Below are 57,671 nucleotides of genomic sequence, written 5' to 3'. Positions count from 1 at the left end.
GAAACGTAGGTTAAAGCGGCGTAGCATTTCCACTAACCATTGGTGACGTAGCGTGTCTGGTACGATAACCAAAATACGCTCAGCGCGGCCAGTTAGCAGTTGCTGGTGGATGATCAAACCAGCTTCGATGGTTTTACCTAAACCCACTTCGTCGGCAAGTAATACACGCGGTGCAAAACGTTGACCTACTTCATGAGCGATCCACTGCTGATGTGGGATCAATCCAACTCGAGGCCCTTGCAGTCCTAGCAAGTCAGATGTGGCCAGCTTATTACGCAGTTGCTGGCATTGGTAGCGCACGTTAAATCTGTCTAAGCGATCAATTTGACCGGCAAATAAACGGTCTTGTGGCTTATTAAAACGGATATTGTGATTCAGCAAAGTTTCGCGCAGGCTAACTTGCTCACCAGTTTCACTATGAGTGCCGTGGTAAATAATCAGTGAATCTTTTTCTTCAACTTCAGTAACGGTAAGACTCCACTGCTCGTGGCTCTCAACGCTATCACCTGGATTGTAGATAACACGTGTTAAAGGGGCTTCGGTGCGCGAAAACATTCTATTTTCGCCAGTGGCAGGGAAAAGCACGGTCACCATGCGACCTTCAACCGCAACAACTGTACCTAAACCTAATTCTGATTCAGTGTCACTGATCCAACGTTGACCTAAGGAAAACGGCATTTAAAACTCTCATATACTGGGTGAATCACAAGGGGCGCGTATGTTATACCAATCGCGGGCATATTGAAAATTGAACCCGCTAATATTCGCCCTAATCTCAAATAGTAGTGTACTAAATAATCAACTGCACAGAAGTATTTTTTTGTGTCATGCCCTTGTCATGCCAGCTCGATATCTATGGTCAATCGCAGCAAAAAATTGGCTTGAGCATTGAAGCTGATGGTTAATGGTGGCAGTATGATAATTAGCGTTAACAAACCTGTAACCATTAAAGGAGCTGTACCTATTTGTAATTGATACTAATGCACAATTGGAGGCGCCATGGAACAAGACGACAGAAAGTTGTTTGTACTGGATACCAACGTATTACTGCATGAACCTTTAGCTATCTATTCATTTAAGGAACATGACGTAGTCGTACCAATGACGGTTCTTGAAGAACTAGACTTAATTAAGGACAGAAAACGCGACGTCAGCCGTGATGCTCGAGTAGCAATTAGAGCATTAGAAGATATTTTGGGTGGCAGCACCACACCTGAGCAAATTGTCCAAGGAGTTGCTCTGCCTATCCGTGAGGGCCACGGTGATGTATCAGGCTCACTATCAATTTTCCCCGACCACCAAATCGAATTCACCATTGGCAGTATGCCAGGTGATAATAACGATAATCGCATTATCAATACCGCACTGCATCTTCAGCAGCTGCACCAACCTCGCAAAGTTGTTTTAGTCACTAAAGACATCAATATGCGCTTAAAAGCTAAAGGCGCTGGTATTCAACATGTTGAAGATTACCGTACCGATCAGCTTATTGATGATATTCGCTTCTTAACCAAAGGTTTCCACCGTTTTGATGGTGATTTTTGGGCCCATACTGACGATGTAACAACCGAAAGTGATGGCCGCCATACTGTGCATAGCGTACCGCTAGACAAGCTTGGTGAGGATCTGTTTTACACTAACCAATACTTGTTAGACGAAGGCGGTGAGTTCTGCGGTCGTATTGTTGAAAAAACCGCAACCGAGTTGAAGTTTTTGGATTTAGGCCAAGAAAGGTTGCTCAACCTTGAAGCATGGGGAATTAGACCAAAAAATGTTTATCAAGGCATGGCCATGCAAGCGCTGCTTGATCCAGACATTGATCTGGTGATTTTAACCGGCCCCGCAGGTTGTGGTAAAACCTTACTCGCCATGGCAGCGGCATTAGAGTTGGTTGTTGAACGTGGAAAGTATGAAAAAGTTATCGTAACGCGTAATACGCCAGAAATTGCCGAGTCCATTGGTTTCTTGCCGGGCACAGAGGAAGAGAAAATGGCGCCATGGCTAGCGGCGATCACCGATACGCTAGAGGTGTTACATAAAAATGACGTCAATCCGAGCGGCAGCATGAACTACATCATGGATAAAGCTAACATCCAGTTTAAGTCGATTAACTTTATGCGTGGTCGCTCAATTCAAAACTCTGTGGTACTGCTGGATGAGTGTCAAAATTTAACGGCATCGCAGATTAAAACCATGATCACCCGAATGGGCGAAGGTACTAAGTTAATTTGTAGTGGTAACTTGGCGCAGATTGACTCTAATTATTTAACCGCTGTGACCTCTGGATTAACTTATATTGTTGAGCGTTTTAAAGATTTTGATGGTAGTGCAAACGTCTACCTAAATGGTGTTGTACGCTCACGTCTAGCTGAGTTTGCAGAAGAAAATCTATAGTCCATTCTGTTTTTATTCACTGCAACAAAAGGCCTCTGATTGATTGAGGCCTTTTTTAACTTTTAAGTTACATTTTTAAGCTATTATTGAAAGCTATCTTACTGATATTATTAACTCAGAAATCCTAAATCTAGGGTCGCGCATTATGATTAATCTCGAAAGAGTAAACCAAGGGTTGTAAATGAAACGGATTGAACCGACTCTCCAGCTGAAGTCAACAATTCTAAAAAACTATAATAGAGCGGTTTTTTACACCTATATTGGCGTAATCATCATGGCTTCTTTAACGGCTTGGATGTCATTCGATAGGGAGAAAGCCGAGCTAATTCATAAAACTGAAGAATTAGTTGAGCGTCACGTACTACAGGTGGACTTATTACTTGAGTCTAGCATTCGTGCTGTGCAGAGTTTGCGTAATGTGGCGGTCGATCATTTGCGCTTAGGTGAGTTGGTGCGTAAAGATCGCTTACCTCAATATGAAAAATTTAACGAAAGCGGCCAGTTTTTTACTTTAGAACCTAGCTATGCCAAAAGTGGCGAGCCGTTTACCAATATGGGACGCATTACTGGTGCAGGGTCATTAAACGGTCGCAGCGACAAGTTTTATCAAGAGCTAGAAATGCTATTTGAGCTGTCTTTGTCGTTTCCTGTGGCAAATGAAGCCGCACCAAAAGCATCATCGATTTACTATATTTCCAAGCGCCGCATCATGTCTTACTTTCCGTGGCCGTCGGATGAACAACGTTTCCGTGATGAACTGCTTAATAAGAAACAGTTTCAGTTAGTCACGCCCTCTAACAATCCCCAGCGCAGTGTGGCCTGGAGTCCAGCTTATGTTGAAGCAACAGGCAAGGGGTTATTAACTACGTTAGGGGTGCCGATTTATTTAGAAGATGAGTTTATCGGTTCGATAAACTTAGATATGACGTTGGCATCACTGCGCAAGCAAATTCGCCTGTATTTTAAAATGCCCGGCACCGTGATTTTGCTGGATCAGAATAATAATATTTTGACCCACAGTGATATCGACACTTCCGATGTTAATCGGGTTTACCATATCAGTCAGAAGATCCCGTCTGAGCTGCATTCGATCCCTGAATCAGAGCTATTTGATGCCCATGAAGGCATTATCCGTAATGGCTATTATATCCACTCGGTAGCCTTACATAATGCACCGTGGCGTTTGTTATACCTACAAGATGTTGATGAGCTATTTAAAGACTCATGGGAAAAGCTTGAGCTGACCTTCTTATTAGTGGTGTTAGCCTTATCGCTATTGGTGACCATTGTACACTGGCAAACTCGACGCTCGTTTGTTAACCCTGCTTCAAGACTACTGACGCACCTTGAAGAGTGTTCGGCTGAGCCGATTAAACCGCCAGCGAAAATCACCGTAGGCTGGGCGCCTTGGTTCCAACTCGTTAGCCGAATTTTTGAAGAGAACCAACAGTATACTCGTCACCTTGCAGAGCAAAACCGTCGTCTCGATAAGCTAGTAGCACAACGAACAGAGCGCTTAAAAGAGACAACAGAGCGACGTGAGCAAGAATATGCCTTGCTGCGTTCACTGTTAGACTCGATCCCTGAGGCGATTGTCTTTAAAGATAAAGATGGCCGTTACTTAGGCTGTAACAAATCTGCAGAACGTATGTTGGGCTTCAGCGAAGGCGATATGATCGGTCAGTACTCAGACGCCCTCACACCTGACGAGCAAGCCTCGCGGATCCGCGCTGAAGATGAGCGCGTGCTGAACGATCGTGTGCCGCTGCGCTACCAAGAAAAGGTTGAGATCGCAGATAAACCGGTATTACTCGACGTATTGAAGATCCCTTTCTATAACAGTCGCCATGAACTGCTAGGTTTGATCGCAGTTTGGCGTGACGTTACCCGTGAGTATGAATCAGCAGAGCAGCTAAGGTTATCGGAAGAGCGTTATCACTTAGCCATGGATGCGGTAGAAGATGGCTTGTGGGATTGGTATTTAGACTCAGAGCAGATCATTTGTAACCCTGCGTACTACTCAATGTTGGGCTATAAGGTTAATGAGTTCCCAGCTTTGGTGTCGACGATCGATGAATTAATTCATCCAGACGATCTGATCCGAGTGCAGGAGTATCGTGAACAATACTTAAGTGATCCTATTGGTGCTTTTGATATTGAATTTAGAATGTTAGGCAAGAGCGGTGAATACCATTGGCTCCTGTCTCGTGGGCGTATGGTTGAGTTTACCGCTAATGGTAAGCCAAAGCGTATGGTGGGAACGCACAAGGATATTACTCGCCATAAGAGTAACGAAGTGGCGATGCTGGAAGCCAAGCAAGATGCGGAAATGGCTAACCTGTATAAGAGTGAATTCTTAGCTAACATGAGCCATGAGATCCGCACACCGATGAATGCGATCATTGGTATGTTGCAGTTGGCGCAGCGCACCTCATTAACAGCGCAACAAAAAGATTATCTTGAGAAGGCAGGCTTCTCGGCGCACTCGCTATTGAGGATCATTAACGACATTCTTGATTTCTCTAAGATCGAAGCCGGTAAACTTGAACTCGAGCGTGTTGCCTTCCCGCTAGATAAAGTGCTGGAACATGCGCTGGATCTAAACGCCTTAAAAGCGCAAGAAAAGGGCGTTGAGTTACTGCTATATGCGCCCGTTACCGCAGGATTGATCTTAGAAGGCGATCCACTACGTTTAGGCCAAGTGTTAATTAACTTACTCTCAAACGCGGTTAAATTTACTCAGTCCGGTGAAATTGAGTTGGGCTGTGAAGATGTAGGTGAGCGCGATCAACGGATCACTCTTAAATTCTGGATCCGCGATACCGGTATAGGGATCAGCAAAGAACAGCAAGCAACGCTGTTTGACGCCTTTGCTCAAGCCGATGGTTCAACAACCCGTAAGTACGGTGGTACAGGTCTAGGTCTATCCATTAGTAAGCACTTAGTGTCTATGATGGGCGGCACCATGCAGGTTGAAAGTGAAATGGGCGAGGGCAGTACCTTTAGCTTTACCATTAGCTTTGAAATTGCAGAAGAGGCAGAAGTGTTACCGTTAGTGGTCCCTGAAACCTTAGGCAACCTGAAAACACTAGTGATTGACGATAACCCTACGGCACTGCAGATCTATTCTAATGTGATGCGTGATTTCCACTTCCATGTTGATACCGCTGCTAGTGGTCCTGAGGGCTTGTATAAGCTAGAGAATAACCCTGTCGATCTGTTGCTACTCGACTGGATGATGCCAGAGATGGACGGCATCGAGGTGATTAAAAAGATCGATGCCATGGTGGCCGATGGCCGCCTAGAGAAGCGTCCTATCATTATGATGATGACGGCTTACTCTGCTGAGCCAATGCAAAAAGATGTGGCCGATGCCAACGTGTATGCGCTGCTGCAAAAGCCATTTAAGGCATCATCTTTGTTTGACGAAATTATCTCTGCCTTTGCTGATGAGCCGCGTCTAAACCCAACTCCAGAAGCAAATGATGAGGTTATAGATCAGGATGCCGGTTACGTACTATTAGTTGAAGACAACTTTATTAACCAGCAAGTAGCGACTGAACTGCTAAAGAGTGCGGGTTATGTCGTCGATGTGGCTGAAAACGGTCAAATCGCCATTGATATGATTGATAAAGCCAACTATGACGCAGTATTGATGGATATTCAGATGCCAGTGATGGACGGCCTAACAGCGACTAAAGAGCTACGTAAGCGTTACTCAAGTGCAGACTTACCAGTCATTGCGATGACGGCACATGCTATGTCTGGTGATCGCGAGAAAAGTCTAGAGGCGGGAATGAACGCGCATATTACTAAGCCAATTGTTCTTACCGAGTTGTTTGACACGCTTAGCCACTGGATAAGTGAGTGCGGCAGAAAGTCTAAAGCATAGCTTGAATATGAAGGCTAAGTGATAGTTATTCAAATAGATCAAGATAGGCTTGCTAATCGGCAAGCCTATTTATTAAGCTAAATGGGATAAAAATAAAGACTACCGATACCTAAGGTAGCGACCAACAAAGATCAAGGAGATCTAATGAGACCCTACAAGCTCGCGCTGGCGATAGCACTCGCAATTACGCCGCTAACCAGCTCGGTGGCTTCCACCACAAATAGCGCCACAATTATCAAGAAAAGCCAAGCCGCAACCGGTTTTGTTAACCTGTTTTACCAGCAAAATTCAGGCGATCTTTACCTTGAAGCCAATAAGCTTAATGAGCCTTTTTTATTGCTCACCAGTTTGCCTCATGGGGTTGGATCTAATGATATTGGCTTAGATCGCGGTCAACTTGGACGTACCCGCATGGTGCAGTTTGAGCGCCATGGACCCTACTTGATCTTAAAGCAATTAAATACTCAATATCGTGCCAATACCGACAATGCTGCTGAGCAGCGAGCAGTGAAAGAGGCATTTGCTGAATCGGTACTGTGGCGCGGTAAGTTGGTTACAGGTAAACGTAATCTAGTCGCAATAAACGATCTGGTTGTTAATGATCTGCATGGGATCAGCGATACCTTAGAGCGTACTAAGCAGGGTAGCTATCAGCTCGATCCAGCTAAATCACTCATTTTACCTGAAGGGGTTAAATCGTTTGAGCGTAACAGCGACGTCGACGTACTGCTGACCTTTAATAGTGCTAAAAAAGGTAACTATGTTGCTCAAGTCACGCCTGATGCTAAACATCTATCTGTGCGTATGCGTTACTCCTTCATTGCTTTGCCTGAAGAGGGTTATCAAGCCCGAGCGTATCACCCACTTAGTGGATACCTGTCTGATGAATACTTAGATTATGCGACTCAAGTCGATCAAGATATTCGCCAGCGCTTTCTGCTGCGTCACCGCCTTGAAAAAGTCACCCCAGGTAGTGCGCCAAGCCAAGTGGTAAAACCGATCACCTATTATCTCGATCCGGGTGTGCCTGAACCGATCCGCACTGCACTATTAGATGGTGCTCGCTGGTGGGAGCAAGCCTTTACCGATGCAGGCTTTATTAATGGCTTTAAAGTAGAGTTATTGCCAGAGGATGCAGATCCACAAGATGTGCGTTACAACGTGATCCAATGGGTTCACCGTGCAACGCGTGGCTGGTCTTATGGTGCGGCGATCACCGATCCTCGTACAGGTGAGATAATTAAAGGTCATGTGACCCTAGGTAGCCAACGAGTGCGCCAAGATCATTTGATCGCTCGTGGTTTAACGGCTGGCTGGCAAGACAGAGCTGCGGCTGATGAAGCCTCTATGCAGTTAGCATTAGCGCGTATTCGTCAGCTGTCAGCTCATGAAATTGGCCACACGTTAGGTTTAGATCATAACTTTGCTGCATCGAGTAATAACAATGCCTCTGTGATGGATTACCCGCATCCTAAAGTCACCCTAAACGGCGATCAAATTGATATTAGCCAGCCTTACGATGAAGGTATCGGCGCTTGGGATAAGTACACTGTAGCTTATGGTTATGGTGAATACGCCGATGCGCAAGCCGAAACTGCTGGGCTAGCACAACTGCGGCAAGAGGTTGCTAAACAGGGGCTGCGCTATATTGGAGAAGCAGATTCTCGCTCACAAGCGGCCAGTAATGCTTATGCAAGCCTTTGGGATAACGGCAGTGATCCGGTTGCAGAGCTTAATCGACTCGCTGAAGTTAGAGCTAAAGCGATCGCCGGCTTTTCGGCTGATGCGCTGCTAGCAGAGCAACCACAAGGTGAGTTACAAGACACCTTTGTGCCTATCTACTTACTCACCCGTTTTCAAATTGCTGCTGCGGCGAAAATGCTTGGCGGAACAACCTATAGCTACAGCGATGGCGTCGATGGCAAGAGTTGGCACTATGTCGCACCAGCCATTCAGCAGCAGGCGTTAGAGGCACTGCTTGCCACGCTGTCTGCTGAGCAGCTAGTTGTACCAGAGCGCTTACAAGAGATCTTAGTACCCAAGGCTGGTAACTACTATAAAACCCGCGAAAGCTTTGATTCTGCGCTTGGGGTTGTTATCGATCCAGTCGGCATGGCAGAGGTATTAAGTCGGTTAACGCTGACGCAGATCTACGCTCCAGCGAGAATTAACCGAGTTAACCAAGCGTATTTGAGTGACAAAGAGCAGCTGTCAGTCGCTAAGCTTACCGACAAAGTGTTTGCCGCGACGGTATTTAGCGATATTCCAACTGGGCCAGAGCTTGGGGTATGGATGCGAGTCAATGCGGTCATGGTTGATAGCCTATTGGCGACCTACCATGATGACAATACGCGACCAGAAGTTAAAGCTCAGCTGGCAGAGCGATTGGCTTATTTAACAAAGCAGCTAAAACGTAAGGTTAAGCGAGTAAGTGCTTATGAAGCGGCTCATTTTGCTTGGCTATTACAAGGGGTGCAAAAAGGCTTAACTGATAACGAGTTTAAGTTGATTGTGAAACCATTAGCTATGCCACCGGGCTCGCCGATTTAATCTGCGTTAGCGGAACAATGGAAAAAGCGCGAACTGATCGCGCTTTTTTATTTTAAAAATTTATCTTTGAAACTATTTGCTTAGTACTCAGTCTACAGGGTAGATGTTATTCTTGTGCAATTTATAAATGGCCAAACAGTTAGCTCATTGGGTATTATTTATCTCCTTGCTGGGACAGTTTTTACTGAGCCCTGCTATGGCGTTGCCTGATCAGTTACATCGGCTTGAACCACACTTTCTGCAACAGCTTGAACTACATTTGCAACAACCCATGCTTTCATTGGCTGCTGAGGCCGATTTCAATGCAACTCCTGTTTTGATAAATGATATAAGTGGTGTCAATTCTGACGCCAGTTTATTCAGTTTAATGCTGGAGATTAGCGAGCAAATAGGGCAAAGACTGTGTGAAGCAAGTTGTCAGATCTTGTCTTCTGGGCATTGCACTAGCCACAGTAGTTGTGCTCTCGGTCTCGCTGCAATGGCTATTTTGTTTCTAAAACAGGATATTGGCCAGAGTTTGATAGATGGACCGAGCTGGTCAATTAAAACCGTTAAACTTCATGTCGTTACACCTCCTCCAAATCTATAACTGATGATTAAAAATTCAGTTATTTATATTTAAATTGTATCAAAATGCAAAATTTGCCTCTTTTTTATTCTCTATAACAGACAGTTTATGTAGACTGGTTGTTAAGCAGATGTGGGCAAATAAGATTGGAGTTGTAAATGAAAAAATTAACCAGCGTAGCCTTAACACTAGCGATTGGCTGTATTTCTAGCTCAGCAATGGCAGAACGACCAGATTTTTCAAAAACCGCAGCAGCACGTGCTGATTATGATTTTTCTAAAAATGTGTCAGCGTCACAACAAGCAAATAATATTCAACGTGGCTCAACGCGGCACGATTTTTCTAAGCCGTTAGCGGCAACCAGTGAATATGATTTTTCGAAAAATCCTCAAGCCAAACAACGTGGCTATACTAAGCCATCTACTCAACACGATTTCTCTAAAACAGACGCGTTTATACGCGATGTGTGTATCTAGCAATTCGCTAAATACCAACTGAGAAGCAAAGGGCTACTGACGAGTAGCCCTTTTTACTGTTGGTCATCAATACGTTTACCTAGACGGTATGCATCAAGGGCGGCCAGCACCCAAGTTAAAATAAAGCCAGCTGTGGCAAGGTTGACGTATAAGGCTTCATTACCCATCGGCGCTTGGGTCACAGCGCTGTAGATCGCATTAAGTTCGAGTGGGATCTCGCCGCGCAGGATCTGCTCTGAGATCACTTGCGCTCGTTGATAGGCATGCCATAACAATACCGACAATGACACCAATGAACTGAGTAAAAACAGGTTACCTACTAAGGTCTTTTTAAGATAGAAGTGACCGCCACCGGGGCAAACAAAGGCTGAGATGAGAGCGGCTTTTACGGATGTTTTCATAAGGTATTTTTATTGAGGGTCAATGGGATGATCATTCAAGATCGATACGGCGGATCGCTTGGCTGAGAAAGTCATGCTTAGCTTGTAATCTAGCTTTTGTCTCATCTTCACTTCTGTAGGCTGCTAACTGGCTATTTACACCTTGCAACTCTTGCACTAGCCAACCACGGATCATCACATAATAACGCGAATCGGTACCATACTGTTGAATGATGTTTAATGACTCGCTTGATGGCTGTTTGATGGCGCTATCAAGAGCCTTGATCATCACCCCAATGGCATATTCTTCAGTTTGTTGTTGGGCGTTCGCCTGCATAGCGGCGCTAAGTAAAACGCTTAAGAGCAGGGTATTTATAGCTGAACGACTAAAAGAGTTAAGTTTCATATACGCCTCCTTTAGTTACAGTACCAGCTGCGCTTAGGAAATGCTGTTAAATTTTGTTTATCTGGTGAATCGTTAGATTTAAAAACGAAAAACCCTGATTAAGCGAGCTTAATCAGGGGCGCCGGGAAGCAAATTTTCGGGGTTGACGATTACTTTGTTGACCTCCTTATTGAGTATTCAAATTCAGCGTCCTTATCTGGCTTACAGATTGAGATCCGCCTAGGCGGTCTGTTTGCGTGGATAGGGAATTCTGAATGCTAAGGTGTAGGTCACCGGCAAAACGATTAATGTCAGTACTGACGCAAAACCAAGGCCGAAGATAATAGTGATCGCCATCGAGCCAAAGAAGGCATCAGACAACAACGGGATCATCCCCAACATAGTGGTAATTGCTGCCATCAACACTGGGCGCACACGGCTCACCGCCGAGTCGACCACAGCTTGATAAGCAGGTTTGCCTTGAGATAACTCAAGGTTAATTTGATCAACTAATACAATGCCATTTTTAATGATCATGCCGGTTAAGCTCAGTAAGCCTAGTAGCGCCATAAAGCTAAACGGAGCATCAAAGAGTAATAAGCCAGAAACCACACCAATAAGCGACAGCGGCACAGTAAACCAAATAACTAGCGGTTGTCTGACAGAGTTAAACAGCAGCACGGTAATTAAAAACATCGCCAAATAACCCAGTGGAATTGAGCTAAATACTGACTCCTGTGCTTCAAGTGAAGTTTCATATTCGCCGCCCCATTCCAACTCATAGCCAGCCGGTAGTGGGATCGCTTCAATATCGGCTTTGATCTTTCTAAATACTGAGTCAGCGGTTTCATCTGTGCCATTGATCGGATCAGCCAATACTGAAATCACCCGTTTACGATCACGGCGCATAATCAAAGGATCTTCCCACTCAGTGGTAAAGTCAGATACAACTTGAGTAACAGGCACAAAGGTATTGTTCTCACTGCTCCAAATTTGCAACTTCCAAATACTTTGTGCATCAAGGCGTTCCTCTGCTGGGGCGCGGGCAATAATCGGCAACAGATGACTATTTTCACGATAAGTCCCCACTTGCTGGCCACTAAAGTTAGTCAGTAGCGCACTGTCTAAGTCTTGCTTGCTAATTCCAGTTTCACGGGCTTGTGCCAGAGCCAATTGCGGGCGCACAATCGTTACTTGGTTACGCCAGTTGTGGCGCACACCTACAGCGGTTGGTTCAGCTTTTAAGATGGTTTCAGCTTGGGCGGCGAGTTGGCGCAGGACTTGTGGATCTTCACCATAAAAGCGCGCCTCAATTTTGGCTGCTGGGCTTGGGCCATTTTCCATATACTTAAAACGATATTGCGCTTCTGGATATTTCAGGCTCAGCTCACGCTCAAGTACGCGCATATAGCTATTAAGTGTTTGCAGATCTGTCATTTCAAGTAACAGCTGACCATAAGCCTTGTAGCCTTTTTCAGGTACATAGGACAATACAAAGCGCTGCGCTCCTTGACCAACAACTGTGGTCAGATTAACCAGACCAATATCTTCGGCTTGTTGCTGAGCCATTAAGTCAGTTTCAATGCGGCTTAATAGGCGCTCAGTAGCTTTAATATCAGAGCCTTCAGGCATCCACACATCAACAAAAAACATGGGCGTATTAGAGGCTGGAAAGAACACGTTCTTCACATGAGCAAAGCCAAATACTGATGAGATCAGCGCGCTAATCACTAGCAGTAAGGTGACCACCCTAAAGCGCATCGCCAGATTTAAGCTGTAACGGTATAAACCGAATAACCAACCTTTGTATGGATCGTCATTTTCCTCTTCGCTGACGATGCCGTCTTTAAACATCAGGTTGCAGAAAAACGGTGTTAGGGTCATCGCGGTGATCCAGCTGATAAACAGCGAGATCAACAATACTTGGAACAGTGAAGCACAAAACTCGCCGGTAGAGTTATCTGACAAGCCAATTGGCGCAAACGCAATAATGGCAATAATCGTCGCACCAAGCAGTGGCCACTGGGTTTGTGAAATCACTTGTTTAGCGGTTTCAAGTCGAGTTTGACCACGCTTAATGCCGATTAAAATGCCTTCAGTAACCACAATAGCGTTATCTACCAGCATACCTAAAGCGATGATCAGTGCACCTAATGAGATGATCTGCAACTCAATATTGAGCACATTCATCACCACAAAGGTGCCTAAAATGGTCAGTAGTAGTACTAAGCCCATTAATAGGCCAGAACGAACGCCCATAAAGATAAGTAGTACGCCAATAACGATCGCAATTGACTCGGCCAAGTTAACCAGAAAGCCATTGACCGTCTGGTCCACCATCTTACTTTGGTCATAAACCGTATCAAGAGACATACCAATAGGCAGCTCACTATTAAGCTCTGCCATACGCGCGTTTACCGCTTCACCGACATTTACAACGTTAACGCCACTGGAAAATGCGATACCAATAGATAAAGCTTTTTTACCATCTGCATGGTAAATGCTCTCCGGTGACTCTTCGGTGTCTTTGTAGATCTTGGCGATATCGCCTAAATAGATAAGTTTGGCACTGCCCGGTGGACTAATGACCAAGCGCTCCATTTGGCTAACCTTATTGAACTCGCCAGTTGGATGAATACGAATGCGGTTATCGCCAACAAGCATGCTGCCAGCGTTAGAGACCACGTTCTGGCTATTGATAAGACCATAGATATAGTTTTGATCTAGGCCCAAGGCATTCAGTTTTTGCTGGGAGATCTCAACCACCACTTGCTCGTTAACAATGCCAGCGATGGTGACTTTTTTAATGCCTTTGACCAGCACTAGCTCACGGCGTAAAAAGTCGGCATAGTTTTGCAGTTCGCGGTCGCTGTAACCTTCACCACTGACGTTAAGCAAAATACCGTAAACGTCACCAAAATCATCAATCACCTTAGGCGCCATCACCCCAGGCGGTAGCTCAACAGCTTTATCATTGATTTTGCGGCGTACTTCATCCCACACCTGAGGCAGTTCATCAGCGCCATAGTTGTCTTTGATTTCGATTTCAATTTGCGACAGGCCAGCACTGTTGACCGAAGTAATGTGCTTAATGCCATCAAGCTGCTGCAGTGCATCCTCCAGCGGCAAGGTGACTTCCTCTTCAACTTGTTCAGGTGAAGCACCCGGATAAGCGGTCACCACCAAGGCTTGTTTGATGGTAAATTCAGGAAACTCTAGCTGACCTAAGCTAAAGAATGAGATGGTGCCACCAACCAGCAGTAGCAGGGCGAACATCCAGCTAATGACTTTATGGGTAATCGAGTATTCAGCAAAATTCATTGGTCAATCTCTTGTAAAGCAAGGCCAAAGCGCGCACGCGCTTTGACACAATAAAGGCGATTAAAGCAGTCGAAAAAAAGGGGGGGGAGCTAGCGTCAGCTTACACGCCACGCTGCCAACGTAGCGGCTTAACCTGCAGATCTTCAGCAAGGTACTGCACACCTGCGACCACGATTTGATCACCAACACTGATCCCACTAACAATCTCAATACCGTCAGTGGTGACTTTACCTAGAGTCACTTGATGTTGGTTAACCTTGCCCAGCTCTGGGTTATAAGCCCACACGATATGCTGGCCGTCGCTATCACGTTTAGTAATTGCACTGGCTGGCAATACCGTGGTGACATTACGCGCTTTGCTTTGGGCAATATCCATAGTGAGCTCGGCACTCATTCCCGGCAGCACCGTCATATTATTTGGACGCGGTAGGGTAAATACCACTTCATAACTTTGGGTGCCCGGAGTCACTTGGGTGGAGTGCTCTTTTAGCTTGGCGGCATAAGCCACGCTTGGATTATTGGCAAAGTGCACTATTGGTTGAGTAATCGCATTAGGATTAAACTGGGTTACGTTAGCGGCTAATGACTCAGGTACTTGGATCACCACATCAATATCGCTGTGTTTTTGCAGTACCAATACCGATTGATTCGCTTGCACCATCTGGTAATTATCAATGGCAATCTTAGCCACAGTGCCATCGTATGGCGCGGTGAGTTCAGTGTAACTGAGCTGATCTTGCGCGCTGGCAAGGTTGGCTTTAGCTGACTTTAACTGTGCGCTAGCAAGATCATAGTCAGATTGCGAAATCAGCTCGCGGCGTAGCAACTCACCTTTACGTTTAAAATCAGCCTTGGCTAACTCAAAGTCAGCTTCACGATTAAGTAAAGTATTTCGAGCATCACGGCTATCTAAACGAGCCAGTAGTTCGCCTTTTTTTACCTGCTGACCTTCGACTAAATCAAATTCAACTAAGTGACCAGAGAGTCTAAATGACAGCTCAGCTTGCTTAGTCGCAGCAACTTTGGCTGGAAAAGTACGTAATGAGCCTGCATTAGCATCGGTAACTTGTAAAAGTTTCACAGGTCGAATGCTTGTTGGCGCGACTTCAGTAGACTCGGCGCTGCAACCACTAATGATGGCAGTTAAAAGTAGCAGTGAAAGTGAAGTCGTTAGTTTAGTCATAACGCAATTTCCATTTGTTAAGGCAAGGTTTCAAATTAGGTTGGCTAAGATAACAGGGCTATTTGTTGAATAAAATGGAATTATGTGGAACCATGAGTTCCGAAAAATGAAACTACTTTTGCTTGATTTGACGCAATTTGTGTGAGCAAAGTATTAATGGATAACTGTCATTTGGCGTGACTAATCAGTCTTATGGTGCAGGGCAGTAGCCAAAAAAGTCTATTTTTAATTGAGATGTTGTAATGAAAACCGAAGATATTGCTTTGTTCCACCGTATCGTTGAAACCGGCAGTTTAGTCGAAGCGGCAGATATATTAAATCTCCCCAAATCAACCCTGAGTCGACGTTTACACGCCCTTGAAGAAGAGCTTAATGTTAAGCTGTTTCATCGACAAAGCAGAGCAATGACACTAACCGCATCCGGGAGTCATTTTTATGATAAAACCAGCGGCATATTAGCTACGCTGGAGCAAACTTTATCAGAGTTAAATGGCCAAGACTCGGCGGTATCTGGTCATTTGCGGATCTTGATCTTCCCGATCCCAGAGCTTTTGATGATCACCCATGCGATCTTCGGTTTTATGGATCTGCATCCTGAGTTGACGGTTGAGATCATCGTTAGCAGCGAGCCGCAAGATATGATCCGTAACAATATCGACTTAGCTTTTATGCTCGAAGATTCGTTCAATGAAAACGAGATGGTTGCGCGGCATCTATTTAGCGAAACGGTACATTTTTATGCCAGTCCTAGTTATTTAGCACGAGCTGGTCGGCCGCAAGATCCAGAGGATCTACCGCAGCATAATTCGATCTTATTCCGTTATCCAAACGGGCGTATTTTTAACGATGTGCCGTTTGGCAAAGATAGAACCATTACCGTAAAAGGCAACTTGTGTGTTAACGCGTTAGATACTTGCCTAGAGGCGACCATTCAAGGACGAGGGATCTCCATGATGCCGCTGCCTTTTGCTCAGCCACATGTTGATAGTGGTGAGTTAGAAATGCTGTTTCCTCATGTGGAGCCATACGAGGGAAAATGTTTTTTAGTTTATCCGTCGCGCCGCTTTATCAGCATGGCGAGTCAACGTTTTATTGATCATATTATGCAGGCGATTGAGCAGTGCGAACAAACTCAGCTTTGTTGCACAGAAGCCTATTTAGGCGGCTCGATTAAACCATATTATCGTTAGTTGGCTGCTAGTAAAGCAGCTATTCAACCACCACAATCCCAAGTGGTGCAAGCAGTTGCTCTTGTTGCCATTGATTAATCATCACCCCCTTTAGATCCACAACGCGTGGATCTAAACCCTCAAGCTCGATGCGAGTGAGATTAGCCCCTTGCAACGCAAAACTGCCCCATTGATCTTGTGAAAACTCGCCGCCACTTAAGTCACTGCCTTTCATTGATGCGCCGGTTAAATTCGCGCCGCGCCAACGATTATCAAATAGCTCACACTCTTCAAGCAACAGGTCGCCTAACTCGGCATAAGCCAAGTTACACCCTGTGATATACGCCGAGCAAAAGTAACTTTTTGGGGTTATGTAATTGGCAAAGCTGGCGCGGCTAAAATCACTGCCTTGCAGGTTAGTTTCGCGCAGTTCAAGGCTGTAGCAGCGGGCGCCTTTAAACAACGCCATGCTCAGGTTACAGCGTTTAAAGCTGGCGCTGGTGAGTGTGGCGTAGCTAAAATCGCAACCTATGTCGTCACCGCTGGCCATAAACTTACAGTTAATAAATTCGGCGTCAGTTAAGTCACTATGGTTAAAGCGACATTGATAAAAGCTGCAATTTTCAAAGCGGGCGTCTTGCAAGTCTTGATCGCTAAAGTCTTGATGATTAAAGATCTGGTCAATGGCGTGCATTAGCGCTCCTTAGCTGCATTTAAGCGAAAAGATTAAGCCTGTTGGCTCACCACGATCGTGGTTTTATCGGGTTCTGAGATCCGTGTGGCAAGAATATAACAAGCAATGCCCATAATCGCATTGGTAATAGGCAGCGCCAGCAGTAAGCCTTTGACACCGCCCAAATATGAGCCCAGCGCTGCCAGTGGCAACATGATTAAAAACAGCCGACATACATTTAAGATAAGTGAACTCATCGGACGGTGATAAGCATTGAGTGAGGTGGCGACTAAAATCACAATCCCCAGCGGACCATAAGCGGCTGGCAATACCAAAATATAGAAGGTTAGCCATTCAATCACTTGTGGATCGCTACTGAATAATTCAGCTAACGGCTGCGCTAAAAATAGCAGCGGCAAGTACAACAAGGTTTGAAACACCAGTACAAATCTAAGCGATAGCATCAGTGCGCTACGGGCGCGTTTAGTTTGGCCGGCACCGAGGTTTTGTGCCACAAATGGCACTAAGCTTGATGACAACGCCATCACCACAATCAACATAACAGATTCTAGTCGCGTACCGGCACCAAAGGCTGCCACAGCGCTGTGGTCGATGCGCGCTAACATCGCCATAATAATCGCATTAGCGAGCGGGTTGAGCAGGTTCATCACCGCCGCAGGCTGCGCAATATGGGCCAGTTGTTTCCAGTTACATTTGAGTCGCTCAATATTCGGCGCCACAAAGCTGACCAAATGACGTTTAAAAATCAATAAATGGCTTGAAAGTGATAGCGCAACGACCCAAGAAACCACAGTTGCAATAGCGGCGCCTTCAATTTCTAAACGTGGAAATGGTCCAATACCAAAAATAAGCAGCGGGTCGAGAATAAGGTTAATTAGCGCAGCTAGCATCATGATTTTAGCCGGAGATTTAGTATCCCCCGTGGCACGTAAGCCTTGGTTACCAACCATGAGTAGCACCAACAAGGGCGCGCCCAAATACCAGATCAGCATATAGTCATGAATAAGCGGTAAGCTAGTTTGGTTAGCGCCAAGCAAACTAAATAGCGGGTCAATAAACAGGCTGCCAAGCACGCCAATAAAGGCGATCAGCAAAAAGGTTAGCATTAAGGCATCATGCAAAAACACTTTCGCTTTATCGGCTTCGCCCGCACCAATTAGGCGGCCAAGATTGGTCGACACGCCAGCGCCAATACCAATGGCAATGCTTGAAATAATCAGGGTAACTGGAAAGGTAAAACTAATCGCAGCAAGGGACTCAGTACCTAACTGACTGATAAAAAACGTGTCAACGAGACTGAACCCAAGAATGGTTAAAATACCAATCAGGTTTGGAAGACTCATATTTAGCAGTACACGACCAATTGGCTGGGAAAGCAGCCCGTGTCTGTCTCGCATAAGGAAGTATTGCCTCGTCTTTGCTTGGAGGGCGATTCTAGCAGGAAAGCCGTAATTTTTACCCGCGTGAGTTAAAAAAAATGGATTTATTTTGTAAATAGGCCTTGGAACTGACTAGATTGACCCCCATGTATCGAACATCAAGCGGCGGTTTTGGCTTCACCTATGCTGAAATCCAGCCAAGTCGCTACTATCTTTAAAAGCCTGCAGAAATAAGTTTAGGCATAAATACAATTGGAGCATCCATCGATGAATATTCGTCCATTACATGATCGTGTCATTATTAAGCGTTCAGAAGTTGAATCAAAGTCAGCTGGTGGCATCGTGCTAACAGGTAGTGCTGCTGAGCAGTCTAGCCGCGGTGAAGTTCTTGCTGTAGGCAACGGACGTATTCTTGAAAACGGTACTGTACAGCCACTAGACGTTAAAGTTGGCGACATCGTAATTTTCAACGAAGGTTACGGCGTGAAGAAAGAAAAAATCGATGGTGAAGAAGTACTTATTCTTTCTGAATCAGATCTAATGGCTGTAGTGAGCTAATCACTCCATTTAGACATTTTCAATACTGACGAGCCAGCTAAAGGCGGCTTGTCAGGCATTTCAAAAGTATTTAAAGGACAGTAAAAATGGCAGCTAAAGAAGTATTATTTGGTAATGACGCACGCGTAAAAATGCTAGCGGGCGTAAACACACTGGCTAACGCAGTTAAAGTAACTTTAGGCCCTAAAGGTCGTAACGTAGTACTAGACAAGAGCTTTGGTGCTCCACTTATCACTAAAGATGGTGTGTCAGTAGCAAAAGAGATCGAGCTAGAAGACAAGTTCGAAAACATGGGCGCACAAATGGTGAAAGAAGTTGCTTCTAAAGCCAACGATGCAGCCGGTGACGGTACTACAACTGCAACTGTACTTGCACAAGCAATCGTTACAGAAGGCCTAAAAGCTGTTGCAGCTGGCATGAACCCAATGGATCTTAAGCGTGGTATCGACAAAGCGGTTGTTGCTGCTGTTGCTGAGCTTAAAAACCTATCTCAAGAATGTGCTGACACTAAAGCTATCGCTCAGGTTGGTACTATCTCTGCTAACTCTGACGAGTCAATTGGTGAAATCATCGCAACTGCGATGGAGCGCGTAGGTAAAGAAGGCGTTATCACAGTTGAAGAAGGTCAAGCACTAGAAAACGAGCTAGACGTAGTTGAAGGTATGCAGTTCGACCGCGGTTACCTATCTCCATACTTCATCAACAAGACTGAAACTGGCACTGTTGAACTAGACAGCCCATTCGTATTATTGGTTGATAAGAAAGTATCAAACATCCGCGAATTACTACCTATCCTTGAAGGTCTTGCAAAAACAGGTAAGCCACTGCTTATCGTTGCAGAAGACGTTGAAGGTGAAGCACTAGCAACCCTAGTTGTGAACAACATGCGCGGTATCGTTAAAGTTGCTGCTGTTAAGGCGCCAGGCTTTGGTGACCGTCGTAAGGCAATGCTACAAGACATCGCTATCCTAACTGGCGGTACTGTTATTGCTGAAGAGATTGGTCTAGAGCTAGAAAAAGCGACCCTAGAAGATCTAGGTACAGCTAAGCGCGTAGTGATCACTAAAGATGACACAACCATCATCGATGGTAACGGTGAGCAAGCTCAAATCGAAGCTCGCGTAGCGCAAATCAAGATCCAAGCTGAAGAATCAACTTCAGACTACGACAAAGAAAAACTTCAAGAGCGTATGGCTAAACTTGCTGGCGGTGTAGCGGTAATCAAAGTTGGCGCAGCAACTGAAGTTGAAATGAAAGAGAAGAAAGCACGTGTTGACGATGCACTACACGCAACTCGCGCAGCGGTTGAAGAAGGTGTGGTTGCTGGTGGTGGTGTTGCACTAGTACGCGTAGCAAGCAAAATCAGTGAAGTTGAAGTAACTAACGAAGATCAACGTCACGGTGTAACAATCGCACTACGTGCAATGGAAGCGCCACTACGTCAAATCGCAACTAACGCTGGTGAAGAAGCATCAGTTGTTGCTAACAACGTTAAGAACGGCAACGGTAACTACGGTTACAACGCTGGTAACGACACATACGGCGACATGCTAGAGATGGGTATCCTAGACCCAACTAAAGTAACTCGTAGCGCACTACAGTTCGCTTCTTCAATCGCAGGTCTAATGATCACTACTGAGTGTATGGTAGGCGAGATTAAAGAAGATGCACCTGATATGGGTGGCATGGGCGGTATGGGTGGTATGGGCGGCATGGGCGGCATGGGCATGTAATTTTTGCTTTTTTGCTGGCCTAAATCGGTGATTACGGCGTTGCTGCTCGCTCGTGTAGGTGAACTACACGTCGCTCACAGCGCCTTGTACTAACTCGATTTATCCGGCGCAAAAATAGCAAAAATACTCTGCTGGTCTATAGCTCAAAAGCTTAAACCACTTCTTGTAGAAGAATAGAAAAACCCGAGACTGGAAACAGTGTCGGGTTTTTTAATGGGAAAAATTGATAAAAATACGCAGCTGCTCTTGGCCTAAAAGCTTAAATCACTTCTCGTTGAAGAATTAAAAAGCTTAAAGCATCTATAAAGTGGCCGAATTTAAGCCGAAGCAAAGGTTGATGTATCACTTATAACTTGTCGGCATAGCAACTGGCGAGGAGCAAAATTGTTGTAGAAGCTGAAACTACAGCTACCCATGTCCAAGTATACATATTTCTCCTTTTAGTGATAAAAAGGTAATTTTTTTTAAAATATATATCATTCTCTAGTAGGTTATCTAGATCGTCTGTCGTTAGCACTGATTCATATGTCTTTTTAAGTTGGTTATACATCTCTTTGAAACGCGCTTGATCCTGTTTAGATTCATACCAAGTCAAGCCAAACAAACATGAGAACACTGCGAGTGCGAATATGATCATTGAAACGAACAATGGAGAACCAATAAAACTAAACAAGTCAGAATATGACTTCAGTTCGCTACCTTTTGTGAAGAGCCTAAAAAGTATTGTTGATATTGCAAATGTTGTTACGCCAAGAACACCGGTCTTAATTGAATTTGCAATTTTTTCTGCTACCTCACTTGCCTTTTGAGATGTGACTTGAATCTGCTCGGCTATCTTTTTTGTTGTTTCAATATAACTCTTTACGTCATCTTTTTGAGACAAGATAAAACTAGAGTATGCAGATGCTAGAGCGGATGAGTTTATACTCAATAAGTCTTCAGCATGTAAAGGAATAATGTTACGAGAAATCCCTATCTTATCAACTGTATTTCCTTCATAAATCCATAAATACAGCTCCCACAGCTCACTCGCATCAGTGTGTTTTAATGATTCAAAATCATAGGAACCAGAGATCTCCTTTAGTCCTTTTAAGCGGTAATGTACGCCTTCGGAATTGACGATAGAAAAGTTACTTAAAAAGCTTATTAAATATGCATTATGTAGAGCATTAAAAAGGAGTTGAATTGAAGTAAACTCATTTTCCTGCGTTGCTGTTAGCTTGAAGTGATCTGGAAGTAAAAACCACTCAGAGGCGTTTGCAAAATGGCCTAATGAATCTCTTAGTCGATGAATTTCTTCTGATCTTACTTTATTGAAATGAGACTCTAAGTGTTCAATTTGAAATTCATCTTTTGATATAAAGTGAAAATAGTCTGTGTGCAGTGAAGTTTTGTAGTCGCCAATAAGGGCTACTCCTTTTGCACCGTCGACTCCATAACGTTTAGATATAGCACTTTGAAGCTCTGTTAAGCTAAGGCTCTCCAGATATGATGAGAGTGCATCTAGGGAGTATATGTTATCAAGAAGAATTTTGTCTTTTGATTCAGATAACCGTTTAGAAATAGACAAAGAAACAGATAATTCTTCAAAATTGTCTAATTTTCTGACTTCATAACGTAAACTTTCAAGTTTTTCATCGATTTTCTCAGGAGTGGTATTATTTGAAAATTCAATTGATTCGTCATACTCGTAGAATATTTTAAGCGTAAACTTATCTTGATAATGGCGATATGAATTAAGGAATATAGATAATGAGTCTACATCGCTCTCAACCAAGCTATCTAACTTACTAGATGCAGAGAAGTACGTGAGAGATTCTTTAATATCTTCCCAAGTATCTATTGGATTTTGCCAAATACTTCTCACGCTATCTAACATTATTACTTTTCACTCTCATTTGTTATGAAATGCTCGAAACCTTCATCAGAGAATACAACTATCCCCTTTCTGCCATCTTCTTCATAAGGCTTAATTGTTTCGTCCAAGTTTTCGATACCATCTTTTAAGCTTAATTCAATTTTGTCAGTTAAACTGATTGATGTAGTACGTTTTTTCGCTTTTACATCTTTCATATCGATTTGAAAGTGTGGGTCAAATGCTAATTTCCCTGTTTTTTTCTTAGGTAACTCTCTTAAGCTGTTTGCAAAATCTTTAGCCTGGAAGTTCTCGTCTAAAGGTGAGTGAGCTTCAAATATCGTGGCAATGAGGTCTGAATAAACAACAGTTTTGCCTTGGTTGTTTCTTAGATAGGTGATCAAATGATTACGAAGGGCCAAGTGATCTGCCTTAAATCCTTCATGTTTAACTTTTTTAAGTGCTGTATCGATAGCAGTAAAAGCGTTTGCTGTGTTTATATTATCAGATCTGACTGGGTATATATCTAGAAACTTTATCCAAAATGCATTTGTTCTTGAAACAAATAGACTTGTTGGTTGCCCTTTTTCAAACCTAATTAAAGCTGTGTTTAATGCTTTTTTTTCTGTTGGCAGTCCGTACTCATGTTTAAAGTCAATTACATTTGCGAACTCCTCCTGCTCCATCTTAACAAGGATTAATAAATCAACATTTATATCTGGTTTACAGTGAATAATCAGCAGACTACCGGGAGTCACTTTCTTTCTTAGGTGGTCGATACTCTTTTGAGATACTTGTTGCTGATCTAATAACTCTGCTGAAAATTTGTCACACATTACTCCCCAGTGAGGAGTATGCTCTCTATATGTAAGAAATTCACTTTGAACGAGAGAGGAATCATTAAAGATAAACTCTTGTGCGTTGTTCGCTTCTTGAGTGTGCTTAACCGCTTCTTTAGCAAATTGCTGGAAATTCTGCGTAGAACTCGCATTTCCTTTAAATTCAGCATAGGTACCTTTCTGTATATCGATATGGTAGCAGTTAGTGTTCATATATCGCATAAATAACTTCCTTACACTTTGTTTATATTGAAATATGTAAAAATATAACTCTGAATAAGCCTTACTAGCTCTCAAACCACCCGTTGTTCACAACCACACTCTTGGCAGTTTAGGGTGTAAGTCTCTTTGCTTTTCTTAACTCTTGTATTCTTACTACTGCACTGTGGGCAGGCTTGTTTCATTGGCGTGTTTTTAGTGCATTGTTTGCAATGTATGTAATAGCCGAATTTGCCATACATTGGCGTGTAATTCGTTGATTCTCCGCAATGTTTGCAGCGTAAAACTATCTGAATTGTTTGGCTTTTCCCTGTTTTTGTTTCTGTTTCTGTAAGTGGTGCGGGTTCTGCTACTGCTTGAGCTGGCATGCGTTGAACCGGCACTGTGCTAGCTGCTGGTATTGGTGTGCTTGCTAGTGGTGCGCTGACTTGTTCAGTGGTTGTTTGGCTTGTTGCTTTTGTTGTTTCTGTGTCTGCTGCCGTATTCGGTGCGATATGTTGCTTGATAAGAAATGACGCGACAGATTCTAGTTCTTGTTGACTGAAGTCTGGGCGGGTATCGCTGAAGTTTATTGCCCGCTGAAAGGTGCTTTTTAGATTCATTACCTTGTCGAGTTTATCTACCAGAAACTCAGACTTTATCAGCTTGTCTGATACGGCCTTGGGCATCGACTTTCTATCAATGATGGCATCACTGGATACCGCACACAGGTGATCCCAGCATCGACCTTTGAAGCCTTGTTGCTTAAAGCCGAGCAATTTATCTAAAATCTCACTACGATGGTGCATTAATAATTCGAGTAACAGAGCTTGTTGCAGCTCTACTTGCTTGATGGGCGAGGGCATGCCTTGCCATTTTGCACCAATACTGCGGCTCCATTCTTGTTGCTGGTTGACCTTTACCCGACCTCTGATGCTCTTCGATTCAATTAGAATAAAGCCATAGCTATAAATGATGAGGTGGTCTATTTGTGCGACTTCGTCGTTAAAGCGAAACTTGAAGTCGTTAATGACCAGTACTTGCGGGTGGTCTTTGTAGGCGCGGCGCAGAAAAAATGCCACGTTCTGTTCTTGTTGCTGGCCTGCAATCGCTTGCGCGGATTGCACATTTTGCGGAGATTTGGTCTTTAAAATCATTTATCAATAGCATCCATTCTACTGCTTAGCGATAACCGAATCGCTAGCAGCTTGATAAGTGTTAAGTGCATTTTATCTGCTATTTGGTTGAAAAATCTACTTAAACAAATGGATTTAAGTTGGAGAGGTGTGATGGGAGCGGCTGACTCAAGAGCTGTCTGCGATATTTAGCTCTTGCACCTGAAATTAAAGATATTGAGTTGTAAAAAGCACCGCTAAAAAAGGTTGCTTGTTACAGCAACCCAGCATCAGCATATTAAGCGGCTAAGTCGCCTTCTAAAAGGGCTAACCACGCAATAAACGTACTATTAGGTCTAACAAGTAGATCATAATGAATTCTCCTTAGTTATCGGTGATTCTTTATGTTTGTGCAAAATAGATTCGGCGTTAATTTTGCTGCTTTTTTAACCTAACCAAATCTGGGTGAATTTTCAAATACGCAGAGCCGTAGCAACTGAGTGCAATTAGAGCTGGAGTAAATAGGCGCTAACTCTTACCCAATCGTAACCACACTAATATCTGCCAAAGGGCGCTGTGGTGTGGTACCAAATATTGCTACAACCTGCAGACTTTAGATCTTTAATGAAGTCTTGGTTGATGTGCAGCACATGATTGCTGTCGTAGGCAAATGCATGTTTTTGCTCAACATCTAGCGTATCTAGGGTAGGGAATTGCAACAGCTCTAGGGTTTTATAATCATCAAATACCCTATCGTCGCAGTCGGTGTCGTGCTCTGTGTTGCAATGGTTGCTGCTAAAGTCGAAATCGCTATCCCATAGATCTTTGCCAGCTAACCAATGCTCAGGTAGTTCATCGATAATCTCTTGCCAAAGCACAAAGCGTACGGCGGGATTAAACACGATAAATAGATCGGGGTTGCTAAAGGTGCTGTCGGGTCTTTTTTCTGGCAGTAGGCTGCTAATAATTTCTTGGTTAAATGCAATATACATAGCTAACCTGCCCATGCTTGGTTAAAGTTTTTAATCGCTACAAACTCGATGCCTGTTGGTGAATGGCGCATGATCTGTTCGACAATATCTTTATGAAAAAACGTATGAAAACCCCAAGCGCTATCGCGAAAAACCTGTCTTTTGTAGAGCGGGATCTGCGCCAGCTTGTCGGTATCGATAACCAGTGTTTTCATGCCACTAATGAAGCCACGTTTAAAGCGTTTAAATACGCTCTGTTCATGGCAAATTACATCGAGTTCATGGGCGAGTTGCAGCATCATGAAATCGTGTTCGCCTTGATCAAATAACTTGAGTGGGATCCAGTTGCTGCCATATAGCGGCTCAAGTGCTAGCGAATCAAACAAGCGTTGAGATATCGCAAACTCTGGCTCAAGTAGAATATCGGCAATTACATACTCTTGTTCTGGTTTATGAGTGGCTATAACGGGCACTGGCGCACTTGGATAGGTAAATCGAGTGCTAAATGCCGCCTCTTCAAACTCTTCTGCGACTTCATAGATTGGTGTCGGCTGGTTCTCTCTTATAAAAAAGTAATCACTCATGTTATTAGCTTTAGCCTCCAAAATCTGAATAGCCTTCAGCTGGAATAAACTCCACGCCAGTTAACTTGAGCTTAGTCAGTTGTTCGACCACTGATTTGTGAAAAAACACCTGCTTGTACCAAGCGGGATCAATAAATATCAGTCGTTGTGCTAACTCGACTTGTTGCAATGCTTTCTGGTCGATGTGTAGCCGACGAATACCGCTAATCATCTCATCGCCGTCGTCGTCCTTGCGGTAGCGTTTGATATCGCTACTGACTCTATCTATTGCTTTTAGGTGATTGGCAACCTGTAGCATGACAAACTCATGATTGCCGTTGTGAACCAAATTAATATCGACCCAATTTACCCCTGAGATAGTGTTTAAATCTAAGGTGTCAAATATGCTTTTTCGTAGTGAGAATGCCGGCATTTCAAATACGTCAGGTACGCTGCAGCCCTCTTCAGAATCATATTGGATGACTAAAGGGACCGGCGCTGCGGGAAAAGTAAATGAGTCGACAGGTACGGCATCGATATATTCATCAGCAAAAACATAACAGGCGATACCGACATTTTCTCTGGCAAAGAAGTATTCGCTCAAGACTAACTCCATGTTTTTTAAAATTTAAGCGGCTATGACTTTTGGGAGGTATTTTAACAAACTTATTTTAGCTAAATAAATCTCTAGGTTTTATCTGATTTGAAAATTTGCTGTATGTATTAAAACGATTAGATGTATTTTTAATAGACTATTTTTGCTTGTTGCGTAAGCACAACTTAAGGCGTATTTTTTGATTTCAAACTCTATTATCTAACTGATGAAAATTGACTGTTACATCATAATTTAAAAGGAATTTAATATTGTTAGGCTCACTAATTAAATTGAAACTGCTGTGTGTCGTAGCTTTGCTTCCGTCAACGTTATTGGCTAACGAGTTACACAAAGTTGAAGTTACCGATAGCAACAATTATCAATCGATCATGCCTGTTGCTGCACAAGAGATAAGTTTAAAGCAAGATCCAGCGCTTGTTGCGTATGTATTTGAGCGGGCAAAGTTTGCCAATGTAACAGAGCCGCAATTGTTTATTGAGGTGATGGATTGGGTAGCTAGCCAATGGCAGCATGATGGTCTGAATGAAGCACCAAAAGGCATGAGTTCGCTAGATATTTTAAAAGCAGTGCATCAGCAAGGTGAACGGTATCGTTGTGTTGAATACGGCAAGGTGATGGCCGATATCTTATCTGCAATGGGGCATCATTCTAGGCAGATAGGCTTGCAGTCAACCGACGTGGCCTATGGTGGTTGGGGTAAAGGGCATGTGGCAACAGAGGTATGGTCGAACGATTTAAATAAATGGATTTTCTTCGATCCTCAATTTAGCATTTATGCGCAACACAATGGCGAGTTTCTCAATACCCATGATATGTACCTGCTTAAGCAGCAGGGGAAGTATCAACAAATTTCATTCGTAGTGACTAATAATTTTGCCAAAGCTAATGACGTTAACTTACAGGAGTACTATGACGGTTATAGTGCCTTTTTAGGCAACTATTTTGGTTACCATGTTTCTTCTCAGCTGTTTAACGATAAAAAGCAGAGTACTGTGTTGTTGATGGAGGCAAACAAGCCATTTTTAACCTTTCAAGGCATGGGCGCTAACAACACTAAGCTGTTTACTAAAGAGGTTGATATTGCTTATCCAAAATTGAATCAGACCTTTTTTGCAATGTCGGCTTTACCTAATGCAAGCGGTAGTTTTCAGTCTGTGATGCAGCAACATCAGATTAAATCAGAGCAAGATTATCTTGATAATATGTGGCGTTTTGCCGCGCAAGGGAAAATTAAACTGAGTTTATATAATAATATGCAGCAGTTTTCTCATTACTCGCTTAAAACGGAACAGGGGAAATGGCTTGAGTTGCAATCTGCCGAATACATATGGCAGTTACAACAGGGTGATAACCGCTTAGAGGTTAGGAGCATATCTAAAGAAGGTGTTCGGGGACCAATCACGTTTGTTGAAGCGAGTTTTCAATAGCTAAAAAAATCCCTACTTATCGCTAAGTAGGGATTGTTGCTTCAAGCTATAACTTGATTCGCTTGAAAAGCTGAGGAGTTACTTAGCTTTAGCTGCGCAGTTAAACTCGCCGCTGTAGTCAAAGTTAAAGTGGAACTTAGTAAAGCCTTCAGTACCCGCTTTAGTCTCTTCTGCTTTTTCTGTTGAAAGGCCAGTGATGCCATTGTCTACACAGCGGAATGCTTCATCTAATGTTGCTGATGCAAACCACACGCTGTCAGTGTTAGGTGCAACAAGTTGGAACACTTCAGCATTCGGGAATGCTAAAGCCGTGTCGCCTTCATTTTCAGCTAGCGAGTCTTGTAGGTAGTACTGTACTAATTCACGGTTGTTGAATGCCGCTTCTTCTTTAACAAGTACTGCTTTATCAACACCTGGCATTTTCACGTTAGATGCGCGGTAGTTGTTGGTGATAACGTAAATTTCTGCGTCATCAGCAATTTCAACACCATTATAAGTCAGGCTAGTTAGCTGCTTATTGTCAGTCTCTGTGTATTCAAAGCCATTAATGTCGATGTATTTTGACTCTTGTTCAACGTTAATTGTGTACTTCAGTAAGCCTTCACCAGCTTGGTTAAAGCCACCAAAGAATACGTCAAAGTTGTAGCCTGGGAATGACTCATTCAAGAAACGCTCACCAGCAGCTAAAGGTAGGCTGTTGTATGCGTTTGAGTTAACCCACTCGATCCAGTTCTTCATATCAGAACCAGTCATTTTTAATACCGCAGGGGTGTTGTTATCAAATACATAGATATCAGCAACAGAGGCGTTAGTTAGTTCGCCTTCTTGAATGTTGGTGTAATCTTGTGGACCGTTACGGCCAGACTTAAATGGCGCAGAAACTGACAAGAAGATAGCGTCGTCAGCAGCATCGGCAAACACACCTTCAGCTTTCCACTTCATCAACTGATGTAGTTGTGCTTCGTTAACCACTTGAATCGATAGATCCGGTACCACTTGTGGGAAGAAGCTGTTCATGTTTACATCGATGTCAGCGATTGAAGCAGACATATAATCGATTGTGCCTTGGTGCTCATCAGCAACTAAGTCTTCGATAATACGATTTGAGCTGTTAGGAATAAGCGAGCGTAATGTTGAAGTCGATTTAGAGTGGTCAACGTCCCAAGTTTCGCCGTCATCTTTGGTTGTTAGCGTTAGGTCAATCACACCTAGCTTAGCGCCCCAGAAACCAGGCATAACCGCTGGAATACCGTTGATTAAACCAAGCTCAGCATCAACACCTTCGATTTCGCCATATTCACCTGTGGTATTTGGGAATTCACGGTGATCGTGACCAAACATGATGGCATCAATATCGTCAACATAGGCAAGGTGTAAGGTTGCGTTTTCGGCAAACTCGTCGTTATTGTCATTTAGACCAGAGTGAGGGATCGCAACAATAATGTCTGCGCCTTCTGCTTTCATCTTAGGTACATAATGCTCAGCAGTTTTCTTGATGTCAGACACCATCACGTTGCATTTTAGTAACGACGCATCCCAACCCATAATGTTTGGTGGAGTAAAGCCGATAACACCCACTTTAACGATATAAGATTCACCGTTGCTGCTCTTAAATTCACGATCTAAGATCACGTATGGATTATATTTATGTTCTGCTGTTTCATAGAACTCTTCAGTAATACGCACTTCACACTCATCTGCAGCATCACTGACTTTTTCTAGCGAGTTATCAACTTTCCATACGTTAGCGCTAACATACGGGAACTCAGAACCTTTAAGTGACTCATCTAGGTAATCTAGACCATAGTTAAACTCATGGTTACCTAAGTTAGCTGCGTCGTATTGCAGCTCATTCATCGCTTTATAAACAGGGTGAGTGTTTTCTTTAACGTGCTCAGTACCTAATGACGCCATGTAGTCGCCCATTGGACTACCTTGAATTAAGTCACCGTTATCAAATAGCATGCTGTTTTCTACTTCGTTACGAGCCGCTTCGATAACTAAAGAAGTACGAGCTAAACCCCACTCAGGTAGTTGAGTTTCGTTCACTTCTTGGCTAACAAAGTAGTTGTATGGCATCACGTTAGTGTGAATGTCAGTGGTTTCCATTAGACGTACACTGATGGTTTGATCACTTACGTGATTGTTATCGTCATCAGAGCTGTTACAACCCACTAGTGCCGCTGCAATGCTTGAAACAAGCAGAAGCTTTTTAGTACTTAATTTCATGTTTACTCCCATAATCATTTTTATATTTTTTAATTAAAATTAATAACAGCACTTAAGGTATTAATAGGGACTTAAGTGATGGTGGAAATATGAGCTGGTTATTGTGTGTGTACTTAAATTTGGGGGGTAAATTAATTAAAATTAATGAGGAAGTAAAGTGAACTATATATGTCAGTTTTTAAGTGTTAATTGGCGTTTTTAATAATTAATTTTGCAGATATAACACTAGTTGGTAATAAAATTAAATATAGAGTAATGATGGGCTGTTATTAATGTCTTTTTATGGTTTTTCTATACTCATGTTTATGCAGATTTGCTTATTGATTTGCAACTGTTTAACGTCTTTTCTGTTTTGCTTTTTCCTTTTTGTTTCAATGTTTTCAAAATGTAACGCTGGGTTTTGTTAGCGGAGTTTAGCCTGTTAATCGCCTAGATAGTTCACTGCACAGAACAGCATTTTAATCATGCTGGATAAGCTTTTTTAAAACAGTAATCTAAGCTCATAAAATAAATTTTAAATCTTAATTTTTACTTAGCTGATTGTGCATCTAAAACATTTGTTGAACAATAAAGTCGCGTTGCTTTAAATGAATTAATTATCGATTATCTATAATGTTTTATGGCGAATGATCTAAAAATATCATTTTTGGATGTTAATGAGTTTTACTGCTGGTTTATTAGCTTTTTTGCTTGGTAAAAATAATTTAAATACAGTCAGGTTAGATCTTGCTATTAACATTTGTTTGTTGAATTTAAATATTCAGCAACAGCCAAATTCCATCATTTTATCGCGTCAGCTCAATTATCCAGTGTGAGTAACAGGCCTGCGTGATAGTCTGGCAATGGGGTTATTTCTGGCTGATAGCGATTTGCAGTTAAACTGAAAATGATGCCGTTAGTTTAAATGCTTGAAATTAGCTTAAAATTAAAATAATTCACTAGCTACTAATATTTGCTGCAACTTACGTGCTAGTTAGCGCGGTTTTTATTCGACTTTCGTATGTGTTAAAATATCGCCCCTTTTACGGCCTCAACCTTTACAAAGTTGCTCTAAGTCTTTGCAATAGCCGAGGAAAACTCACCGACTCAGCATCAAATTGCCTGTCTAAATATGGGTAAAGTTGCTTGCTGACGACGACAAAAGTGAACACTACATGTCGAATTTGACACAATCTGTCGATCGTAAATCAACAGATGAAAACTACCTTGCGGCTCATCCACCCGAGCGCAGCGATCCATCTAATTTAAACGCCTTTGCCAGCCCAGTGCTCTGGTTAAGTGGTGGTTTCCTCGTCCTATTTGTTTTACTTGCTGTATTTGATACTTCCGCTCTGTCCAACGTCATTCAGGTTGGATTCTCAAAAGTAACCCTATGGTTTGGCCCGTTTTGGCAAGTGTTGCTGCTGGCTAACTTGGTGATAGGGCTCTACTTAGCATTTGCCAGAACTGGCGACGTCATTTTAGGTAATCGGGCTAAGCCTGAAATGGATACCTTTAAATGGTTGGCAATTATTCTATGTACTCTGCTTGCTGGTGGGGGGGTATTTTGGGCGGCTGCTGAGCCGATAGCCCATTTTGTGTCTGCACCGCCATTTTATGGTGAAGCACAAGGACGCACTCTGGCGATTAATGCCTTATCACAATCTTTTTTGCATTGGGGCTTTTTAGCTTGGGCAATACTGGGCACGTTAGCCGCAATTGTTTTGATGCACTTACACTATGATAAAGGCTTACCGCTACAGCCACGTACCTTGTTGTACCCAATCTTTGGTGATAAGGCGTTAACAGGTTGGATTGGCACCTTAACTGATACCTTCTGCATTATTGCCGTGGCCGCGGGAACTATTGGTCCTATTGGTTTTCTAGGCTTACAAATTAGTTATGCGCTCAATGCGTTATTTGGCGTGCAAGACACCTTGATGACCCAAAGTTTAGTGGTGGTGTTTGCCATTGCCATGTATACCTTGTCGGCATTAAGTGGCTTAAGTCGCGGTATTCAGCTTATTAGCCGTTACAACATTATTTTAGCGGCGGCGCTAATTGTGTTTATTTTACTGTTTGGCCCAACGGGCTTTATTGTTGATGGCTACTTACAGGGCGTGGCGCGCATGGTGAATAACTTTGTGCCTATGTCTTTGTATCGTGGTGATGCAGACTGGCTAAGCTGGTGGACAGTGTTTTTCTGGGGCTGGTTTTTAGGCTATGGCCCTATGATGGCAATCTTTATTGCGCGTATTTCTCGTGGTCGCAGCATTCGTCAGCTTATTTTGTCGATAGCGATTATAGCGCCGTTAATCACTTGTTTTTGGTTTAGTGTGGTCGGTGGTTCAGGGCTTGCTTTTGAGCTGGCAAATCCCGGCGTTATGGCCGATGCTTTTGCAGGCTTTAACTTGCCGGGCGTGTTGCTAGCGATTACCTCGCAGCTACCTATGCCAACCTTGATTGCGATTCTGTTTTTGATTTTAACCACTACCTTTATTGTGACTACGGGTGACTCAATGACCTATACCATTAGTGTTGTGGTTAGCGGCTCGACAGAGCCGAGTGGTGCGATGCGCGCATTTTGGGGGATCTTAATGGGGCTGGTAGCGATAGCCTTGATTGCAATGGGCTCTGGAGGGATTTCGGCCTTGCAGTCATTTATTGTTATCACCGCTGTACCTGTATCTTTTGTGCTATTGCCAACCTTGTGGCATGCACCCAAGATGGCCAAGCTGATGGCGGAGCAGCAACTTGGCAAAGCAGGGCTTATGCAATCTCAGTTGTCACAAGTGCAGTCGTCAAAAGTGCAGCGCTCAGAGGTAAACTCTTAATCGTCTGCACTTGTTATAGTGGTTGCTATTATCGCTAGCTTAAGAGCCTTAATGCTTTGAGTATTAAGGCTCTTTTTTATGGTTTACTGTTTATAGGTATTCCAGAACTAGTGTTATTGAGGTATCTATCTTTCCACCGCTGGTATTTTCTGTATGTAAGTTACTGCTAAAACTGAGTTGATTGGGGATACTATTTGTTGTTTGGGCATTTAATCTGTATCCACCTTTTAGGTTGACATTATCGCCTTCAATGTCTGTGAAGGTAATATAGGCGCCATCGGCGCAATCATCGTCATCACAGTTAAATAGCCGAGTGCCATCGGTACTAATTCTATCAGGTAATGAAGTGAAAGATAGTTTTGCACTATTTTTATACTCAGTTAAGGCATTGCCAGAGCAATCGGTTAACCAAACATCGAAAGGCTTACTAATGACGTCATCGCCTTTATCAATATTATCGCCAAAATCAATGGTTTTGTTAAATTGAGCCATAGTGCAAAGGCGAGCTTCGAGCGAGGGATTGGTAAATACTAAATTGAATATACCATACTTAAAGCTATATAAAGTGGGGGAGGTTCTTAGCTTAGATCTCAGTGGCATTGTGGGTAATATATGATCCCCCCCGTTTATGTCACCTATGCGTATGAGCTCGGCAAAAGGAGTGTAGTTCGCTGTGCCACTGAGAACTGTGCCACTGTCAAACTTAACAATGTAACCATTATCATAAGGATAAAGAGGTATTCCGCTATTGCAGACTTTTGCGTTACCATCACTTGCATAGAAGCGAATGCCAATTCCAGACAGGCCAGGTATGAGGCAAACCGTGTTATCACCTGACCAATAGTTAGCCCAAGTGCCTTCCCCAGTGGCGATATACATGGTTCTGGCAAAATTATAGGCGTTGCTTTGATAATCACAGGTAAAATCCCATGAGCCGCCTTCCATTTCGACTGTGGTTAGTATTCTTCCAACGGGCGTTGTTGGGTCAATATTGTTATCTTGGATCACGGCTCTTAAATTGTAATCTCCTTTTTCGTTACAGCGATAAAAACCAGTCGCGGCGTAAACTTTCGCAGAACTGAAAACTAAGTGACTTATGCTCAGCAGCATAAGTATGAGTAAAAAAGTGGATGGATTGCGGCAGCTGAAATTCTTTCTCATAACTTCACCTATATTTTTGTTAAATATTCACGATTGATTTCCTTATTTTGGTGAAAATACCATTGCAACATGTCGGCCTGAAATTAAGACTTATTAAAAGCTATTAAAATTGTTAACGATAAGCTGGAATGGGCTGTCTGCTTAGAAGATAGCTTTGCAGGTAAGCGTTTTTTTGTCAGTAAATGCGTAGAGAAATAAGGCACTTGCAGCCATCTTAGTTTGAACCGTGGCTTTAGAGGCAAAGTGCAATTTTACTTTGGCTGGCTAAGTAGGGGAATTACCAGCCGTGCGCAGTCGCTTACATCTCTTCGGTGACGGTACACATGCCTGTAAAGGCGGGTTGGTCGGCGACTTGCACCGTTGCACGTAATTCGTGATCAGCCAGTGGGTATTGGCCATAGGCTATATAGGTTGGAGTTTCGCTAATGTCTTGGCCATCAACACCATCTATGCGGTAGATATTGTTCAAAATCGGTGACTTATAGCTGCCATCAATACTGACTAATGCTTCATTTGAACGCAGTATTTCTATGTTTTTCATTACCACGTCATCGCCACCTTTGACCTTACAAATAAGATCACCAGCTTGAGCCACGCTGCTGAGTGCCGCGATGGTAATAGTGGAACCAATTAGTAGCTTACTCAATTTATTCATTCAATCTAGCCTCATCGATATAGTTGGTTGTGCTCAACTTAGCGCATTGCTGTGAGCCAAGCTGAGCTTAGGATTTGTAGCTGCATTTAAAATGCGTATTTACTGTCATAACAATTATGAGCGCATAGGGCTAAGAATAGTTCCCCGCAACCTACTGTCAATTTGCTAGATTTCGCTGTTGATTCAATAAATGAGACTTGAGTGCATTTTTGTCGGTCGACAATGGGATCTCTGTTGGTGGTTTTTAGCAAGTTTGCTGTGGCTTCGACGGGTGTGAAGCTTATATTAGTATAAGCTTCACTTTGTGGTTGAAGAGTTATTTAACCATTGCCCTAAGGGCTTTTGCATACGCCATTAGGTCGAACTGGTTCAGGTGTTCTGCCGCGTCAGTTGAGTTGTACTCGACTGCTCTCTCATTTAGGTAGTGCCAAGTTTCCTCTATATTTTCAGCAATTTCTGCTAATGGCAATTCAGCGCCTTTAGCGACTAGCTTAGATAGTGCCTCAAGGTGTGTTGGCCCAAAATTGTTTTCTACAATATATTCCCAATCGATATCGGCTAGTGCAGTTTCATTCGGAAGGTAGTCTTTAGCAATCTGTGGGTGTGAGTCTAACATCTGCGGCGCAATGGCGAACACGGCGCCAAATAGTGAGCCGTAATCTGCTACACAGCTATTATCGTTAACGCTGCAGTTTAGGTCTGCACCTCGAGCGAGTAAGCTGCTGACTATTTGCTGATTTTTAAGTTCGGTTTCATCAGTTTCATGGTCGAGTATTGCCGCACAGGCAGTGGCTAATGCTTGTGGAGAAAACGTTTGATAATGGCTGATTAGAAAATCATATAGTTGATACTCTGGATCGTCATTGCCATCGTAGACATGTTCTAAAAAGTTGTTGTGATCTAATTCGCAGCCTAGTTCTACCAAGTGCCTGATCATAGGCAAGAAAAAGTCGTTGCTAATGTGATAAACCATGTCATAGCAAGGTCCTACTGGTGCATCAGCAATGGTTAGGCTGCCATCTCGTGGATAGCGCTCAAGAATGCTGAACAGTGCTGCGGTTTTGCCGCGCCACTGTTGCTCGTTCCAGTCGTTCATATGCTGTTCTTTGTTGCGATATAATTGCAGGAAAATATCTTTATCGCTGAATACTCCTGCACCTCTGAGCTTATCGATTATGGTGATACCTTGCTCATCCTCATAGATACAGCTGAATTGACTTGCGGCGTCATTGGCTTTTAGCCATTCAAAATCGTTAGCCGCTATGTACTGCATTAATTCATTCTTTCCACGAATGGGCATGGTGACTCCAAATTTTATTTATGATTTTGCTCAGAGGGTTATAACGGGCTAGTTTATCCAAATAAAATGTACACACTAGTGCTAGCGGTGACTTTAGCTGTCTTTTTAATCTGTGTCTGTGATAAGTCACAGTCTACGGTGCAGAGGCGATATCAATATTTTATCTGTTGAGGATAGATTTAGTTTTGTTAAATCTGTATATTTTTGAGTCGTTTATTAGGTGTTAGTGTTTTGAACCTGCTTTAAAGAGCAAGATAAATCAGATGCAAAGGGACTGTATCATTATGGCGATAGTTACAGATATTAAGTTGTTGGCCGTTAACCCTGATGCGCATATTCAGGTGCTGCAATTAGCCGATTCAGCGCATTTGATTTGGGTTGTTGATGACTTTGTTGCAGACTTCGATACATTGGTCGATTACAGCAATAATCAGGCTTACTTTAACAAGCCCGGCAGGGATGGTACGCTTTTTCCGGGCATGCGTGATGAGATGCCCGATAGCTATTACACAACCTTATCTGCGATGATTGAGCAACTTGCATTACAACCACAAGGGCAGTGCTTCAAACGGCATCAAATCGCTAAATGTTGGCTGTCGAAAGTCACCTTAACTCCGCAACAATTAACCCCTAAACAAAAGATGCCACACTTTGACTCTTTGGTTGATCATTCTATGGCTGCTGTACATTACCTCAATGATGATAACTTAGGTGGAACCAATTTCTATCGCTATAAGCATACAGATAAGCTCGCTTTCGGTTTTGATGATAAAGAGATGATCTTGGACATGGTTGAAAGGGTTGAAAGTTCTGCTGAGCAGCGCTCAGGCTATATTAATGATAGCGATGACTTGTTTGAAAAAGTCTTTTCTATTGCAGCTAAACCTAACCGATTAGTGATCTATTCTGGCAATATTCTTCATAGTGCAAACATAACGGCTCAAGTCGAGTTTGATAAAAGTGCGCTGAATAATCGTACCTCAATCAATTCCTTTTTTAGTGTGCGTTAACAGACAAAGATTGATGCCGTTTGTTAAGATCGTCTTAACGGAAAAAGATCTTATACCTATATAACATCTTGATGTAACGCTGTTGTGGATGCTTGCTTATGCGCATTTTTCTTATTGTTATCATACTGATTTTGCAGGGCTGCAGCAGTCAGCCTACGCAAGACAGTACTGCTGTTAATACTCAGACGCTATTTGACCCATGGTGCCAATATGCGGCTGATGGATTAGCTGAGCAAATTAGCCCTAAATGTATCGATAATGCCGCTGCGGGCGATGCTGATGCGCTAACTAATTTGGCTTATCTCTATGCCAAAGGGATATTGGTTGAGCAAGATTTTGTGCAAGCAATGGCGTATTACCGTAAGGCGGCGCACCAAGGCATGCCCGAAGCACAATACTCACTTGCTGAGATGTATCGTGCAGGTCGAGTCGGCAATCCAAATTATGAGTTGGCGCGTTATTGGTATCAACAGTTAGCTAGTCAGGCTGTTGACCCGCAATTCCCAAGACATCAAGTCGATGCTCAATTTATGCTGGGTTTAATGCATTTTCAAGGCTTAGGTGACGCTGTTGATTTAAAGGCTGCACAGCATTGGTTAACGCTCAGCAGCAATAATGGTCACAGCGAAGCGCCATATGTATTAGGTAAGATCTATCTAGAGCACTATCACCAGCCTGAGCAGGCGTTGCAATGGTACCAATTGAGCGCAGAGCGGGAGTTTGCGCCGGCAATGCACCAAATTGGCATGATGTATATCGACGGCAAAGCGGGAGAGGTCAATGCTGTCAAAGCAACCACTTGGCTTGAGCGAGCCGCAAGTTTAGGTTTGGCCGAAGCGCAAGTTGATTTAGCTACCAGTGAATATAATGGTATGAATGGTGAGCCGGATTTTATCAAAATCTATGTTTGGTTAGATGCGGCGGCTGGCCAAGGTAATGCCATGGCTAAGCAACGGCTCGAATTTATTGCTGCTAAACTTAATCCACAACAATTAGTTAAAGCGCAGGCATTGAGTAAACAATGCAGTACGAGTCAATTTAAGCAGTGTAAGATCCTCAATTTAGCTAATTAATCATAGTAATTAACTGATGATTTTAATCTAGGCCTCAGGTTCGCTAATTATGATGAGCCGATTTGTTGTCTATTTTTGTGGTTTAAATAAGGATTTATTGTCTTGAATACTGTTAATTCAAATTCATCTCGCCGCAAACCTCTGATTGCTTTTGCTGTTGTGGCTTCTATCGTGGCGCTGTTTGTGGCTTTAGTCATGGTGATGCCTAAAGGCTTTAAGTCAACCCATGAAGAGATAGGTACAGGTAAACCGGCGATCGTTTTTGTTTATGATAATGGTTTAGCGATGAGTAATAGCCAGACGGAGCAGATGAACGAAGCCCGTGATTACCTCGGTGACTCGGTATATTTTCTGATTGCGACAACTGGCACACCTGAGGGCGATAAGTTGATCCGCCAACACCGCGCCGACTCAGCTGAGTTACTATTATTTGATGCGTCAGGTAAGCTAACGAAAAGACAATATGGCCTAAAGACTGCGGGCGAGTTAGTTATGTGGGTAGAGTAAGCTTAATAACTGCCATGACAGCAAGCTGTCAGTTGTTTAACTGAAATAAAAAAACCATCCACTTCAACATATTGTCATGTTAACAGCGGATGGTTTTTTACTTTACGGTTTATACGTTATTAACCGTAAATGCACAGGTAAGCGGTTTGAGTCGCTACTTTTACTTGAAACTTTGCATTGCCAATAACGTTAAACTGTTCACCAGCGTTAAAGGTTTGCCATTCAGTTTGCCCTGGTAGCAATACTGTTAATGCGCCAGAAATCACCTGCATCACTTCAGGTGCAGCAGTACCAAATTCATATTCACCTGCTTCCATTACGCCTACAGAGGCTGGCTTGTCAGTGCCCGCGAAAGAAATAGACTTAACCTGACCTTCAAAATATTCATTAACCGCTAACATTATTATTCCTCGTGATAAGAGCGTTGAGCATGGCTAAACAGAGTGAGTTTAGCGCCCATAGCTCAACAGCGGGATAGTATCACTTGCTACCGCACAACAATACTCTCTAATCGGTGATTGATATGAAACTAAGCAATGTGTTGCAAAGGCGACTTTTGATAAAGAAAATTTTTCATATAACAGATAAATCTTATTGAGTGTGATCCCCTAGCTGTTACCTTTATCGTGGGCGAAAAAGTTGTAAATAGTCCTAAGGCAAAAGGCTTTATCTAAAACCGTAGAAATAGACAATTGTTCTATTGTTGAAAAGGATATTTTTACATTAAATTCAAAGTGTAATGCTAATGCGCTATGTTGACTTGTTACTCGCTTGTAATAAGATGTTTTTTCAAGGATAGAAAGACGGAGCAGAGATTTTATGGACGCCATGGTTAATAAGCGCAAAAAGCGATTCACTATTCGAGTGACCGTGGTGGGGATCTTTATTCTAGCAACTGTGCTAACCGCCGCGATTGCGATTGGCTTGCAGTATTATTTTAGTAAAGCAATGGCAACGGATTCTGCGGTGAAGCTTTATGATCTTACAGCTAAAAATACCAGCAGCTACTTAACGCAAGTCGACAATCAAGCGGTTAATGCCGTTCACTTACTTTCTAACCTTGATGCACTATCAATTAATGGTGGCGTTAACCTTGAAACTCGGCGTGTATTTGCCGAAATCATGCGCACGAATACACTGTTTTATGCGTTATATATTGGTACTCCCAATGGTGATTTTTACGAATTAATTAATCTCGATGCGCACCCTATTATCAGAAAGCAACTCAATGCCTCTCATCTTGACCGTTGGGTAATGATTGAGATCCACGGTGAGGGAGAGCTAAGGCAGCGAACCCAGTCTTATTTTGACGACCAATTTACCTTGAGGATTAAATATAGTGAGCCCAGTGAATATGATGCGAGGGTGAGGCCTTGGTTTATTAATGCTAACCAACAAACGGTTTCTAAAACTGAACCTTATTTATTTCAGCATCTACAATCTCCCGGGCAAACTTATTCAATTAAATTAGCTGAAACGGGCGCGGTATTAGCCTTAGATATTGCCTTATCAACGCTTTCTGATTACTTAGTGATGCAAGGCAAAGATGGCAATGCAGCTAGCGACAAAAAGATATATCTCTATAAGCAAAGTGGTGAGCTCATTGCGTCTAACCAAGTGCAGCAGACAACAATTAATATTCCTGCATCGCAGCCATTATCGTTAACAGCAAAGCAGCGGGAGCTGATCGCGAGAACTGAACCATTAAAGGTGTCGAACGAAACTGATTGGGCGCCCATTGATTTTGCCATCTCAGGCATGCCTCAGGGCTACAGTATCGATTTACTCAACCTAGTGGCTGATATGACAGGGTTAGAGCTTAGGTATATCAATGGTTTTAGCTGGGTTGAGCTAACCGAAAAGTTTAAAAAGCAAGAACTCGCGATGCTGCACTCAGTGATTAAAACCGATGAAACAAGCTTACTCGGTCAGTTTAGTGATCCGTTTGTTGAACTACCTTATGCCATAGTGACTCAGCCAGATCTGGCGCCAATAACCCATATAGAGCAACTGTTTGGTAAGCAGCTCGCCATACCAAAAGGTTGGTCAATTGTTGAGGTCATTAAAACTAACTACCCACAAATCGAGGTGGTTGAAATGGCTTCAACCTATGCCGTGTTGCACGCAGTGGAAGAGGGGGAAGTTTATGCTGCGCTAGATAACAGCATTATTTTGCATTACATCGCCAAGCAATTTTTTGTTGAGAATATTCAATACCATGAGCAGGTTGATTTCGCGCCGCTGAAAGTCGAAACCGGCTTGCGCATAGTGCTTACCAAACATGACGCTGAGCTAATTGAGATAATTAACTTAGCTTTAGCCAATATTACCGCTGAGCAAAAACAGGCATTGAGTGCTAAATGGTTTGCCAGTGGTAAGAAACAAGACTTAACCACCAAAGGCACAGTGCCTTTTGCTGAGTTAATTGAGCTTGCGAAAGCCCCCAGCAAACAGCGTAAATTAGTGCAGCGTGAGATCAATGGTGTTAAAGAGTTTCTGTATGTGACCCCTTTTGGTGGGAGTTCAGCGGGGAGCCAAGAATACTTTGCTATTGTCGTGCCAGCCAAAGAGCTGTTGGCAGCGAGTGTCGATAAAGTGCAGCAATCCATTTTGTTCACCAGTTTATGCTTATTACTGATTTTCCCCGTTTCTTGGGTTTTCTCATCGCCAATTATTCGACCAATTAAGTTATTAGAAAAAGAAAATAACAAGATTAAAAATCGTCAGTATGACGATGTCATTAAAGTGGACTCTAATATTACCGAGCTTGATGAACTGGCTCATTCGATGATGGAGATGTCGAGCTCAATTAGAGAGTATGAAGAAAATCAAAAAGAGTTAATGGAGTCGTTTATTAAACTGATCGCACAAGCGATCGATGATAAATCTCCCTATACCGCAGGACATTGTAATCGAGTGCCAGAACTTGGACTCATGCTGGTTGCTGCAGCTGAAAAGTCACAAGCTGCGCCATTTAAAGACTTTAAGTTTAACTCGCTTGATGAGCATCGTGAGTTTAGGATCGCAGCTTGGCTACACGACTGCGGAAAAATCACTACGCCAGAATATATTGTCGATAAAGGCACTAAGCTTGAGGCGGTTTACAATCGTATTCATGAAATACGCATGCGCTTTGAGGTGCTGTGGCGTGACGCTGAAATAACCTGTTTACAGCAAATCGCGTCGGATACAGATAACGAAGCAGGTTATCGTGCCGAGCTGGCCAGCAAGCAACAGCAGTTAACTCAAGACTTTGAGTTTATTGCTACTGCCAATATTGGTGGTGAGTTTATGGGGCAAGAGGCAAAAGAGCGCTTGGCGGAGTTAGCTAAGCTGACTTGGCAGCGCCACTTCGATGATAGACTGGGCTTATCGCCGGTTGAAGAGCTTAATTTGAGCGAGCGCCTTGATGCTGAAGTTTATCCGGTAACGGAACAGCTGTTACGGGATAAACCTGAGCATATTATTAAACGTATCAGTGAAGTGAACTTTGATCCTAAGTTTGGCATTAAGATGACCATACCTAAGGATCAATATAATTTAGGTGAGCTGTATAACCTGTCGATCTCACGTGGCACTTTGACCGCAGAAGATCGATTTAAGATCAATGAGCACATTACCAGCACGATTAAGATGCTGGAGAATCTGCCGTTTCCACCAGAACTGGCACGTGTGCCGCGTTATGCATCGACCCACCATGAAACCTTAAAAGGTACCGGATACCCTCGCAAACTCAGTGCTGAGGATTTATCGATCCCTGAGCGGATCTTAGTGATAGCGGATATCTTTGAGGCATTAACTGCAGCAGATAGGCCGTATAAAAAGGCAAAACCGCTGAGTGTTGCAATTGATATCTTGCATAAGATGGCACTGGATGAGCACCTCGACATGGATCTATTTAAGCTATTTTTATCTAGCGGGATCTATTTGGAATACGCCAATAAGTTTCTTTCTCCTGCACAGATCAATGAAGTGGATATTGCTAAGTATCTATAGTGATAATGAGTAATCCACTTCTAACTCTTGATTGCGCGGCAGCTAGCTTCAATCGATTTATTGCGATTGATAGGCTGCCAGTCTAGTTAATTCTGAGCATTTTTTGGCGCTCTTTAGTACTGCGATAACTTATGTAGCTTAGGCAGACAAAAGTTGCGGCAGAGACCAAATAGAGTTTTTGCAAACTGTCCACAATCGGCAACAATGGGAATTCATTTTGATTAAGCATATTCAGGCAGCTAAGCAGTAATAAAAGGCTCGATAAGATCATAAATTGACTACTTGATGAAAGGTTCTCTGTTTTGCACACAAGCATCGCGAGATATATGCTGCTCCAACCAATGATCGCTCCTAAGGCGACATCGATTGGCCAGTGAGCACCAACTGCAATTCGCGATAGTCCAACAAGGGTTGCTAAAGCGACAAAAAATATTCGACTCAATCGTCTTGTTGAAGACAAGAAGGCGATGCTTGCAAGTAGGAAAATCGTCGCGGTATGGCCTGAAGGAAAGCTTTTGCTGTAGCGGGCATCACCAATAATATTTATCTGGGTTAACAAGGCCGCAGGTCTCGAAGCATCAAAGTAGCTTTTGAGGAAGTGAGTTAATATAAGGCAGATAATGGCAGCCAAAATGGCACGTAAAATCCAGTTTGGTTTAAAGCAAAGTATGATGACTAATATGCTACCTGTGACGACACCATTTCCCATATCGGTAATGCTGGCAAGTAGTTCAGGACTAAAGTGCTGACCAGCTTGGTTGATTTGCCAGAAGTAGGCGTTGTTAACCCCTTCTTTCATTAGCAACAAGAATATCGTGCACACAGAAAATAATACCCATAAATAACCAACATCATGGGAAGGAGGTTGGTTTTTTTGTTGCGGATGTGCGCTTGCAGTATGGTTTAAATAGCGCCCTGAGTTATTCATGTTTTCCCCTTTACTAAGCCTTGTTTGCGCACATGTTATTGCTTAGCAGGTGAAATAAATGTCATCGTATTAACAGCAAATAATGTGCATAAAAATGAGTATTAAAGGTGATTAGTCAGTACGTCTCATGATGTATCTTTAACATCGCAGTGAGTGTTATTTGTGTGCTGAGCGTTATTCTCATCGCTAACAACGATTAATCTTTAATCAAAAAAAGTCATTGTTGAATAGCATTCAAATGGTAGAATGCGCAGCTCGGTGAATTGCTAGCTGAATAATGACGTTTTTTTCACAGCATATCGCCTACAACACCCGATTCTTCTTCACTATTAATTCGAGCATTTATGAAACGGATTTTATTGTTAACGCTTTTGGCACTGTCGAACCAAGCTGCTGCTGTTGAACCTTTGTTTGAAACCCCAAAAGATATGCAGCCGACTTGGATTGATGACATTTTGTCAGTATTTGGCGCAGACGGTGAGTTTGACCAAAGCAAGCCTATTGATATGAGTTATTTGCCAACAGCTTATTACACGCCTGAAAAGAAATTTGGTGTGGGCTTGTTGATGGTAGGTCTATATAAAACCGACGGTTCATCGAGTGAGGAACAGCCTTCATCTATCGTGCTTAACTCATTTGTATCGATGAATAATTCTTACGGTGTTGAAGTTGAAAACATGACCTTTTTCAACGGCGGTAAACAACGTTTGCAGTTGGGGTTAGAGCTGCATAATGAGGCGGCAGTGTATTATGGCCAAGGAATTGAACAAGGTAACATTGACGCCAATCACCATGAATTTGAAGAGCAAGTTTATAGTTTTAAACCTGTCTACATGACAGAAGTCGCTGATAACTATTTTTTAGGCTTAGGCGCTGATTTTACCTATGCGAGTGCTGATAAATTAGAGTTAGTTGAAACTGGTTTGCCAGTGGATTCAAGTGAGATCTTACCCGATAACTTCAGTAGTGGTGTCAAGCTAACCAGTATTTACGATTCTCGTGATTACCGTTTGAATGCCACTCAAGGTTGGTTATTTCAAATCGATGCAGGGCTTTATCACAACAGTGAGTATTCATCGTTTTCAACTTACGATGTTGAGCTAGCTAACTATATTGATTTAAGTAAAACCTCATTGCTAAGTAATGCACCAGGTTTGATTGCATGGCAAGTTCAAGGCCATTTTACTAATGGCGATGTGCCATGGAATATGCTGCCAGATCTTGGTGGCTCAGGTGCCATGCGTGGTTATATCAAAGGGCGTTATCGTGACAAACAGATGATGATGGGCCAAGTTGAATATCGTCTGCCGATTTTCCAGCGTTATGGCATGGTATTTTGGGGCGGGGTAGGCAGTGTTGCTGATAAGGTGAGTAACTTAAATGAAGAGCTATTGACCTCTTACGGCACAGGTTTCCGCTTTAAGATTAAAGATAACATCAATTTACGTGTCGATATTGGTGTGGGTGAAAACGAAACCAACTTCTACTTGAACGTTAACGAAGTGTTCTAGTATGCAAGCAACTTTGACCACAATGGCTTATTGCTGTGTTAGCTCATTATTGCTGCTGATGTCGACTGTTGCCGACGCTGCTGCACAGCAAACGCCTGCGCAGTGCAGTCGCCATGCTGAATATGATATTTATCTTAGTGGTATCCATACAGGAAGCATGAGCCGCACTGAAACTTGGCAAGGTAAAACGGCGGTTGTTAACTCTAGCAGTAAAGCCAGTATTTTAGGTATTGGTACTCGCTATCAGCAACGGGCTGAATTAGTTTGGTCAAATGAGCGGCAGCAGTGGCTGACGCAAAAGTTTCATCAAAAGGTGAGTGGCTTTCGTGCGCGTGACATGCATGCTAGCTTTAGCGCCAATGGGCTTGAATCTGAAGTGGATGTTGACGGTGAGCTAGACAGCTATCGTTCTAACGATATTCCGCTGCGTGACGTTGATACCTTAGCGATTCAAATACGTGAGTTTCTAATGCAAGGTCGACAGCAGTTTCGCTTAATTCGCCAAGCATCAGATGCGATAGAGCCGTATCAGTATTATGTACAGCCTAAACAGACTAAAAATATTGCGCCTTGGGGGGAGTTATCTTTGATCCCTGTTGAGCAAACTGGCACAGAGGAAGTGACTTACTACTTTGCACCGGAGCTTGATTATCAGCTAATTCAAGCGCGTTATCACGGCATTATTTTACGCGGTTTGATTGAACTGAACCAATACACTTCATCTTGTGATTAATACTCATTGGTACAAGCCAGCAAAGGTTAACTTCGCTGGCTTTTATCAGCTGCTTAATTAAATAAGGCTAGAAAGCTGCGGGTTGTCGCTTAGTTTTACGTTAGGAACCACCAAAATATTGCTTCTTAGTCGCTGCAGTATTGCTTCAGCAGTATTACCAATAATTTGCCCTAAAATGCCTTTGTGTTGTCGTACTCCCATCACGATATACTCAGCTTTTAAGCGGCAGCTGAGCTCAAATAAGCACAGATCAGCATCACCAATTAGAATATGTACCTGCTCAGGCGGTAAGCCTATCAGTTCAATCTCTTGCTTGTGACTTAGGTAAGCCTCTTTCACTAGGTGTTGGGTATTAACAACATCCATGTCCCGCAATAACTTAGGTAAACGGATCACAAACCCTAAATGCAGTTTGGCACCTGTTGCTTTGGCAAGTTGTTTGGCTTGTTTGATTACCGCGTGGTTTAACGCCAGTTTGTCAGGGTTGTTACTACCAAGATCAACGGCCATTAAAATCGAATTAGCACGTCTGACTAAGTTATTACTCATCAGCATTAACGGCACTTGGGTATTGCGGATCAGTTGCCAATCTGTCGGTTGCAAGTGCTCAGGCTCTGCTAACGATTTTAGCATCATGGCATATTCATCTGCGTTGACTTGGCCACAAGCATGTTCACTAAGATTTTTACACCAAACTGCATGATGTGGAACTTGCTCGGCACCGAGCTGGGTTAACTCAGTTTCTACGTTCTTCTCGGCTTCGTTGAGTATTTGCAGCCGCACTGACGCTGCGATACGTGGATTATAGTAGGCATCACCACTGAACGATTCATAGCAATAGCTCATCACCTCCGGACTTACACCTAACTGATTAGCGAGCAACACCCCAGCACTAATAACATCGTTTTTGGCTTGATGCTTTTGTGAAATGATAAACATTCTATCCATGAGTACACCCTCAAGATTGTTGAGATTTTAAAATAGCAAAACTGGCTATTTAGTCCTTGATCTTTATCATGAAAAAGAACAAGATTTGTACAGTATCACTAGTGGTTTCGAGACGTATATGGCCGCTGATCAATTTATTCTCTCGCTATGCCTGATCCTCTTTTTTGGTAAACTTTTTGGTAGTTTATTTAAGTATTTTGGGCTGCCAGCCGTTGTTGGTGAAATACTCGCTGGGTTGGTATTAGGCCCAACGCTTTTTAATCTTGTTCTTCCCCATCCAACCTTAGCAGTACTGGCCGAGTTAGGCGTGATTTTGCTGCTGTTTTCTATCGGTTGTGAAACTTCTATTAAACGTTTACATCAAGCTGGTGGCCGCGCTGCCAAAGTCGCTGTTGCTGGCATATTAGCCCCTGCAATTGTGATCGGGCTAAGCAGCGCCCTGTACCTTACCGATTCGCTGTTTACTGCTGTCTATTTGGGTTGTGCCTTAACGGCCACAAGTATCGGTATTTCTTTGCGGGTACTCAATCAAGCCAAACAAGCGCAAACTTCTGTTGGTAACATCATTTTAGGCGCGGCAGTGATTGATGATATTGCCGGGGTGATTTTACTCAGTGTGTTATTTAATTTTGCCAGTCATGGGGCGTTGGACATAACCAGTACCTTACTACTCATCGCCAAGGTTGGTTTATTCCTATTTATCGCACCACCTTTAGCACGTGCTTTACTGTATCTTGCCCGTGCAATCAAACCTGTGGCAGATAAATCTGGCTATGAAGTGATTATTGCCATGGTGCTTATTTGCTTCTTTGCTTGGCTAGCACACGCATTTGGCGCGCCAGCCTTGTTGGGGGGCTTTGCTGTCGGTATGGCGTTAAGTCGGCAGTTTGTGTCTCCGATAAACCATTATTTAGTTAATCCCTTTAATTTTACTCACAAAATGGAGCAGTCGACTAAAGCTTTAGTGGATGTATTTGCACCGATCTTTTTTGTGTATGTTGGCATTAGTCTTGATTTAAGTCAGCTTGATTACAGCTTAGGCGGTATTTTACTGCTGGTTTGGTTATCGATATTAGCCATTTTCAGTAAGTTAATCGCTGGCTGGTTTGCCGCAAAAGCATGGCGCACAAAAGTGGTGGTTGGCAGCGCTATGGTGCCTCGAGGTGAGGTAGGGTTAGTGTTTGCTGAACTTGGCCTGCAAATGAATATTATTGATAGCAAGCTGTTTACTGAGTTGGTGGTGATTATTGCTATCACCACGTTGATCGGCCCAATGCTGCTTAAATGGAGCTTGAAAAGACTGCCTCACACCCAGCCGAGTTAAGCTAAATATCTGCCGCAGGATCTGAGTTTTCTGTGCTTTGTTGGGGTCGCTGTTACTTTGATTTAGCAAAGATAAAATTTAATTAATTATCGTTTTTAGCCAATCTCCAATATAAATGCGCTTAACTTTTATTAATGCGTAATATTTTGGAGCTATTGACCGAGCTGAGTGATGACATTGAACAATGATCTCAGTTGTGGAAGATAAAACACACGATGGAATTTTTGCTTGAACCACAAATATGGATTGGCTTAATTACCCTTATTATTATCGAGATCGTTTTAGGTATCGATAACCTTGTTTTCATTGCTATTTTAGTTAAAAAACTACCGCCAGAGCAGCGTGATAAAGCCAGAACAATTGGCTTGTCTTTAGCGCTAATTATGCGCCTTGGTTTGCTGAGCATTGTTTCTTGGCTCGTGACGCTAACCCAGCCGCTATTTAGTATTTATGATTTAAGTTTCTCTACCCGAGATCTGATTTTAATCATTGGTGGTTTATTCCTGTTATTTAAAGCGACTCACGAATTACATGAGCGTTTTGAAGGCGATATCAACCAACAGCAAGGCGCTAATGTTTATGCTAGCTTTGGTGTGATTATTGCGCAGATCTTAGCCCTAGATGCGGTATTCTCATTAGACTCAATTATTACTGCTGTGGGTATGGTTGATAGCTTAGCTGTGATGATGATTGCGGTTATTGTGTCGATGATTGTGATGCTATTAGCCTCTAAGTCGATCACTAACTTTGTTAACGCGCATCCTACGGTTATCGTGCTGTGTTTAAGCTTCCTATTGATGATTGGCTTTATCTTGGTGGCTGAAGGTTTTGGTTTCCATATTCCTAAAGGATATTTATATGCGGCGATTGGTTTCTCATTACTGATTGAGATGTTTAATCAGATGATTAGCTCAAGTCATGCGAAGCACGCAGAGCGTGTGCCACTGCGTCAGCGCACCACTGAAGCGATTTTCAGACTGATGGGCAGTAAGCATTACAACCAACATGATGACGATGAAGATGCTGAGCCTGCACCGGTGAGTTTTGGTGATGCAGAGCGTGAGATGGTCACTGGCGTATTATCATTATCTGAGCGAAATGTGCGTACGGTAATGACTCAAAGAAGTGAAACCGTATGGTTAAACACTGAAGATAGCAACGATAAGATTAAACAGACGATCAAAAACAGTCGTCATCAGATCTTCCCTGTGTGCACAGGTTCACTTGATAACTTAATTGGTATCGTGCGCAGCAAAGACTTGCTGTTGGGCATTGAAGCGGGTGAAAACTTAGCGGATATTGCAGCCGCTTTTCCTGCGTACATTGTGCCTGATAGCATTAACGTTATTCGTTTACTTGATGGCTTTAGAGAGTCGAGAGCGGGCATGGCGGTCTTGGCTGATGAATTCGGTAGTATTCAAGGTATCGTGACCCTACACGACTTACTCGAGTCGATAGTGGGTGAGTTCCCTGATATTGGTGAAACACCAGAGATCAGCGTATGTAATGACGGTTGGCTAGTAAAAGGTTCAACTTCATTACATGACTTAGAGTACCGCTTAGAGACTATCGGCTTAATTGATAAGCAGCAGGAATACATTACCGTTGCCGGCTTATTGTTGGCGCTGAATTCAACCATCCCTAAAGTCAGTGATGTGATTGAATTTGCTAAACTGAAGTTTGAAATCGTTGAGGCTGACGAGTTTAAAGTGTCTTTGGTTAAGGTGAGTCACTTACCGGTTAATTAACTGGTTTGAAACAAAAAGGGTCTGCATTGCAGACCCTTTTTTATGTCGTGCTTTACAGCATCAACAGATAAGCAATAAAGATCAGTGATAAGCCATAGATTATCGGGTGAACTTCACGGCCTTTACCCGCTACTAACATGGCAAATGCATAGCTGATAAAGCCCATTGCCATGCCGTTAGCTGGCGAGAAGCTTAAAATAGTGAACATAATGGTAAAGAAAGCGGCAATACATGATGGCTTATGATCCCACTGAATATTACCTAGGCGACCTACCATATAAATACCAACAACAATCATTGCTGGGGCGACAATTGCAGTAGAAAACATAGAAAACACTGGGTAGCAAAATAGTGCCAGTAGGAATAAACAGGCGGTTGCTACAGCGGCTAAACCGGTTTTTGCACCTTGGGCTGAGGCAATACCAGACTCTGAGAATGCGGTGATCGAGGTGGTGCCTAACACACTACCAATAACCGTACCGCCAGCGTCAGCAACCAATGCAGAACGTGCATTTGGCACCTTACCATCTTTATCGATAATGCCAGCATCTTTACCTACGCCAACAATAGTTGATAAGCCATCGAAAAAGTCGACAATAAAGAAAATAATCACGATAAATAGCAGGTCAAATAGCTTATCAAGGGTAAGAAACTCAAAGTTAAATACCTTACCAAAGCTAGGCTCTATGCTTGGTGGCAGGCTAAACCAAGTTTCAGGAATAGGCGCAAATTTAGTGCCTAATACTGCGTCGCTTAACAGAGTTAGGGTAATTGAGGTCATAAAGGCGATAAACGTTGCCAGCTTGATATTGCGTACCATGCAAGCAACAGCGACAAATAAGCTGATAAAGGCAATGGCCACCTGCGGCTTACTAATATCCCCCATGCTAACCAGTACCACAGGATTTGCCACAATAATCCCTGCGTTTTTAAGGCCTAAAAAGGCGATAAACAAGCCCAGAGATACGGTAATGGCGAGCTTGAGATCTTCTGGGATCGACTCAATCATCTGTTTGCGGATCTTGGTCATCGAGAAGATCAAATACACCACACCTGATAAGAAGATACCGAATAGGGCTTCGTGCCAAATCAGTGCGACAGAGCTTGATGCCAGCATGCCTTTGAAGAATCCGTTCATGCTCATGCCCGGTGCTAACATCACCGGATAGTTGCCAAAGAAGCCCATTATCAATGTGGCTAATGCCGCTGCGATAGCTGTAGCGGTGAAGATAGCACCTTTATCCATGCCATCAATACTGCCTAAAATTGCTGGGTTCACTGCCAGAATATAGCTCATGGCTAAAAAGGTAATAAAGCCTGCGTACAGCTCAGTGCCAATATTGGCATTACGCTTAGAAAGCTGGAAGGTATTTTCCATAAAACGGGACTTGCCCGCACGTTGAAGTAAGCTAGAGATCGCCACAGTGATGCCTTATTAATGTTTATTGATGCGCTCTTTAAAGCGCTAAGGGTTCAATACATTTATTGGCAGATACCACTGGGCTGCCAAAGCATAATAGCCATTTGGCAACGGACGGTGATTGAGCTGTAGTCACAAGATTAGGTCTTGTGGTAGAGACTTCTGGACCAAATTTCCAGCGATATACAGCACAATAAATTGTTGGCGCGGATTGTACGCAAGCATATGAGTTGCGCAAACAATTGCAAAAAAAGTGTGCACTGGATCGCTGTTTTTTCAGCGAAGAAAAACAGTAATGGGGTCAAACCTTAACTAAGTGGTTCGAATCTATGGTTGACTACAGCAGGTTAAATTAACTCAGTTGTTCAGGCCTCTTGTGGTGTGAATTAGCGTTTGCTTTGAGTTTTTGATTAATGCTGTTAATCAGCGCTGGAGCGACTGACGCGACAATCATGCCGCCCATCAACAGGTATTGATACCAAGAGAAAGATTCACCGAGTAACAACAGACCCGTGACAATGCCGGCAATGGGATTCGCGATACCACCAAAAGTAAAATCCACTACGCTCATACGCTGTAATAACCATACGTATAGACCGTAACCCAGCACAGTATTGAGGAGGATGATCCATGCCAGTCCTGCACTACTGCGCCAATCGATTTGTTGCACGGCGGCAATATAGGTGTCGCTTTGATAACTCGCATGCAGTGCCGCAACAATCAGCAGTAAGCCACCGCCGATAATCAATTGCCAGGTCAGCACAGTCCACCAATGAATGCGGCTGCCGAGTGTTTTAGTGATAGTGCTGCCTATGATGATGCAGCTAATGGCGGCCAACATAGCAACTAAGCCAACTGGGTTTAAACTGATAGATTGTGGATCAAATAGTAACCAAGCAAATGCGATAATCATCGCTCCCGATAAGGCTTGCAGTAGGTTAGGACGCTGTTTGCTCACTAGCCAGTGAAATAGCATGGCAAAAACAGGCACAGATACCATACCGACACCCGATATTGCTGAAGGTAGGGTTAGCGCCATGACAAAAATAAGGCTAAAGAACAGCGCAATATTAATTGCACCGAGTTTGAGTAAAATCGGCCAGTCAGTTTTGCTCGGTAAGCTGGGTTTTATCAACAACAAAATTAACCCTGCCGGTAATGCCCGTAGGGCACCTAAAAGTAGTGGCGGCCAGTCAGGTAGCGTGAACTGGGTTACTGCATAGGTTGTTCCCCAAACAAATGCGGGGATCATGGCAAGGACAATATTCATAAAATACCTTTTTATAAAGTATCTTTATGTAAAGATACTTTATTGTGGATCGCGGCTTTAGTTTTGTAAAGAATCTTTTTATGAAGTATCTTTGCGTTAAGTTTATTTGGCGCTATGCGATTGAGGCGAAAGAAAGCAAAAATGGAAGATATTGATAAGCTGGTGGCGCAATGGGGCAAAGAAAAGCCGCACTTAGACACATTACCCATGGCGATTTTTGGCCGCATAATGCGTTTGCAAAAACATATTGAAACGCAAATTGCAGCTTGTCATAAACAGTATGGCCTGACGATGGGAGAGTTTGATGTACTCGCCACCTTACGTCGTTCAGGTGAGCCACACTGCTTGACGCCTTCGGCATTATTGTCAGCGATGATGCTGACTTCAGGTGCGATGACTAATCGCTTAGATAAGCTTGAATCTAAAGGTTTAATTGAGCGGGTACACAGTAAGGAAGATCGTCGTAGCGTGTCTGTTGGCTTAACTGAGCTGGGTTTTAATACCATAGATCAAGCCATTGAAGAGCATGTGAAGGTGCAACATCAATTAGTTGAGCAGCTATCTGAGCAGCAAAAACCAGAGTTAAACTCGCTGTTAAAAACCTGGTTAGCCTCTTTTGAGTCCTAATACCAAATAGTATAAGAACTTGCTCTACTCAGAGCGATTTTGGCAAACAAATTCAAGGCGAATAACTGAATTAGTTTGCCCTTGTGAAGGTATAACAACAGCGCCAAGGCTCAAAGGTCAGCAAATTGCTGACCTTTTTTATGCCTGATAGTCATGGCCATCTAGGTTGGCTAATTGACTGTTTTATAATTGGTATTACTCACAGTTTGGAATCCATTCCGCAGGTATAACTCTTGGCTTTAATTAATCCCGTCCAAAATAAGTCTGCCGAAACAAGGAAAGCTATTTGCTATGAAAGCGCTTGGATTTAAACAAACCATTACCTTGGCCATTGTGGCATTAGTCTCTGCTAGTTTGTTAATTGCAAACTGGCTCTCATATCAATCGCTTAAGCAAGACACTATCAATTATGTACAAACCAGCTCACGGACGATGACTCACTATGAAGCCACAACAATAGCTGATTGGTTTAACAATAAAGCGACAGCAATAGTGACGCTGGCAGAGCAATATAAGCGTGGTGAGTTACATCAATATGTAGATTTTGCCCGCTTTACCAAGCAAGCAAGTGGTCTGTATTCCGTTTTTTGGGGATTTGAGGATGGCAGCTCTTATGCCAGTGTTGCTGATGATGCGGTGTGGCGTGATGGCGTTGCAGACACCACTAAGTATGACCCTAGGCCGCGTGGCTGGTATCAGCTAGCTCGCGCAAATTCTCAAGCTGTGCTGACGGATATCTATACCGATGTGGTGACTAAGCAGCCAGTGATTTCAGTGGTAACAAATATAGGCGATGGTGTGTTATCGGGAGATATTGGTCTTGAGATATTAGCTGATACGGTTGAGCAAATAGAGTTTCCCGGTGCGGTTGCAGCAATTATCGATCATCAAGGTAAGGTGTTAGCTTCGTCCTCTTCACGTTTTGAAGTTGGCGCCAGCCTTAGTGACTCAGGACTTAACCAGTTACAGCGGAATATCGTCAATAGCAACACCTATAGTGGTAGTTACCAAAACGACGGTAAGCACAACTTAGTCTTTAGTGAGTCCATCCCTTTACTTGGAGATCAACAGTGGTATTTGTTTATCAGTGTTGATGAAAGTGTGGCTTTTGCAGGTTTAAATGAGTCGCTTAAAGATGCGATTTTAACCTCTATCGTTATGTTGCTAGCCAGTATTGCTTTGGCTTTATCAGTTCTTAATCGTTTATATCGGCCGATTTTACACCTTAAGGAGGTTGTAATTGCCCTGTCGAATGGCCAAGCAGATCTAACTAAACGTTTGCCTGTGACCAGTAAGGATGATTTGGGAGAGATAGCCTCCGGGATTAATCGGTTTGTGGCCAATCTACAAGAGTTGATGCAACAGGTTGCCAGTGGTTCACGAGAAATTGCGCAAAGTATTCAGCATTTACATCAACATACCGATGATAATGCTAGCGTACTTAACCAGCATGTAATGGAAACAGAGCAAGTGGTTACCGCAGTGGAAGAGATGAGCGCAACGGCAATGGACGTGGCTAACAATACAGCTAACGCTTCTCAGGCTGCGGTGTTAAGCAATAATCAAGTGACTCAAACAAATGCAATAGTGGTTAGCACCCAGCAAACTGTTGAGCGTTTGATTGAGGATGTTGAAGCAACCGAGCTTAATATCAGCAATGTCGCTCAAGATGCCATTAGCATCACTAAAGTCTTGCAAGTGATAGGTGATATTGCCGAGCAAACCAATTTACTGGCACTGAATGCTGCAATTGAAGCGGCAAGAGCTGGTGAGCAAGGTCGTGGCTTTGCTGTGGTCGCTGACGAGGTGCGGGCGCTGGCAGCCAGAACTCAAGTGAGTACCACTGAGATCGCGCAGACTTTGGATCAGTTGCAAACAGGAGTGAACAATGCAGTGAATGCCATGAAGCAAACTAAACATACCTGCGAACAAGCAAGCGCTGCGACAACTGAAGTCAGTGATAACTTGGCAAAAGTGGTTGAATCAATCGTTGAGGTTAACGACTTAAATACTCATATTGCCACTGCAGCTGAAGAGCAAAGCGCGGTTTCAGACGAAGTCAGCCGTAATATGAATGCCATCCGTGACATGGTTGTGTTGCTAGATGACAATGGTAAGTCAACATTGGAAGAAACCGATAGGTTAACGACTGCCAACCAAAAGCTAATAGCAGTTGTTGATAAGTTTACAGTAGCCTAAATTCAAGTCCCCTCTATACTTATTGATATTACGGTTAGCGATATCGCTAACCGTTTTCTTTTTAATTAGCAGCTCCCCTTAGGCTGCATGCCGCAGCAGCGAGTGCCTCACAAACCTAGCCAAATTTAGCTTAATTTAAGCCACCGAAGTGGATAGCGCGGCATAAATCAATTGTTATTAACAGACTAGTATTTGAATTAAGTTGAATATATATTTTAATGTATATATGATTTTGCGTATGTTTGGTGGTTTAATTAAGGTGTACAGTAATTGGATGCTACTGTTTTAAAGGGTTCAACGGAATAACTGACTTAAGTAAACCTCATAGAGTAGAGGGGATAAGTGATGATAGTGATCCACCACAATCCAGAGTGTGGCACATCAAGAAATGTGCTTAGCGTGATCCAGCAAGCTGGCTATGAGCCAGTTATTATTGATTACAAACAACAAGGTTGGACTAAACCACAACTGCTTGGTTTATTCGCTGCGGCAGATCTAACGCCAAAAACAGCGTTAAGAGTGACTAAGTCACCTGCCAAAGAGTTAGGCTTGCTTGAGGATAATGTGTCTGATGAACAGATTTTAGCGGCAATGCTGCAATATCCAATCTTGGTTAATCGCCCGATAGTGTGCACTCCTAAAGGGGTTAAACTATGTCGTCCAAGCGAAGCAGTACTAGATTTGCTAGATAAATGGCCAAAAGGTCCATTCAGTAAAGAGGATGGAGAGTTGATTATCGATAGTCATAACCAGCGCGTTAGTAGTTAATGCAAAATGGCGATTGCTAGCTGTCAACAAAACAAGGCCTTGTCATCATCCACAAGGCCTTTTTGTTGAGTTTAAACTAAGTTCAGCACCCAGCCCATAATAGTGAATGACACTAGCAATAAGCTAAATAGAATCGCCAGTAAGCGCCACTGCATCACTTGCTTTAACATGACAAATTCAGGAAAGCTTGCGGCAACCGTACTCATACAAAATGCCAATGTAGTACCCAGTGGCACGCCTTGCACGAGTAGGCTTTCCATCACTGGGATCACGCCAGTTGCGTTAGCATATAACGGGATCCCCATTAATACTGCCAGTGGTACAGACCACCATTGACCATCGCCTAAGTTAGCTTCAAGCCAGCCTGCGGGCACAAAACCATGTAGCGCAGCGCCTAAGCCAACCCCGATAATGACCCACTTCCACACTCGGCCAAAAATTTCGCTGGTTTCAGCTTTGGCAAATTGATGGCGCTGTTGCCAACTAATGGCCGTGGACTCAGGCATTGCTTGGCTGGTTTGTTGCGATGATTCTCGCCCCATAGCATAGGCTTTAGCAGCTAAAGGTTGCAGCCAGCGTTCAGCTTTGAGCAGATCCAGTAAGGCGCCACCAATAATACCGATAGCAATGCCGGTAACGACGTAAAGTAAGGTGATCTCAAAGCCCAGTAAGCTAAACAACAGCAAGATCGCGACTTCATTGATCAATGGTGAAGTAAGCAAAAATGCCATAGTGATGCCGATCGGGATCCCTGCTGAAGTAAAGCCTAAAAATACAGGGATACTCGAGCATGAGCAAAACGGAGTGATAGCACCGAAACCTGATCCTAAGCCATACCCTACGAGTTTGGGTTTGCCAGCCAAATAACCACGAACTCGCTCAATATTAAGTGACGCTCGCAGCCAAGCAATGCTGTAGATCATGACGATCAGTAGCGCAAAGATCTTACTGACATCTTCCACAAAAAAATGGATCGCTTGGCCAACTTGGGTTTGGTTAGATAGGCCGAAACAATCATAAACCAACCAATCTGCTAGCGATGTAAACCATACAAACATTGACTTACTCCAGAAGGGGAATGAGGTAAAACCAACAGTAATAGATACCTGCGGCGATAAAGATGATGCCTGAGAGCATTCGTGCAAAGCGCTCTATCACAGTGATCTTGTTGAACAGACTGCCAAT

At 43.2% G+C, this 57,671-nt stretch carries 45 protein-coding genes and 1 riboswitch (2 of these 46 cut by a window edge); of the genes, 21 read left to right on the top strand and 24 right to left on the bottom strand.

Features of this window, described 5'->3' with window-relative positions:
• Positions 1 to 678: the beginning of an RNA polymerase-associated protein RapA gene (gene rapA, locus L884_RS0105510; RefSeq protein ID WP_028766549.1), read on the bottom strand. It extends 2,229 nt beyond the left edge of the window; the window shows 678 of its 2,907 coding nt (coding positions 1–678); its start codon is at positions 676 to 678; its stop codon lies beyond the left edge, outside the window.
• A 321-nt stretch (positions 679 to 999) separates the two neighbouring features.
• On the opposite strand from rapA, the gene L884_RS0105500 reads away from it, so the two are divergent.
• The 5 genes from L884_RS0105500 to L884_RS0105480 all read left to right on the top strand — a co-directional run bounded on the left by L884_RS0105500 (position 1,000) and on the right by L884_RS0105480 (position 9,880).
• Positions 1,000 to 2,394, top strand: a complete 1,395-nt coding sequence (locus tag L884_RS0105500; protein ID WP_028766548.1) for a PhoH family protein — start codon at positions 1,000 to 1,002, stop codon at positions 2,392 to 2,394.
• A gap of 181 nt (positions 2,395 to 2,575) precedes the next feature.
• Complete coding sequence (locus tag L884_RS0105495; RefSeq protein WP_028766547.1) at positions 2,576 to 6,286, top strand: response regulator; 3,711 nt, start codon at positions 2,576 to 2,578, stop codon at positions 6,284 to 6,286.
• A gap of 144 nt (positions 6,287 to 6,430) precedes the next feature.
• Positions 6,431 to 8,836, top strand: a complete 2,406-nt coding sequence (locus L884_RS0105490; RefSeq protein ID WP_028766546.1) for a zinc-dependent metalloprotease — start codon at positions 6,431 to 6,433, stop codon at positions 8,834 to 8,836.
• Between the two features lie 127 nt (positions 8,837 to 8,963).
• Complete coding sequence (locus tag L884_RS0105485) at positions 8,964 to 9,425, top strand: hypothetical protein (protein WP_028766545.1); 462 nt, start codon at positions 8,964 to 8,966, stop codon at positions 9,423 to 9,425.
• A gap of 137 nt (positions 9,426 to 9,562) precedes the next feature.
• Entirely contained in the window at positions 9,563 to 9,880 is a 318-nt protein-coding gene (locus L884_RS0105480; protein WP_028766544.1) for a hypothetical protein, read from the top strand.
• 53 nt (positions 9,881 to 9,933) lie between these two features.
• On the opposite strand, the gene L884_RS0105475 is transcribed toward L884_RS0105480, so the two are convergent.
• From L884_RS0105475 to L884_RS0105460, 4 genes are all read right to left on the bottom strand, one after another.
• The gene (locus L884_RS0105475; protein ID WP_028766543.1) at positions 9,934 to 10,281 is read right to left on the bottom strand and encodes a hypothetical protein; all 348 of its coding nucleotides are present in this window, start codon (positions 10,279 to 10,281) and stop codon (positions 9,934 to 9,936) included.
• Positions 10,282 to 10,312: 31 nt separating this feature from the next.
• Entirely contained in the window at positions 10,313 to 10,666 is a 354-nt protein-coding gene (locus L884_RS0105470; RefSeq protein WP_028766542.1) for a hypothetical protein, read from the bottom strand.
• Between the two features lie 219 nt (positions 10,667 to 10,885).
• Positions 10,886 to 13,966 carry an efflux RND transporter permease subunit gene (locus tag L884_RS0105465; protein ID WP_028766541.1) on the bottom strand — a complete coding sequence of 1,027 codons (3,081 nt, stop codon included), beginning with the start codon at positions 13,964 to 13,966 and terminating at the stop codon, positions 10,886 to 10,888.
• 100 nt (positions 13,967 to 14,066) lie between these two features.
• Complete coding sequence (locus L884_RS0105460; RefSeq protein WP_028766540.1) at positions 14,067 to 15,149, bottom strand: efflux RND transporter periplasmic adaptor subunit; 1,083 nt, start codon at positions 15,147 to 15,149, stop codon at positions 14,067 to 14,069.
• 242 nt (positions 15,150 to 15,391) lie between these two features.
• On the opposite strand from L884_RS0105460, the gene L884_RS0105455 reads away from it, so the two are divergent.
• On the top strand, positions 15,392 to 16,339 hold the full coding sequence (locus L884_RS0105455) for a LysR family transcriptional regulator (protein WP_028766539.1): 948 nt from the start codon (positions 15,392 to 15,394) through the stop codon (positions 16,337 to 16,339).
• Between the two features lie 19 nt (positions 16,340 to 16,358).
• On the opposite strand, the gene L884_RS0105450 is transcribed toward L884_RS0105455, so the two are convergent.
• Both L884_RS0105450 and L884_RS0105445 read right to left on the bottom strand, forming a co-directional pair.
• The gene (locus tag L884_RS0105450; RefSeq protein ID WP_028766538.1) at positions 16,359 to 17,012 is read right to left on the bottom strand and encodes a Qnr family pentapeptide repeat protein; all 654 of its coding nucleotides are present in this window, start codon (positions 17,010 to 17,012) and stop codon (positions 16,359 to 16,361) included.
• A 32-nt stretch (positions 17,013 to 17,044) separates the two neighbouring features.
• Entirely contained in the window at positions 17,045 to 18,409 is a 1,365-nt protein-coding gene (locus L884_RS0105445; protein WP_028766537.1) for an MATE family efflux transporter, read from the bottom strand.
• 249 nt (positions 18,410 to 18,658) lie between these two features.
• Here L884_RS0105445 and L884_RS0105440 point away from each other — a divergent pair, with 249 nt between their 5' ends.
• Positions 18,659 to 18,949 carry a co-chaperone GroES gene (locus L884_RS0105440; RefSeq protein ID WP_028766536.1) on the top strand — a complete coding sequence of 97 codons (291 nt, stop codon included), beginning with the start codon at positions 18,659 to 18,661 and terminating at the stop codon, positions 18,947 to 18,949.
• Positions 18,950 to 19,035: 86 nt separating this feature from the next.
• The gene (groL, locus tag L884_RS0105435) at positions 19,036 to 20,682 is read left to right on the top strand and encodes a chaperonin GroEL (protein ID WP_028766535.1); all 1,647 of its coding nucleotides are present in this window, start codon (positions 19,036 to 19,038) and stop codon (positions 20,680 to 20,682) included.
• A 346-nt stretch (positions 20,683 to 21,028) separates the two neighbouring features.
• Here groL and L884_RS0105430 read toward each other — a convergent pair whose 3' ends face one another.
• The 6 genes from L884_RS0105430 to L884_RS0105405 form a co-directional block, all read right to left on the bottom strand.
• The gene (locus L884_RS0105430; RefSeq protein ID WP_028766534.1) at positions 21,029 to 22,561 is read right to left on the bottom strand and encodes a hypothetical protein; all 1,533 of its coding nucleotides are present in this window, start codon (positions 22,559 to 22,561) and stop codon (positions 21,029 to 21,031) included.
• Between the two features lie 2 nt (positions 22,562 to 22,563).
• Positions 22,564 to 23,598: a nucleoid-associated protein gene (locus L884_RS0105425; protein ID WP_028766533.1), complete on the bottom strand. Its 1,035-nt coding sequence runs from the start codon at positions 23,596 to 23,598 to the stop codon at positions 22,564 to 22,566.
• Between the two features lie 71 nt (positions 23,599 to 23,669).
• Entirely contained in the window at positions 23,670 to 24,731 is a 1,062-nt protein-coding gene (locus tag L884_RS0105420) for a nuclease-related domain-containing protein (protein ID WP_028766532.1), read from the bottom strand.
• Positions 24,732 to 25,243: 512 nt separating this feature from the next.
• Positions 25,244 to 25,681, bottom strand: coding sequence for a hypothetical protein (locus tag L884_RS0105415; RefSeq protein WP_028766531.1), 438 nt, complete (start codon positions 25,679 to 25,681; stop codon positions 25,244 to 25,246).
• A gap of 2 nt (positions 25,682 to 25,683) precedes the next feature.
• Positions 25,684 to 26,244 carry a hypothetical protein gene (locus L884_RS0105410; RefSeq protein ID WP_028766530.1) on the bottom strand — a complete coding sequence of 187 codons (561 nt, stop codon included), beginning with the start codon at positions 26,242 to 26,244 and terminating at the stop codon, positions 25,684 to 25,686.
• 10 nt (positions 26,245 to 26,254) lie between these two features.
• Entirely contained in the window at positions 26,255 to 26,827 is a 573-nt protein-coding gene (locus L884_RS0105405; protein ID WP_028766529.1) for a hypothetical protein, read from the bottom strand.
• 260 nt (positions 26,828 to 27,087) lie between these two features.
• Here L884_RS0105405 and L884_RS0105400 point away from each other — a divergent pair, with 260 nt between their 5' ends.
• The gene (locus L884_RS0105400) at positions 27,088 to 28,266 is read left to right on the top strand and encodes a transglutaminase domain-containing protein (RefSeq protein ID WP_028766528.1); all 1,179 of its coding nucleotides are present in this window, start codon (positions 27,088 to 27,090) and stop codon (positions 28,264 to 28,266) included.
• A 78-nt stretch (positions 28,267 to 28,344) separates the two neighbouring features.
• Here L884_RS0105400 and L884_RS0105395 read toward each other — a convergent pair whose 3' ends face one another.
• The gene (locus L884_RS0105395; RefSeq protein WP_028766527.1) at positions 28,345 to 30,495 is read right to left on the bottom strand and encodes a bifunctional 2',3'-cyclic-nucleotide 2'-phosphodiesterase/3'-nucleotidase; all 2,151 of its coding nucleotides are present in this window, start codon (positions 30,493 to 30,495) and stop codon (positions 28,345 to 28,347) included.
• A gap of 1,154 nt (positions 30,496 to 31,649) precedes the next feature.
• On the opposite strand from L884_RS0105395, the gene L884_RS0105385 reads away from it, so the two are divergent.
• The gene (locus L884_RS0105385; RefSeq protein ID WP_028766526.1) at positions 31,650 to 33,308 is read left to right on the top strand and encodes a BCCT family transporter; all 1,659 of its coding nucleotides are present in this window, start codon (positions 31,650 to 31,652) and stop codon (positions 33,306 to 33,308) included.
• Between the two features lie 90 nt (positions 33,309 to 33,398).
• Here the strand turns inward: L884_RS0105385 and L884_RS0105380 are convergent, their stop codons facing one another.
• From L884_RS0105380 to L884_RS0105370, 3 genes are all read right to left on the bottom strand, one after another.
• Entirely contained in the window at positions 33,399 to 34,469 is a 1,071-nt protein-coding gene (locus L884_RS0105380; RefSeq protein WP_156925656.1) for a hypothetical protein, read from the bottom strand.
• Between the two features lie 298 nt (positions 34,470 to 34,767).
• Entirely contained in the window at positions 34,768 to 35,124 is a 357-nt protein-coding gene (locus L884_RS0105375; protein ID WP_028766524.1) for a hypothetical protein, read from the bottom strand.
• 316 nt (positions 35,125 to 35,440) lie between these two features.
• Positions 35,441 to 36,424, bottom strand: a complete 984-nt coding sequence (locus L884_RS0105370) for a hypothetical protein (protein WP_028766523.1) — start codon at positions 36,422 to 36,424, stop codon at positions 35,441 to 35,443.
• Positions 36,425 to 36,708: 284 nt separating this feature from the next.
• On the opposite strand from L884_RS0105370, the gene L884_RS0105365 reads away from it, so the two are divergent.
• The 3 genes from L884_RS0105365 to L884_RS0105355 all read left to right on the top strand — a co-directional run bounded on the left by L884_RS0105365 (position 36,709) and on the right by L884_RS0105355 (position 39,014).
• Positions 36,709 to 37,434, top strand: a complete 726-nt coding sequence (locus tag L884_RS0105365) for a DUF6445 family protein (protein ID WP_028766522.1) — start codon at positions 36,709 to 36,711, stop codon at positions 37,432 to 37,434.
• Between the two features lie 98 nt (positions 37,435 to 37,532).
• On the top strand, positions 37,533 to 38,507 hold the full coding sequence (locus tag L884_RS21805) for a tetratricopeptide repeat protein (protein ID WP_051435551.1): 975 nt from the start codon (positions 37,533 to 37,535) through the stop codon (positions 38,505 to 38,507).
• 102 nt (positions 38,508 to 38,609) lie between these two features.
• Positions 38,610 to 39,014 carry a hypothetical protein gene (locus L884_RS0105355; protein ID WP_028766521.1) on the top strand — a complete coding sequence of 135 codons (405 nt, stop codon included), beginning with the start codon at positions 38,610 to 38,612 and terminating at the stop codon, positions 39,012 to 39,014.
• A gap of 119 nt (positions 39,015 to 39,133) precedes the next feature.
• Here L884_RS0105355 and ppnP read toward each other — a convergent pair whose 3' ends face one another.
• Positions 39,134 to 39,415: a pyrimidine/purine nucleoside phosphorylase gene (gene ppnP / locus L884_RS0105350; RefSeq protein WP_028766520.1), complete on the bottom strand. Its 282-nt coding sequence runs from the start codon at positions 39,413 to 39,415 to the stop codon at positions 39,134 to 39,136.
• Positions 39,416 to 39,833: 418 nt separating this feature from the next.
• Here ppnP and L884_RS0105345 point away from each other — a divergent pair, with 418 nt between their 5' ends.
• Positions 39,834 to 43,010 carry an HD domain-containing phosphohydrolase gene (locus tag L884_RS0105345; RefSeq protein WP_028766519.1) on the top strand — a complete coding sequence of 1,059 codons (3,177 nt, stop codon included), beginning with the start codon at positions 39,834 to 39,836 and terminating at the stop codon, positions 43,008 to 43,010.
• A gap of 82 nt (positions 43,011 to 43,092) precedes the next feature.
• On the opposite strand, the gene L884_RS21800 is transcribed toward L884_RS0105345, so the two are convergent.
• Positions 43,093 to 43,938: a phosphatase PAP2 family protein gene (locus L884_RS21800; RefSeq protein WP_051435550.1), complete on the bottom strand. Its 846-nt coding sequence runs from the start codon at positions 43,936 to 43,938 to the stop codon at positions 43,093 to 43,095.
• A gap of 344 nt (positions 43,939 to 44,282) precedes the next feature.
• On the opposite strand from L884_RS21800, the gene L884_RS0105335 reads away from it, so the two are divergent.
• Entirely contained in the window at positions 44,283 to 45,449 is a 1,167-nt protein-coding gene (locus L884_RS0105335; RefSeq protein WP_028766518.1) for a BamA/TamA family outer membrane protein, read from the top strand.
• A gap of 58 nt (positions 45,450 to 45,507) precedes the next feature.
• Complete coding sequence (locus L884_RS0105330) at positions 45,508 to 46,182, top strand: hypothetical protein (protein ID WP_245603079.1); 675 nt, start codon at positions 45,508 to 45,510, stop codon at positions 46,180 to 46,182.
• A 57-nt stretch (positions 46,183 to 46,239) separates the two neighbouring features.
• Here the strand turns inward: L884_RS0105330 and L884_RS0105325 are convergent, their stop codons facing one another.
• Positions 46,240 to 47,130, bottom strand: a complete 891-nt coding sequence (locus L884_RS0105325) for a universal stress protein (protein ID WP_028766516.1) — start codon at positions 47,128 to 47,130, stop codon at positions 46,240 to 46,242.
• 118 nt (positions 47,131 to 47,248) lie between these two features.
• Between L884_RS0105325 and L884_RS0105320 the strand changes: the two genes are divergently transcribed.
• A complete protein-coding gene (locus tag L884_RS0105320) occupies positions 47,249 to 48,454 on the top strand; it encodes a cation:proton antiporter (protein ID WP_028766515.1) in 1,206 nt (401 codons plus the stop codon).
• A gap of 215 nt (positions 48,455 to 48,669) precedes the next feature.
• Positions 48,670 to 50,202 carry a TerC family protein gene (locus L884_RS0105315; RefSeq protein WP_028766514.1) on the top strand — a complete coding sequence of 511 codons (1,533 nt, stop codon included), beginning with the start codon at positions 48,670 to 48,672 and terminating at the stop codon, positions 50,200 to 50,202.
• A gap of 52 nt (positions 50,203 to 50,254) precedes the next feature.
• On the opposite strand, the gene L884_RS0105310 is transcribed toward L884_RS0105315, so the two are convergent.
• Complete coding sequence (locus L884_RS0105310; RefSeq protein ID WP_028766513.1) at positions 50,255 to 51,625, bottom strand: NCS2 family permease; 1,371 nt, start codon at positions 51,623 to 51,625, stop codon at positions 50,255 to 50,257.
• 106 nt (positions 51,626 to 51,731) lie between these two features.
• A riboswitch (purine riboswitch) is annotated at positions 51,732 to 51,831 on the bottom strand.
• A 143-nt stretch (positions 51,832 to 51,974) separates the two neighbouring features.
• The gene (locus L884_RS0105305) at positions 51,975 to 52,892 is read right to left on the bottom strand and encodes an EamA family transporter (protein ID WP_028766512.1); all 918 of its coding nucleotides are present in this window, start codon (positions 52,890 to 52,892) and stop codon (positions 51,975 to 51,977) included.
• A 141-nt stretch (positions 52,893 to 53,033) separates the two neighbouring features.
• On the opposite strand from L884_RS0105305, the gene L884_RS0105300 reads away from it, so the two are divergent.
• The 3 genes from L884_RS0105300 to L884_RS0105290 all read left to right on the top strand — a co-directional run bounded on the left by L884_RS0105300 (position 53,034) and on the right by L884_RS0105290 (position 56,486).
• Complete coding sequence (locus tag L884_RS0105300; RefSeq protein WP_028766511.1) at positions 53,034 to 53,519, top strand: MarR family winged helix-turn-helix transcriptional regulator; 486 nt, start codon at positions 53,034 to 53,036, stop codon at positions 53,517 to 53,519.
• Between the two features lie 291 nt (positions 53,520 to 53,810).
• Positions 53,811 to 55,718 (top strand): methyl-accepting chemotaxis protein, encoded by a 1,908-nt coding sequence (locus L884_RS0105295; RefSeq protein WP_028766510.1) that lies wholly within the window; start codon positions 53,811 to 53,813, stop codon positions 55,716 to 55,718.
• 345 nt (positions 55,719 to 56,063) lie between these two features.
• The gene (locus tag L884_RS0105290; RefSeq protein WP_028766509.1) at positions 56,064 to 56,486 is read left to right on the top strand and encodes an arsenate reductase family protein; all 423 of its coding nucleotides are present in this window, start codon (positions 56,064 to 56,066) and stop codon (positions 56,484 to 56,486) included.
• Positions 56,487 to 56,557: 71 nt separating this feature from the next.
• Here L884_RS0105290 and L884_RS0105285 read toward each other — a convergent pair whose 3' ends face one another.
• Both L884_RS0105285 and L884_RS0105280 read right to left on the bottom strand, forming a co-directional pair.
• Positions 56,558 to 57,544, bottom strand: a complete 987-nt coding sequence (locus L884_RS0105285) for a permease (RefSeq protein ID WP_028766508.1) — start codon at positions 57,542 to 57,544, stop codon at positions 56,558 to 56,560.
• A gap of 4 nt (positions 57,545 to 57,548) precedes the next feature.
• Positions 57,549 to 57,671 carry the final stretch of an aromatic aminobenezylarsenical efflux permease ArsG family transporter gene (locus L884_RS0105280; protein WP_245603074.1) on the bottom strand. It continues 558 nt past the right edge of the window, so only the last 123 of its 681 coding nucleotides appear in the window; its start codon lies off the right edge, out of view; its stop codon occupies positions 57,549 to 57,551.

It is taken from the genome of Shewanella fidelis ATCC BAA-318 (assembly GCF_000518605.1).
In the GTDB taxonomy this organism is placed as follows: Bacteria; Pseudomonadota; Gammaproteobacteria; order Enterobacterales; family Shewanellaceae; genus Shewanella; species Shewanella fidelis.
Note: the sequence above shows the minus strand (reverse complement) of the source record. Positions and strands in the feature narration are given on the sequence as shown.

What these genes read in the sequence shown, in the direction of transcription:
- L884_RS0105345 (WP_028766519.1), top strand. Translation starts at nt 39,834, where the DNA reads ATGGACGCCATGGTTAATAAGCGCAAAAAGCGATTCACTATTCGAGTG.
- L884_RS0105295 (WP_028766510.1), top strand. Translation starts at nt 53,811, where the DNA reads ATGAAAGCGCTTGGATTTAAACAAACCATTACCTTGGCCATTGTGGCA.
- L884_RS0105420 (WP_028766532.1), bottom strand. Translation starts at nt 24,731, where the DNA reads ATGATTTTAAAGACCAAATCTCCGCAAAATGTGCAATCCGCGCAAGCG.
- L884_RS0105455 (WP_028766539.1), top strand. Translation starts at nt 15,392, where the DNA reads ATGAAAACCGAAGATATTGCTTTGTTCCACCGTATCGTTGAAACCGGC.
- L884_RS0105415 (WP_028766531.1), bottom strand. Translation starts at nt 25,681, where the DNA reads ATGTATATTGCATTTAACCAAGAAATTATTAGCAGCCTACTGCCAGAA.
- L884_RS0105290 (WP_028766509.1), top strand. Translation starts at nt 56,064, where the DNA reads ATGATAGTGATCCACCACAATCCAGAGTGTGGCACATCAAGAAATGTG.
- L884_RS0105285 (WP_028766508.1), bottom strand. Translation starts at nt 57,544, where the DNA reads ATGTTTGTATGGTTTACATCGCTAGCAGATTGGTTGGTTTATGATTGT.
- L884_RS21800 (WP_051435550.1), bottom strand. Translation starts at nt 43,938, where the DNA reads ATGAATAACTCAGGGCGCTATTTAAACCATACTGCAAGCGCACATCCG.
- L884_RS0105325 (WP_028766516.1), bottom strand. Translation starts at nt 47,130, where the DNA reads ATGGATAGAATGTTTATCATTTCACAAAAGCATCAAGCCAAAAACGAT.
- L884_RS0105425 (WP_028766533.1), bottom strand. Translation starts at nt 23,598, where the DNA reads ATGCGATATATGAACACTAACTGCTACCATATCGATATACAGAAAGGT.
- L884_RS0105445 (WP_028766537.1), bottom strand. Translation starts at nt 18,409, where the DNA reads ATGCGAGACAGACACGGGCTGCTTTCCCAGCCAATTGGTCGTGTACTG.
- groL (WP_028766535.1), top strand. Translation starts at nt 19,036, where the DNA reads ATGGCAGCTAAAGAAGTATTATTTGGTAATGACGCACGCGTAAAAATG.
- L884_RS0105465 (WP_028766541.1), bottom strand. Translation starts at nt 13,966, where the DNA reads ATGAATTTTGCTGAATACTCGATTACCCATAAAGTCATTAGCTGGATG.
- L884_RS0105330 (WP_245603079.1), top strand. Translation starts at nt 45,508, where the DNA reads ATGTCGACTGTTGCCGACGCTGCTGCACAGCAAACGCCTGCGCAGTGC.
- L884_RS0105395 (WP_028766527.1), bottom strand. Translation starts at nt 30,495, where the DNA reads ATGAAATTAAGTACTAAAAAGCTTCTGCTTGTTTCAAGCATTGCAGCG.
- L884_RS0105305 (WP_028766512.1), bottom strand. Translation starts at nt 52,892, where the DNA reads ATGAATATTGTCCTTGCCATGATCCCCGCATTTGTTTGGGGAACAACC.
- L884_RS0105485 (WP_028766545.1), top strand. Translation starts at nt 8,964, where the DNA reads ATGGCCAAACAGTTAGCTCATTGGGTATTATTTATCTCCTTGCTGGGA.
- L884_RS0105450 (WP_028766538.1), bottom strand. Translation starts at nt 17,012, where the DNA reads ATGCACGCCATTGACCAGATCTTTAATCATCAAGACTTTAGCGATCAA.
- L884_RS21805 (WP_051435551.1), top strand. Translation starts at nt 37,533, where the DNA reads ATGCGCATTTTTCTTATTGTTATCATACTGATTTTGCAGGGCTGCAGC.
- L884_RS0105365 (WP_028766522.1), top strand. Translation starts at nt 36,709, where the DNA reads ATGGCGATAGTTACAGATATTAAGTTGTTGGCCGTTAACCCTGATGCG.
- L884_RS0105370 (WP_028766523.1), bottom strand. Translation starts at nt 36,424, where the DNA reads ATGCCCATTCGTGGAAAGAATGAATTAATGCAGTACATAGCGGCTAAC.
- L884_RS0105320 (WP_028766515.1), top strand. Translation starts at nt 47,249, where the DNA reads ATGGCCGCTGATCAATTTATTCTCTCGCTATGCCTGATCCTCTTTTTT.
- L884_RS0105385 (WP_028766526.1), top strand. Translation starts at nt 31,650, where the DNA reads ATGTCGAATTTGACACAATCTGTCGATCGTAAATCAACAGATGAAAAC.
- L884_RS0105380 (WP_156925656.1), bottom strand. Translation starts at nt 34,469, where the DNA reads ATGAGAAAGAATTTCAGCTGCCGCAATCCATCCACTTTTTTACTCATA.
- L884_RS0105480 (WP_028766544.1), top strand. Translation starts at nt 9,563, where the DNA reads ATGAAAAAATTAACCAGCGTAGCCTTAACACTAGCGATTGGCTGTATT.
- L884_RS0105500 (WP_028766548.1), top strand. Translation starts at nt 1,000, where the DNA reads ATGGAACAAGACGACAGAAAGTTGTTTGTACTGGATACCAACGTATTA.
- L884_RS0105300 (WP_028766511.1), top strand. Translation starts at nt 53,034, where the DNA reads ATGGAAGATATTGATAAGCTGGTGGCGCAATGGGGCAAAGAAAAGCCG.
- L884_RS0105460 (WP_028766540.1), bottom strand. Translation starts at nt 15,149, where the DNA reads ATGACTAAACTAACGACTTCACTTTCACTGCTACTTTTAACTGCCATC.
- ppnP (WP_028766520.1), bottom strand. Translation starts at nt 39,415, where the DNA reads ATGTTAGCGGTTAATGAATATTTTGAAGGTCAGGTTAAGTCTATTTCT.
- L884_RS0105475 (WP_028766543.1), bottom strand. Translation starts at nt 10,281, where the DNA reads ATGAAAACATCCGTAAAAGCCGCTCTCATCTCAGCCTTTGTTTGCCCC.
- L884_RS0105470 (WP_028766542.1), bottom strand. Translation starts at nt 10,666, where the DNA reads ATGAAACTTAACTCTTTTAGTCGTTCAGCTATAAATACCCTGCTCTTA.
- L884_RS0105375 (WP_028766524.1), bottom strand. Translation starts at nt 35,124, where the DNA reads ATGAATAAATTGAGTAAGCTACTAATTGGTTCCACTATTACCATCGCG.
- L884_RS0105490 (WP_028766546.1), top strand. Translation starts at nt 6,431, where the DNA reads ATGAGACCCTACAAGCTCGCGCTGGCGATAGCACTCGCAATTACGCCG.
- L884_RS0105335 (WP_028766518.1), top strand. Translation starts at nt 44,283, where the DNA reads ATGAAACGGATTTTATTGTTAACGCTTTTGGCACTGTCGAACCAAGCT.
- L884_RS0105410 (WP_028766530.1), bottom strand. Translation starts at nt 26,244, where the DNA reads ATGAGTGATTACTTTTTTATAAGAGAGAACCAGCCGACACCAATCTAT.
- L884_RS0105495 (WP_028766547.1), top strand. Translation starts at nt 2,576, where the DNA reads ATGAAACGGATTGAACCGACTCTCCAGCTGAAGTCAACAATTCTAAAA.
- L884_RS0105315 (WP_028766514.1), top strand. Translation starts at nt 48,670, where the DNA reads ATGGAATTTTTGCTTGAACCACAAATATGGATTGGCTTAATTACCCTT.
- L884_RS0105430 (WP_028766534.1), bottom strand. Translation starts at nt 22,561, where the DNA reads ATGTTAGATAGCGTGAGAAGTATTTGGCAAAATCCAATAGATACTTGG.
- L884_RS0105440 (WP_028766536.1), top strand. Translation starts at nt 18,659, where the DNA reads ATGAATATTCGTCCATTACATGATCGTGTCATTATTAAGCGTTCAGAA.